Origin of the sequence: Pseudomonas sp. Irchel 3H7, from assembly GCF_900187605.1 — a bacterium.
Classification (GTDB): Bacteria; Pseudomonadota; Gammaproteobacteria; order Pseudomonadales; family Pseudomonadaceae; genus Aquipseudomonas.
Genome location: NZ_FYEA01000002.1, coordinates 115,343 through 171,940, shown reverse-complemented (window position 1 = coordinate 171,940; position 56,598 = coordinate 115,343). Strand labels below are relative to the sequence as shown.

The window sequence follows — 56,598 nt, the reverse complement described above, 5'->3', positions numbered from 1 at the left end:
CTGCCAGCGATTGCCGATCAAGTGGCATTGGCGCTCAAACCCTACCCACGCATTCTGTCCTGCACGTTACTGGTGCTGGTGACGCTGGTGCAGGTCAGCAATGCCACGGGCATGAGCAGCCAGATCGTGATCGCCGGGCGCGGGGTCATTTCGATCGTCGTGCTGGCGATCGTGACGGTCCTGCTGTTGCGCGTCGGCAAAGTGCGCAAGGCACTGGTCGCGGCCAATGATGCCTCGGCGGCCAACAGCACATTTGCCGGGGTGATTTACACCATCGCGAGCATCTCGATGTTTGTCTCGGCGATTGCCCTGCTCACCGGCTACGTATCACTGGCGCGGTTCATCAGTTATGAGCTGGTGTGGGCGTACATTGTCTTGTCGGGTTTCTACCTGCTGATTCAACTGGTCAAGGACGTCTGTGAGCATGTGTTTTCACCCCGCCATGCGAGCGGCAAGGCGCTCAAACAGCTGCTCGGCATTGGCGATCGACGGCTTGATCAGATCGAGATTCTGCTGTCGGGTTTCAGTCGGGCAGCGCTGCTGTTGCTGGCGGTCATCGCCCTGTTTGTCGGCGGCATCGGCACCACGCTCGGGCAACTGGCGAGCAACATCATGGCGATCCTCGGCGGCGCCGGGCTGCGCAAGCTGAACATCGTTCCCGGCCACCTGCTCAATGCCGTCCTGGCGCTGATGATCGGCATCTGGCTGATCCGCGCCCTGCGCCGCTGGCTCGACAACGAGTTTCTGCCCAAGACCGACATGGACCCGGGCATGTGCGCCTCGCTGAGCACGCTGTTTTCCAACATCGGTTACGCGTTCGTGATTCTGCTGACGCTGTCGTCACTGGGCGTGCAGTGGACCAATCTGGCGTGGATCGTCAGTGCGCTGTCGGTGGGTATCGGCTTTGGTCTGCAGGAGATCGTCAAGAACTTCGTCTCGGGCCTGATTCTGTTGACTGAACGACCGGTGAAAGTCGGCGACTTGATCAGCATCAGTGGTGTGGAAGGCGACATCCGCCGCATCAACGTGCGCGCCACGGAAATCCAGCTCAGCGACCGCTCGATCGTCATCGTGCCCAACTCGCAACTGATCTCGCAGAACCTGCGCAACGTGACCCTGGGCGGCAGCGCGCAAGGCGTGGCGTCACTGGAATTGGTGTTCCCGCTGGACATCGATCCCGAAGAGGTCAAGGACCTGTTGCTCAACACCTATCGGGAGAACGAAACCATCCTCGATAAACCGGCGCCGTTTGTGCGCTTCAGCAAATTGTCGCCGGACGGGATCACCTTGACGGTCACAGGATATGTGGGCAGCCCGAGGATTGTCGGGGTGACCAAAAGTGATTTGCTGTTCGAGATTCTCAAGCGTTTGGGGGCGGCGGAAATTGCCTTGGCGAAACCGCCGGCGACGACGTAAGCGGGTTATTCCCGAAGCGCCTATCAGCCTGCTTTTTAGGTCTTTATTGGCCGGTAAACCGCAACCTTATACTCGAGCGGTTCACCTAACGATCAATAAGGATGTTCCATGCCTCAACGTCTTTTACTGGCGGCCTTGTTCCTGGCCGTCGCCGGTTGTGCCAGCCCTCCTCCTGCGTCCGTTCACACCCATGATCCCGCCAGCTCGACCCTGCAAGGCGATGCCTCGCGGCCGGCACAGGCGCAGTGGATTCGCACCGAGTTGTACTTTTCGGTGGGTTCAATTGATGGCAAGGAAGGTGCGGTGAGCACGGCGCGCTGGCGTGAGTTTCTTGATCAGGAAGTCACGTCGCGGTTTCCTGATGGTTTCAGTGTGTTCGATGCTTATGGGCAGTGGCGGGATAAGGGCGCGAAAGAACCTGAGCGCTTGAGCACCAAGGTGATTGTGATTTTGCATGAGAACAGCGCGAAGAATGGGGCCAGCATCGAAGCGATTCGTCTGGCTTACAAGCGTATTACGGGGGACTTGTCGGTGCTGCGGTTGTCGCAGCCGGCGGAGGTGTCCTTCTAGAAGCCCCTCACCCTAGCCCTCCCGAAACGTCGGACCGCCCAAAGGGAGAGGGAACCGATCCGGGGATATTGAAGAAGTACGCCGACCTGAACGTGCTTCACTGAATCCATAATCGACTCAGTCTGTCAGGTCGATGTATCACGCAAGACACCTCGGTCGGCCCCCTCTCCCTCCGGGAGAGGGCTGGGGTGAGGGATCGCTTTTAAACGGCTCAACCCGGCCAATAGCACGGCACCAACCAGCAACACTCCAATCCCAAAAAACGCCCCAACCCCCACCACCGTCACGCTGGAATACAGCATGTACAGGCACAACCCGAAGAACAGCAACGGCAACAGCGGATACAACGGCACCTTGACCGGCCTCGCCATCTCGGGAAAACGCCCCCGCAGAATAATCAGCGCCACGCTGCTCAAACTCAAAAACAACCAATACACCGGAGTCAGGTACTCAACCATGGTGTTGAAACCGCTCTGGGTAAAACTGCCAAACAGCACCAGCAGCAACGCCACCGCACCTTCCGCCAGCAACGCTTTGCGCGGCACACCATGCCGATCGTCCCAAGCACCGAAACTGCGCAGTTGCGGCACGTCGCGCGCGGCAGCGTAGGTGGTACGCGCCCCGACCAGCAAGGTCGAGTTGATGGTCGCTATCGCGGCGATGCCGACCATCAGCAAAATCAGCATGACACCCGGCGCACCGAATGCGCGGTTCAATAACTCTACGGCCGGAGCATTGCTGGCAGCCAACCCTGCGAATCCCAGGCCCTCGACAAACGCCCAGTTCAACCCGAGATAGATCGCCATCAACACGCTCAGCGCACCGAGCATGGCAATGAAAATCCCCCGCCGGCCATCACGCACTTCTGCCGACAACGTCGCCGCGTCGCTCCAGCCGCCGAACGCCAGAAAGACAAAAATCATCGCCGCCGAGAAGCCGGCCATGCCAGTGTCTTGCGCAATGGGCGGGACACTCGGCGCAGGTGGTTCGATGCCTTGCCAGGCCAAAAAAACACCGGCACTGGCGATGCTCAAAAAGCCCAGCGCCAACAGCCCCACCAACAAGGTCTGGGTAATAAAACCAACGTGCTTGCCAGTGAGATTAAGCAGCACCAACGCGGCAATCACCGCCCCGGCAAACAGCCCCGAACCGTACTGTCCCAACGGCACCACCGCATCGACGTAATCGGCAAACATGAACGCCGACAACGCTATCCACCCGGTGTGCATCACCGAAAACCGCGACCAGGCGAACAAGAATCCCATACGCTCGCCATACGCCGTGCGCAGAAAATGATAGTCACCACCCGTGTGCGGAAACGCTGTGGCCATCTCGGCAAAACACAGCGCGCCGATCATTGATGCGACGCCACCCAGCACCCACACCAGATAGAAATATTGCGGTCCGACATTGAGCGCCACGGTCGGCGCGGTTTTCAGGATGTCGGTGGTGATCACCATGCCCAGCGTGATCAGCAACGCCTGAAAAACCGGCAGATGCCGCCCCGGCCCCGCGTCAGAAACCATAGGTAGCGCGGGCGTAGTAGTAGGCGCCGTTGGTGCCGATTGGCGAGAGCACGTCGTACGGCAGGTTGCCGCCGTAGTTGATCGCCGAACCGGAACGTTCCGGGTAGTTGTCGGTGAGGTTGTTGCCGCCTACCGCGATGTTGAATTTCGGCGTAAATTTGTAAGCCACTTCGGCGTCCAGTTGCCACACCGCGCCATAGGTTTGCTCGGGCTGCGAGTCGCCGAAATCGAACACCCGGGTGGTCTCGCCCTGGCGCGTCAAGCGACCGAGCAAGCCCCAGTGTTCACTGGCCCAGTTGGCGGAAAAGATGAAGCGATCCTTCGGCGCAGCATCAGTCAGGGTGTTGGTTTCTTCAACGCCAACGAGGGCGTCGTTGCCGATGCCCAACGCCGTCAATTGCGACGGCGTGCCTTTGGTGCTGGTGACTTTGGTGTGGTTGTAGGTGTACGCGGTGGTCAGGCCCAATTGCCCTTCGTAGAACGGCTGATGGTAGTTGAGCACCAGTTCGGCGCCGTGGGTGCTGGTGTCGGCGGCGTTGGTGAAGAAGTTGACGTCGTGCACGCCAGCAACGCCGAAGTTGTCGTTGATGTAGTTTTCCAGGGCATCGCTGCCAATGCGTTGCGACAGGGTGATGCGGTCTTTGACGTCGATGCGGAACACGTCCAGGGATGCATCGAAGCGTTCATTCAACTGAAAGGTCAGGCCGAGGCTGAAGTTCTTCGAGGTTTCCGGATCGAGCTTCTCGGCGCCGAGTGCGCGGGCGATCGGGTCGTTGACCGAGAGCACGCGGATGTCGGTCAGCGTGCCGCCATCGCCGAAGTTGCTGGTGGTGTTCTGGAAGCCGCTTTGGGCCAGCGACGGCGCGCGGAAGTTGTTCGACACCGCACCGCGCAGGGCCCATTGCTCGGTGAGTTTGTAGCGACCACTGAGCTTGCCGGTCAGTTTGCTGCCGGCATCGTCGTAATGCTCCCAGCGGGTGGCGGCGTCGACGAAGAAGCGCTCGGTGAGATCGCCGGACAACTCGACGTAAGTACCGAACACGTTGCGATCCAGATCCGACTCTTCGCTCGGGCGCAGGCCATTGGCGCCGTCCGCTCCGGAGCCGATATACGAGGCCTCGTCACCGGCGTAGGTCAGGTAATTTTCGTAGCGGTATTCACCGCCCACCGCCAATACAAAGGAGCGCTCGCCGAGGCGCAGTTCGCGGCTGAAGTCGAGGTTGGTGGTGGTCTGGCGCAGCTCGTAATCGCCGGTGTCGAACTTCGTCGGCGAGTCTTCGCCGAGACTGACGTTAAGCGTGCGCCGGGTCGAGCCATCGAAGCGGTTGCGGCCGTGGGTAACGCTGCTGTCGAAGTCCCACTCGTCACCGAGCAGGCCTTTGAACCCGGCGGTGGCGGAGACGTCTTTGTTGTCACCGAGCGATTGCGGCAAGTAGCCGTTGGGGTAGAACTGCGGCTGTTCATACGGATAACGATAGAACTCAGCGCCGGTGGTATGGCGCTGGTTATAGGTGCCGAAGCTGTAGGCTTTGCCGCCGGCCAGCGGCAGTTCACTGTTGAACCAGAGGTTGACGTCACGCGCAACGCCGTCGCCCATCACATAGTTGCGCTGACCGGGGCTGTCGGCAAAACCGTCGAAACCGGAGCGGTTGGTCGGATTGCGATCTTTGTATTCGGTGCCGCCGCGGATAAACCCGCCCTCTTCGCCCAGGCGCGTGCCGATCTTCGCCGTGGTCACGCTGTTCTGGCCGTCGGTGGTGGTCTTGTCGATGGCGTCCTGATGGGTGTGATAGGCGCCATAACTGGTAGACACCTCGCCGCCTTCCGGCGCGTCATCCAGGATGATATTGATTACCCCGGCAATCGCGTCGGAGCCGTACTGCGCACCGGCGCCGTCGCGCAGCACTTCGATGCGTTTGATCGCGCTGAGCGGGATCGAGTTGAAATCCACGGGTGCGGTACCGCGCCCGATCTTCGACGAGTCGTTGACCACCGCTGACGTATGGCGACGCTTGCCGTTGACCAGTACCAGCACCTGATCCGGGCTCATGCCACGCAGTTGCGCCGCGCGCACGTGGTCGGCGCCACCGGAGTTGGATTGGCGCGGCAGGCTGAAGGATGGCAATAACGTCTGCAACGCCGCGCCCAGTTCACCATCAGCGGCGCCGGCGGATTTCAGGTCTTCGGCGGTGAGCACGTCGACCGGCACCGGAGAGTCGAGCACGGTGCGCGAAGTACCCCGGGTGCCGGTGACCAACACGGTGCCGAGTCGCGATTCGCTGTCGGCGCTGGCGGAAGTTTCTTCTGCGTTGGCCGGAAGTTGCCAGATGGCGCACACGACAGCAGCCGCCAATAATGAACGGGAACGGTGATGCATATAACAGCTCCTTGAATCGCAGTTAATACCCGGCCGTTACCGACAATAAAGTTCGGCAAGCAATGCGCGGCAATGTCTGCTGTAGTTTTGGATTTCTGGAAGGCAGTGAAGGCTTGTTTACGGTGAGTTGCAGTTTCCCCAGCGTGAGACGTTTCCCCTTGAAAGCCGATGCTAGACGAGCTGCCGCAACTCGTAAAAGAACCAATAACGCTTAGGTTAGATCGCTCTAAAGGATTGTTCTTAGTTCAGCAGAAGTGTTGCTGAGCCAACACTTCAACCAACTAAAAACAATTTTTAGACTGAAATACGGTTCCCTGTAGGAGTGAGCCTGCTCGCGATAGCGGTATATCAATAAGAAAGTTGTCAACTGACACACCGCTATCGCGAGCAGGCTCACTCCTACAGTTTTGATCTGCATCAGACGCTACTTAGTCGAAGGCTTTCTCCAGCCAGGCATCCTCTGCAATATCCAGTTCATCACCACTGAATCGCTGTTCGGCAAACGGATCGGCGTGCAGGTGAAAGCCGTTCTGCTCCCAGAACCCCGGCTGTTCCTGTTCAACAAATTCCAGCCCGCGCAGCCACTTTGCGCTCTTCCAGAAATACCGCCCCGCCACCACCAACCGTAGCGGCCAGCCATGTTGCGCGGTCAGCGGCTGGCCAGCGTAATGGGTGGCCAGCAGACTGTCGGAGTGCAACAGATCATCCAGTCGCAAGTTGGTCTGGTAATCGTGATCGGCATGGGCCATGACGAACGCCGATGTCGGCTGGAGATCGAACGCCTGCAACAAATCCTGCAGATGCACCCCACTCCACTCAGTGTCGAACTTCGACCAGCGTGTCACGCAATGGATGTCGCAGCGAAGTTGCCGTTGCGGCAGTGCCTGCAGGTCGGCGTAACGTAATTCGATCGGTTGTGCGAGCGTGCCGAACACCCGCAGCGACCAGTTGGCAAGGTCATATTCCGGTACTTCGCCTTCGTGGAGAATTGGGAATCGCTCCGTCAGCACTTGGCCTGGGGGTAGTCGATTGCCGTACGCCGGATCCGTCGTCGGTGAACGGCTTTTGCGTATGCGTGCAGCTTTGTTGTGCATAGTCGCTCCAATTTCAAGGGTGCCCCCAATCTCCTGTAGGCCTTCGCCTGCTCGCGATAGCGGTGGATCAGCCGGCAACAATGTTGGATTCAAATCCGCTATCGCGAGCAGGCTCACTCCTACACGGGATCGTTGTCAGTAGGAAGATCTAGTTAGCCACTGGAATCCACGGCGCCCGCGCGACATTGGCGGTATCACCGAAGGCCGGGAGTTTCTGCGCCAGATCTCGAACGTTTTTCACATCCAGATCCAGCAACTGCTGACGGGTAATCAGCGTCGGCGGCACCAGCACCTGATGCCCCGGATTTTCCCCGGCAATCAACATCGCCAGACTGCGCACACTGATTGCCCCGGCCACTTGCGGATTGACCGCTGCCGTCGCCGCCCAGGCGCTGTCCGGCTCTTTCATGATTTGAATATCGGCAGTGGAAATATCGGCGCTGTAGATCTTCACCTTGCTCGTCAGCCCTGCCTCGTCGACGGCGATTTTCGCGCCTTTGGCGAACTCATCGAACGGCGCAAAAATCACGCTGATGCCCGGGTTGGCGCGAAGCACGGCGCTGGCCTGATCCGCCACCGAGTTGGCAATCGGTGGATTCAGCGTGCCAAAGCGCGCCTTCTCGACGATCCCCGGATTGGCTTTCTTGACCTGACTCCAGATCTCGTCGCGGCGCTCCATCGGCGTAAATCCACTGATGTACACGTAGCCGGCATCGAACTTTGTGCCGTTGTCCTTGACGGCTTGATCCAGCGCCAGACGCGCCAGCGCATGGTGATCCTGCTCGACCTGGGTTACTTGCGGGGTGTTCAGATCGACATCGAAAGCGACGACTTTGATGCCTTTGGCGATAGCCCGGTCAATCGGCGCTTTCAGTATTTCGGCCAGGCCGAGCTGAACGATGATGCCGTCGACGCCCAGATCAATCGCCTGATCGATCATCTCGCCTTGACTCGCCGCCTGCTGCCGGGCATCGAATACGCGCAGGTTGGCACCCAGCGCTTCGGTCTGTTTTTCCACGCCACGCAAGTACGCCTCGGGGAAGTCCCCAGAGAACAAATAACCGACCAATGCAATCTGCACCTGACCTTTGTCGAACGGCGCCGGCGCGCCGGGCAAGGCTTTGGCCTGAGCGCTCAGCGCCAAGGCCGAGAGCAACGCGCCGGCGAGGCAATGACGGGCAAATTGTTTGATTGAACCGTGCATACAACTTCCTTGAATGAAGCGGCTCAACGCGCCCGATGCGCGAGGCCGAACGTGAACATCAGGGCCAGCACCAACACCAGTCCCTTGACGAAATCCTGCGCGTAGTAAGGCGCGTTAAGCATGGTCAGACCATTGAGCAGCGCCGCCACCAGCAGCGCACCGATCAGAGTGCCAAAGGCATTGGGCTTCTTCGCGCCGAGTACGGCAAAACCGATCAGCGCCGCGCCGAGAGCATCCAGCACCAGGCCATTGCCCGAACTGACGTCGCCGCGACCCAGCCGCGCGGCCAGCAACAATCCCCCCAGCGATGCAAGTAGCGCCGAGAGCACGTAAGCCAACAACTTGAAGCGCTGCACCGGCGCACCGGCCAGTCGCGCCGCTTGCTCGTTGCCGCCAATGGCATAGAACAAACGACCAATGCGCGTGCGTTCGAGAAACAGCCACACGGCTAAAGCGACCACAGCGGTAATCAGCACCGGAATCGGCACCACCTCCCACAACCGCCCGCGCCCCAGCGCAAGAAACGCGGCACTGAACGTACCTTCGGTTTCCTCGCCACTGGGCAAGGTCATGCCCACTGCAATCGAGCGTCCGCCCGTGGGAATCAACTGCACGCCGATCACTAGGAACATGCTGCCCAGCGTCGCGAGAATGTCCGGCACCCGCAGTTTGACGATCAGCCAGCCGTTGAGCAGCCCGACCAGCGCGCCACCCGCCAGACTGATCAACACCGCCGGCACCGCACCCCAGCCGAGCACGACCATCACGTAACTGGCGATCATCAGGCTCATCGCCGCCACGGCGCCAATCGACAGATCGAGGCCGCCGACGGCCATGGTCAGCGTCACGCCCAACGCCAGCAGTGCGACAATCGACACCGATTGCAGGATGCTGAACAGGTTGCCGACGCGCAGGAATGCCGGCTCGGCAACACTGAAAAACACCACGATCAGCGCCAGCAGCCACAACAGGCCGTAGCGGATCAGCACATGCAGCAGACGTTCGGCGCGGGCCGGCTCGGTCGATAACAGTGAACTTGAATCAGGCACTCGCTCTGCTCCTTGGCGTGGCTTGAGGGGAATGTTCGGTGACGTCGCTGCCGGCCAGTGCCGCGACCAGATCAGCACGATTGAGGCCGGCGCGCGGGTACTCGGCGACCACGGCGTGATCGCGTACCAGGAGGATGCGGTCGGCAATTTCCAGGGCTTCATCGACATCGGCGCAAATCACCAGCGTCGCCCGGCCCTTGGCGCTGTCGCGCAGCAGTTGGCCGATGTCGCGGCGGGCGCGCACGTCGACGCCTTGAAAGGGTTCATCGAGGATCAACACCCGCCCTTCGCCGAGCAGCCAGCGGCCGAGTACGACTTTCTGTTGATTGCCACCCGACAGTGCGCTCATCGGCACATCGATGCCGGCAGTCTTGATCCCCAGCGTTGCTACTTGCGCGTTGACCGCTGCTGCTTCAGCGCGGTTGCGGATGAAACCGCCGCGGGTGAAGCGTTCAAGAAACGGCAAAGTCAGGGTGCGACGCAAAGAGAAATCAGCTACCAGCGACTGACTGGCGCGATCTTCGGCCGCGAAGAACACCCCGCTTTGAATGGCTTGGCGCGGTGAGTCCGCACGCCAGTCCGCGCCATCCAGTTGCACCCTGCCCGAGGCCGCTTTACGCAGGCCGAACAACACCTCGGCGATTTCACTTTTACCGGCGCCCAACAGGCCGGTCAGCACCACGACTTCATTCTCGTGCAGGCTCAGATCGAACGCGGCGGAGCGCGACAGGATTTGCATGGCGCTGAGCTTCATCACCTCGCGCCCGGCCAAGCGCGGCTGGTAAACATGTTCGGCCAGCGCCTGTCCCAGCATGGCACTCACCGCTTCGGATAATTGCCGCGCCGTGAACTCGCCCGCGAACTGGCCATCACGCAGCACAATGGCGCGATCCGCTACGCGTTGCAGATCGGAGAGTCGATGGGAGATGTACAGAATCGCCACTCCACGACTGCGCAAGGTGTCGATCAAACCAAACAAGCGCTGCGCCTCGGCATCGGCAAGCGCCGCCGTCGGCTCATCCAGAATCAGCAGGCGCGGTTGCAACGCCAACGCGCGAGCGAGCACCACCAATTGCCGTTCGGCCTGACCGAGATGTTCGATCGGCTGCTCCAGCGGCAAGGTCAAACCCAGCCCGGCGGCGATGCTCGCGGCGCGTTCCAGCAGGCGTTTGCGATTGAGCCAGAAGTCCGCGTCCGGCTTGCACAGTTCATCGAGCAGGAGGTTCTCCGCGACGCTCAACCCCGGCGCAATGCCTTCATTGATCTGCTGATGCACCGCGACAATGCCGAAGCGCCGCGCCGACAGCGGTGAACTGAAATGCCGTGGCGCGCCTTCCAGCCAGATCTCGCCCGCGTCGGCGGTCTGGCTGCCCGCGAGAATCTTCACCAGGGTCGACTTGCCCGCGCCATTGGCACCGAGCAGCGCCACCACTTCGGCGGGATAGATGTCCAGGCTGACCGCATCCAGCGCCCGGCTCGCGCCAAATATTTTGCTCAACTCTCGTACACGAATCAGCGGCTCACGGGCCACAGCGACCGGCACACTCATACAATTCCTTAGCGGCGATGCGCCAGCGAACGAACCAACCGATCGCCCAGGCTTTGCACGCCCTGAACGAGGATCACCAACACCACCACCGTGGCGACCATCACTTCATTGTTGAAACGCTGATAGCCGTAACGGATCGCCAGATCACCGAGTCCACCGCCGCCGATTACCCCGGCCATCGAGGAAAAGCCGATCAGCATCACCAGCGTCAGGGTGATTCCGGCCAGCAACGCCGGCAGCGCTTCGGGCAACAGCACTTTGAAGATCACATGGCCGATGTCACCGCCCATGGCGAGGATGGCTTCGATGCGGCCCTTGTCGACTTCGTCGAGAGCGTTTTCGACAATACGCGCGAAGAACGGAAAGGCGCCGATGGTGATCGGCACCACGGCGGCGGTGCTGCCCAGCGTTGTGCCGACCACCAGCCGCGTCAGAGGGATCAGGGCAATCAGCATCACCACGAATGGCAGCGAACGGCCGAGGTTGACCACGCCACCCAGCACGGCATTCAAGCGTGGCATCGGCAGCAGCCCGTCGCGGCGACTGATAAACAGCAACACGCCCAGCGGCAAGCCGATCAGTAGCGTGAACAGCCCTGCGAGCAGGACCATATACAGGGTTTCACCGGTGGCGTTGAACACCAGTTGCAGGATTTCATCCCAATTGACTGTGCGGTTCATGAGTGCGCCGCCCTTACGCCGTATTGCTTGAGAAAACTCAGGCCCGGCTCAGCGTGGCCCAGTGGCAAGCCACAGGTCGGCCGCAGCGAAGCGCCCAGCTGTGATTGCGCATCGGCCAGCAGCCGTGGCACCGGCCCGGCTTCGACCAGACGCCCGTTGGCCATGAACGCGGCGTGATCGCAGATCGACTTGACCACCTCCAGCTCATGGGTGATCAACACGATGGTCACGCCCAATTGCCGATTGATGTCGCGCAGCAATTGCAGGATCGATTCGGTGGTTTCCGGGTCGAGCGCACTGGTGGCCTCGTCCGAGAGCAAGTACGCCGGCTCAGCGGCCAAAGCGCGGGCAATCCCGACGCGCTGTTTCTGGCCGCCGGACAATTGCGAGGGAAAGGCCTGCGCCTTGTCACTCAAACCGACCAGCTCAAGCAGTTCGCGCACCCGCACATGGCGCCACGGCTTGCCGACATTGGCAATCTCCAGCGGCACCGCGATGTTGTCGAAAACGGTGCGCGAATGCAGCAGGTTGAAGCCTTGGAAAATCATGCCGATGCGCTGGCGCTGCTGGCGCAGTTCGCTGACCGACAGCGTCGTCAGATCGATGCCATCGAGCAAAATGCGTCCGCTGTCCGGACGTTCGAGCAGGTTGAGGCAACGCAGCAGCGTCGACTTGCCCGCCCCGCTACGCCCGAGAATCCCGTAGACCGCACCGTCGGGAATGCTCAGCGAGACCTGATCGAGTGCCGGTTGCGCGGCCGAAGGATAAGTCTTGCTCAACTGCTCGACGGCGATCATGGCTTGCCGCCCGCCACGGGAATCACCGAGCCGGCGAAGTTGTCGCTGATGTATTTGGCGACCTCGGGCGACGTCAGGTCCTTGGCCAGTTGCGCGATACGCGGATCGTGTTCGAGCTTGGGCGTGGTTACCAGAATGTTGGCGTAAGGATTGTGCTCGGCTTTCTCCAGGCCGAAGGCATCCTTGGCCGGCACCAGCCCGGCGTCGAGCGCGTAGTTGCCGTTGATTACGGCCAGATCGACGTCGTCCAGCGAGCGCGGAATCTGTGGCGATTCGATCTCGAGAATCTTCAGTTGTTTCGGGTTTTCGGCGATGTCCTTGGGCGTTGCCTGATCCGCCGCCGGGTCGTTGAAGCCGGCTTTGAGTTTGATCAGGCCGTTGTCCTGCAACAGGTACAGCGCGCGGCTCAGGTTGGTGACGTTGTTGGGCACGGCGACCGTGCCTTTTACCGGCACGTCGGCGAAGCTTTTGTGCCGGTGAGAGTAAATGCCCAAGGGTTCGATGTGCACCGTGGCGGCCACCGCGAGTTTTTCGCCAAGGGCCTTTTCCTGGGATTTCAGGTACGGCAAGTGCTGGAAGTAATTGGCGTCGACGTCACCGTGCACCAACAGCTCGTTGGAGTTCACCCCGTTGGGGATCTCGATGACTTTGAGATTGAGTTGCGGATCGATTTTCTGGATGTACGCCAGAATCTGCGCGTGGGGCACCGGGTCAGCGGCGACGCGCAACGGCTCCAGCGCCTGCGCACCGAACGACGTCACCAGCGCGCCGAGCACGGCCAGGGTCAAACCTGCTTTCTTGATCATGTGCGGAGTCCTTGAGCGAGTGATGAGTCAGGCGGTTTTACGAACGGGCGGTGGCGGCAGTAGCGCATCGGCGTAGAAGCGCTGCGCGACGTCGGGATGCGAGCGCAAACGACCTTTGAGGTAGTTCCAGCCGACATCGCGAAACAGTGGGTTGAGCGGATCACTCGCTGGCCCGCGTGCCTCGCGCAACAGTGCGGTGGGCAGCGGATACAGCGGCACCACGGCATCCAGTTGCGCACCGAGGAAGAACGCAACAGACAGACGCTCAGTGCCCTCGGGCGGCGACACGACCCGATGCACCGTGGCCCGCAGATAACCGTTGCTGGCCAGCTCGAGCAGTTCGCCGATGTTCACCACCAGGGTGTTCTCACGCGGCAACGCATCGATCCAGCGCCCCTCTTCGATCTCGACCTGCAGACCGGCCTGCTGGTCTTGCAGGAGGAAGCTGAGGAAACCGGAATCCTTGTGCGCGCCGACGCCCTGGTGACTCGACTCGCTGGACTGGCCGGGATAGCGCATCAATTTGATGTGTTCGTTGGGTTTGTCGCCGTAGAGCTGATCAAACGCATCGGCGCGCAGCGAGAGTGCCTGAGCGAACGCACGCAGCAGGCGCAACGACATCCGCGTCATCGCCTCTTGCCATTCCAGCAGCAAAGGTTTCAGTTCCGGCAGTGCCGCCGGCCATTGGTTGGGGCCTTGCAGCCGCGCCCAGAACGGGCTGTCCGCGTCTAATGGCAACACCTCGCGCTCGGCGCCCAGATCGAACTGTTCACGCAGATCGGGCTGGCCACGGGTGATCTCCGAGGCGGCCCGGTTGTAACCGCGAAAGTGCGGTGAATTGATCATGCCGACGGCGTTTTTCTCGCTGTCGGGCAAAGCGAAAAACTGGCGGGCGTGGGCCTGTACCTGCTTGAGCAAAGCGCTGTCGATGCCGTGACCGGTCAGGTAGAAGAACCCGACGTCGCGAGCGGCGTGGCGCAGGTCTTCAAGAAATTCGTAACGCTGTTGCGCCGTGCCTTCGAACAGCGACAGGTCCAGCGTCGGTAATGCGGTGATATCGAGGGTATGCGGCATGATTCACTCCCGTGTGAATCAAACCTGAAAAACCTGTGATCGATTCAGCGTGTGCCGTCATGGCAATCGGGGTCTATCGGTTTGATGCGTTTTGATTCGTCGTTGCGACAAAACTAAACGATCTTAAAAATGCAGAGCCAATATCTTTTTCGCATTACCTTAGGCCTGATTTCCCCTCACTCCAGCCCTCCCCCGTGGGAGAGGGAGCCGACCGGGTTGTCTTGCGTTATACATCGACCTGAAAAACCGAGATGGATTCGGTAAAAAACGTTCAGGTCGGCGTAGCGCTCAAGATCATCTCGGTCAGTCCCCTCTCCCTCCGGGAGAGGGTTAGGGTGAGGGGCACAGACGACTCGGTATCAAGCCTCCTGCAACGCACGCGGCCGCTGACTGCGTTGTTCAGCACTGGCGTCTGGCGCCGGTTGCAACTGGAAGTCGAACTTCAACTCGGCATAACGCCCCGACACCGCGTCCTCGCGGAACACCACCTCCCCGACCAAGCCTTCACGGGTCGCATAGGCGAAGTCATCCCACAGGTATTGATCACCCGACAGATTGATTTGCGTCGTCAGGTGCCGATGCCCCGGTGCGCTGATAAAGAAATGCACATGGGCCGGACGCTGGCCATGGCGGCCGAGCTGGTTCAGGCATTCCTGGGTCGGCCCTTGTGGGTCGCAGCCATAACCGGACGGCACGATACTGCGAGCGCGGTAACGGCCTTCGGCGTCGGTAATGATGCGGCGGCGCAAGTTGTATTCGGACTGGCTCGGGTCGAAAAACGAGTAGGTGCCCTTGGTGTTGGCGTGCCACAGGTCAACGGTGGCACCGGCCAAGGGCTGGCCGTGCAGATCGAACACCCGGCCTTCGAGGTGCATAACGGTGGCGACGCCCTCTTCGCTGCCGTCATCCATGCGGCACTCGCCTTCACACAACGGCGCGCCGGCCACGTACAGCGGGCCTTCGATGGTGCGCGGTGTGCCGCCGGTCAAGCCAATCTGTGCGTCCTTGGCGTCCTGCAACAGGTCGAGGAAATGCTCGATGCCAAGGCCTGCGACCAGTAATCCCGCCTCCGAACGAGCACCCAATCGGTTTAGATAGTCGACCGCTTTCCAGAACTCACCATCAGTGATTTCCAGGTCTTCGATGATCTTGGCGCTGTCCTGCAAGATGCGCAGGACGATGGTTTTCAGCCGGGATTTACCGTCGTCGTTGGCAAAACCGGCGGCTTCCTTGAAGAATTTCTGCAGCTCGGCGGTGTGGGCAATTTTCACGGTCATAGTGGTTACCTCATCTTGTTGTTTTGTGGTTTACGCGAATCTTCAGAACAGACCACCTTCCCCTGTGGGAGCTGGCTTGCCAGCGATTGCGGTGTGTCATCCAGCATTGATGGCGGCTGGTGTATTGCTATCGCTGGCAAGCCAGCTCCCACAGTGTTCAGGGATGGATTCGAAACCCTGGATCAGCGATCGTCCGTATGGATCGACGACGGATGCCGGCAGAGGCCATCGACCTCAATGTCCATGTAGGGAAACAGCGGCAAGCGCATCAGCGTGTCGTGCAGGGCCTCGACGCTCGGCACATCAAACACGCTGTAATTGGCGTAATGCCCGGCGATGCGCCACAGGTGTCGCCATACGCCGTCGCGTTGCAGCCGTTGCGCCAGTTCCTTTTCGTCCGCCTTGAGCCGGGTGGCCAATGACGGGTCCATATCGGCGGGCAATTTCACGGTCATTTTTACGTGGAACAACATGCTGATTCTCCTGATTCAGTGGCGACGAAAACGCGCCAGACGCTCTTCATCCAGCGTCAAGCCAAGGCCCGGGGTTCGCGGGATATGCAAGTGGAAATCGCGGTACTGCGGCGCTTCGCTGACGATGTCTTCGGTCAGCAGCAACGGGCCGAACAGTTCGGTGTCCCAGGTCAGCTGCTTGAGCGTGAGGAAGGCGTGCGCCGAGGCCAGCGTGCCGATGGAGCCTTCGAGCATGGTGCCGCCGTACAGCGCGATGCCGGCGGCCTCGGCGATCTGCGCGGTTCTGAGCACGGCTCGCGGGCCACCGTTCTTGGCAATTTTCAGGGCGAACACACTGGCGGCACCGTCAGCGGCGAGGCTGAAGGCATCCTCAACGCTTTCGATCGATTCGTCGGCCATGATCGGCGCCGGGCTGCGCTGATTCAGGCGAATCTGCCCGGAACGGTTGACCCGCGAGATCGGTTGTTCAATCAGGTCGATGCCGTTGTCACCCAGTACCTGACAGCCGCGAATCGCCTGGGATTCATCCCAGTACTGATTAACGTCGACCCGCACACTGGCGCGTTCGCCCAAGGCTTTTTTGATCGCCACCACGTGTTTGAGATCCTGCTCCAGCGGGTTGGCACCGATCTTCAATTTGAAGATGCGATGGCGACGCGCTTCGAGCATCTGCTCGGCTTCGGCGATGTCGCGGGCAGTGTCGCCGCTGGCCAGGGTCCAGGCCACTTCGAGGCTGTCACGCACGCGGCCGCCGAGCAGTTCACTGACCGGCAGACCGAGGCGCTTGCCTTGCGCATCGAGCAGTGCACTTTCGATGCCGGACTTGGCGAAGGTGTTGCCCTTGGCGATCTTGTCGAGACGCTGCATCGCCGCGTTGATGTTATTGGCTTCCATACCGACCAAGGCCGGAGCCAAATGCGCGTCTATATTGGCTTTGATGCTTTCCGGGCTTTCATAACCGTAGGCGAGGCCGCCGATGGTGGTGGCTTCACCGATGCCTTCGATACCGTCGCTGCAGCGCAGACGCAGAATCACCAGGGTCTGCTTCTGCATCGTGTGCATCGCCAGTTTGTGCGGGCGGATGGTCGGCAGGTCGACGATGATCGTCGTCAGGCTTTCAATCAGAATTTGCTGCATGTCTGTGTCCCTTGAATAGTGCTCAACCGAGATCGCCGCCACCGACCGGCAAGGTCACGCCGGTGATGTACGAGGCGTCGTCAGAGGCGAGAAAGAGGATCGCGCCGACCTGTTCGTCGAGGCTGCCGTAGCGTTTCATCAGGCTGCTGTCGAGGGTTTGCGCGACGATTTCCTGGTACCAGGCCTGCTCCTGCGCCGACGGTTCGGCTGCATTGCGCGGGATCCGCCGGGACGGTGCTTCGGTGCCGCCCGGGGCGGTGGCGTTGACGCGAATCCCGCGCTCGGCGTTTTCGAATGCCAGGCAAGCCGTGAGTGCGTTGATACCGCCCTTGGCAGCGCCGTACGGCACGCGGTTGACGCTGCGGGTGGCTATTGAGGAAACGTTGACGATGGCGCCGCGACCTTGCTTGAGCATGTACGGCAGCGCGGCGTGGCAACACCACAGCGTCGGGAACAGCGAGCGGCGCACTTCGGCTTCAATCTGCTCGACTTCGTAGTGCTCGAACGGTTTGGTCCAGATCGTGCCGCCAACGTTGTTGATCAGGATGTCGAGGCGGCCGAAGGTGTTGATGGCTTCGGCCATGACCCGCGCGCAATCGGCGTATTGCTCAAGGTCGGCGGTCAACGCGAGAACGCCCTCGCCTTGCAGTTCGTGCACCAGTTCGGAACGGTCGACGGCGATCACTTGCGCGCCTTCGTCCAGCAGGCGCTCGCAGACACGGCGGCCGATACCCTGAGCCGCGCCGGTGACCAGCGCGACCTTGTTGGAGAATCTGTTGTTCATGACAACCTCGAGAAAGGATTTCAGGCAGCCGCAGCGGCAAATTTTTCGTAGTAGAAATTCGCGGGGGTGATGCCCTGTTCACGAATGTATTGGCTGACCGCTTCAACCATCGGCGGCGGGCCGCACAGGTACACATCGACGTCACCTTCATTGAGATGGCGCGGCTCGATGTGCTGGGTGACGTAGCCCTTGAGCGGATGCGCACTCTGCGGATTGGCCACGCAGGCGCCGAAACTGAAGTTCGGGATGCGGGCGGCGAAGGCTTCGAGACGATCGAGTTCGACCAGATCGAAATCGTTGGTCACGCCGTAGATCAAATGCACGGGATGATCGCTGCCCTGCTCGGCGATCTTTTCCAGCATCGCGGTGAACGGCGCCAGGCCGGTGCCGCCCGCCAACAACAGCAGCGGCCGCTTGATCTCGCGCAGGTAGAAACTGCCCAACGGCCCGGCCAGGTTCATGCTGTCGCCGGCCTTGGCCAACCCGGAGAGAAAGCTGCTCATCAAGCCGCCAGGCACGTTGCGGATCAGGAAACTGACCTCGCCGTTTTTCTGCAACGAGCTGAAGGAATAGGCGCGGGTCTGCTCGCTGCCGGGCACTTGCAAGTTGACGTATTGCCCCGGCAGAAACGCCAGTTTGCTCAGCGCTTCGCCCTTGATCGACAGCGCGATGGTGCTCTCGGACAACTGCCGGACAGCGCTGATCGACGCCTGGAAGTTCGCCTGTTCGGTCTTGCACACCTGCGAGCCGGCCGGTACGCGGACGACGCAATCGCTGGCGGCGCGCATCTGGCAGGTCAGCACATAACCTTGCGCGAGTTCATCGGCGCTCAAGGCGTCTTCAATGAAGTTGTCGCCCATGTCGTAACGCCCGGCCTCGGCGAAACATTTGCAGGTGCCGCAGGCGCCGTCGCGGCAGTCCAGCGGAATGTTGATGCCTTGGCGATACGCCGCATCGGCGACAGTTTCATGGCCACCCGCCTCGATGAAACGAGTGACGCCGTCTTCAAAATTAAGCGCAATCTGGAAATTCATGGTGCACCTCGCCGTGTCGACTAGATGTGATAAATGTCGATGACCTGACGGACGTAATCGTTTTTCAGCACGACTTTCTTGACCTTGATCAGCGGCTGTTCACCACGCAGATCGAGGGTGTAGAAACTGCTGCCGAAGTAGCTGTCGGTGACCTGATAGCGAAAGCTCAGGGTGTGCCAGTTGAAACGCACCTGGCACAGCCCTTCGCTCTGCCCGACGATTTCGATGTTGCTCAGGTTGTGCGAGGTGCGGGTGTCGGGGAGGGTCGCGCTGGAGCGCTCGGTCTTGATCCGGAAGATGCGATCTTCGAGGCCGCCACGGTTGCCGTACCAGATCAGCGAGATTTCGCTTTGCGGGTCCTCGGTGAGGGTGTCGTTGTCGTCCCAGGCCGGCATCCAGAAGGTCGCATCGGCGGCGTACAGTTCCAGCCATTGATCCCACTGGCCGTCATCGAGATAGCGCGCTTCGCGGTAGAGAAAATCGCGCACGGTTTCGTAGAGGTTGCTCATCACACGGCCTCCACAGGAATCAGTTGAGGTTCGGCGGCAGCGGCCTTGAGCATGGTTTCTTGCCAGTACTTGTGTTGCAGCACAAACAGGCCTTCGTCTTCGGTACGCATGCCGGAGAGCAGTGGTTTGAGGTCGATTTCTTCGGCGGCTGCGTCGGCACCTTCGACCCAGTGGGTGGCGCCACGGGACATGTCGTTCCAGCCGCGACCCGCGCCATAACCGGTCTGGCACGAGCGGAACTCTTCCAGGTCATCCGGCGTGGCCATGCCGCTGACGTTGAAAAAGTCTTCGTACTGACGAATGCGCTTGGCCCGCGCTTCAGCGCTCTCGCCTTTGGGGGCGATGCAGTAAATGGTGATTTCGGTCTTGTCGACCGAGATCGGCCGGGCGATGCGGATCTGTGAGCTGAACTGATCCATCAAGTACACGTTGGGGTACAGGCACAGGTTGCGCGAGTTTTCGATCATCCAGTCGGCGCGGGCCTGGCCGAAATCACGGGCCAACTCGTCACGGCGCTCGTAGGCCGGCCGATCTTCAGGGTTGGCCCAGCGGGTCCAGAGCAGCAGATGACCGTGATCGAACGAATAAAAGCCGCCGCCCTTCTTCGCCCAACTGCCGGCGCTCATGGTTTTGATCGCTTCACCCGCTTCGCGCTGTTGACGCTGGTTCTGGGTGGCGGCGTAGTTCCAGTGCACCGAGCTGACGTGGTAGCCATCGGCGCCATTTTCAGCGGTGAGTTTCCAGTTGCCTTCGTAGATATAGGAACTTGAACCGCGCAGCACTTCCAGGCCTTCAGGCGACTGATCGACGATCATATCGATGATTTTTGCCGATTCGCCCAGATGCTCAGCGAGGGGTTTCACATCGGCATTGAGGCTGCCGAACAGAAAGCCGCGATAGGACTCGAAACGCGCAACCTTTGTCAGGTCATGGGAGCCTTCGCAGTTGAAGCCTTGCGGGTAACCGGCCTCGCTCGGGTCTTTGACCTTGAGCAATTTGCCGCTGTTGTTGAACGTCCAGCCGTGAAACGGGCAGGTGTAGCTGGAGCGGTTGCCGGACTTGTGCCGGCACAACATGGCGCCGCGATGGCTGCAGGCATTGAGGAACGCATTGAGTACACCGTCCTTGTTGCGCGCGATAAAGATCGGCTGGCGCCCCATGGTGGTGGTGAGAAAATCGTTGTTGTTGGGGATCTGGCTTTCATGGGCGAGGTAAATCCAGTTACCTTCGAAGATGTGCGCCATCTCCAGTTCAAACAGACGCGGATCGGTGAACATCTCCCGCTTGCAGCGGTAGGCGCCCTTCTCCTTGTCTTCTTCAAGCATGGCATTGAGGTAATCGATTCCCAGGGACATGGCCGGGGCCTCCATTGTTATTGTTCAGGCCAGGTCAGATTAGGGAGGCGATGCACGGGGCAATAGCCGAATCCTGCAGATCGCTATCCGTTTTGTGCAGGATGGCGCGGCAGATGATTCAGCATGTTTCGCGAGGGTTTAGTGCGGAGTGTCAGTGGCGGCGTTTGAAGGTCTGCGACGGCAGTTCGCCGAATTGCTGGCGATAGCTTTCGGAGAAGCGGCCCAGGTGCAGAAAGCCATAATCCAGCGCCAGTTCAGTGAGATTGCGCACCGGGCAGCTTGGGTCGCTGAGGCAGGCGTGAATGCGTACCAGCTTGCGCTGGCGGATGTATTGCATCGGTGTGACGCCGAGTTGGCGTTCGAACAAAGCATACAGCGAGCGCGGGCTCATGCTCGCCTGCGCGGCCAGATGTTCGGCGGGCAGGTCCTGTTTCAGATTGCGCTCGATGTAATCGATGATGCGCTCGAAGCTGACGTTCGGCGTGCTCAGGCACTCACGGCTGACATTGGTGTTCATCAGCGAAATCAGTTTGCTGCCGATGATCTGCGCGTAATGCTCCTGCACCCGCAGTAACGGATCGCTGGCCTCGGCTTCCTGACAGATCATCGCCAGCAGGTTGGTGAAGCCTTCCAACTCCTCCAGCCGATAGTGATTGCGCAGGAAACGGATACCGCTGGAGGGGTGCTGCCAACGCTGCTCGTCGCACACCGATTCGAGCACGCTGACCGGCACCTTGAGGATGAATTTTTCGCAATCATCCGAGTACGTCAGATCGACCGGATCATCCGGATTGATCAACAGCAACTCGCCCGGCACCAGATGCTGTTCGCGCTTATGCCCGCGCCACAGGCAATTGCCTTGCAGCAGGACTTGCAGGTGGTACACGGTCTCCAGCGCCACGGAGGTCACGCGAACACTGCCGCCATAGCTGATACGCGCCAGATCGAGGTCGGCCAGTTTTCGGTGGTTGAGGCTGGCTTGTGGGTGGGTGGTTCTGGACAGGCCGATGAAGTGCTGGCCGACGTGCTGGTTGACGTAGTCGGAGACGGCATAAGGGTCAGCGTGACGAAACACGCTGCTGCGATCGCTCAGCAGATGGCTGTCCATGGGGCATTGCTCGTTGTTGTCGTTATTTTGGGATCACGGGGTTTCAGGCATCACGACTCACAGTACGCCCGGAGTATGAGGGTGGGCAATTGGACAAAGGTTTGGGTGCTCGATAATCGAACGTTTTTTTGCGGATTACGGGGTGGTTTGAACTAGGCCTACACTTGCCAAAGAAATGCCCTACACGCAAAAAAATCCGACACAGAAAAATCCTACTTATGACAGTTTTAAAAAAACAAAAAAAGCCCGTTCCAGTCGAAACTGAAACGGGCTTCTCCCACCTCAACGGCCCTTACTTCAGGTCGTCAAAGTGGTCTCGCAGGAACTCGTAAAAGCGAAAGGCTTTAAACAATCTCCATACAAGGCTCAGCGTACGCAGCAAAAGCTTCATACGTTTTGGCCTCCAGGGCTGGGGGCCAAACCTCCAGCAAACTTACCGGATCATACTTGCCTTCAGCCTGCACGTTAAAGCAGCTAGTGAGGCGGCCGGTTGAAATCCCTCCGAAACATCATTCCGGCACGGGTGCAAAACCGTGTCAAAGGGCATGAAACCGTTTGGTCACCAGCCTGGCCTCACCGCTGCTCGAACAAGTGAGCGCCCGCATCATAACCTTCATTCAGAGGCTTTCAGGAAAAGTAATTTTCTGTTTTGTTAACCATTATTTCTGCCAGCCTTTTATGAAAATGAAATAGCGTAAACAACCAGTTTCTTACGAACTTTAACCTTGCAAGGGGGCACAAAGACTCCTACCATGAGCGAACGTTAAAGCAGCTAGTGAAGCAAAAAACCTCGGTCGCAAACCAAGGTTTACAAAAGAACCGCCCCGCAAAGGCGGTTTTTTTTCGTCTGCCTTTTCACTGCACCCGCCGATGAAAATCAGATCACAGCGCCCGCGCCCACGTCTGACTCACCAGATCCTTGCCAAAGCTGTGAACCGCCTCCTCCTCCACCAGTTCAAACCCCGCCTGCTGATAAATCTTGCGCGCAGCCGTCAGGTTGCTGGTCGTCCACAAGGTCATTTTCTGGTAGCCAATCTGTCGGGCAAATCGCATGCACTCCTCGACCAGACGACTGCCAATGCCCAAGCCCCGCGCGCTGGCGTCGACGTAGAGCATGCGCAGTTTGGCGGTCGTTTCATCCTGGCGGACGATAAACACAGAGCCAATAACCTTGCCGTCCTTTTCCGCAATCCAGCAGCGCTCGCTTGTCGGGTCGTAATCACGCAGGTACTTGGCGACCACCTCGGCCACCAGTGTTTCGAACTCCGAATTCCAGCCGTATTCGCGGCTATACAGCGCGGCTTGCTGTTGCATCACCGTGCCCATGTCACCGGGCTGCGGATCGCGTAACACGTAGTTCGAATCCTTGTTGCCTTGCAGCAGTGTCTGGATCAGCGTCATGGCGCCGATCAGACGTTTTTGCTGCGGTTCAGGTAATCGCTTGAGCATGGTGACGATCTGTTCACGGGAAGCCTTTTCCAACGGGATCAGAATTTCACGGCCCAGCTCGGTAAGGTGCAATTGCGCGGCGCGGGCGTCGGTCGGCGACGGGACTTTCTGGATCAGGCCACGCTTCTCGAAACCACTGATGATGCGACTCATGTAGCCGGCGTCCAGCCCAAGCATCTGGCGTAGATCGGCGCTGGTCAGGTCGCCACGCGAGGCCAGCTCATACAAAATGCGCAGCTCAGTCAGCGAGTAGTCGCTTTGCAGCAAATGCTCCTGCAATACGCCGATCTGATGGGTGTAAAAACGATTGAAGCCGCGCACAACATCGGCTTGCTCGAGGAGATGGCTGCTGGACATGGCAAACACTCAGATAATTGCTTAAAGCAACTATATATTTGCCAAAAGCAACCATGTCAACAGAAAGCTATCGGCATTTGGCCAACACCACCTGACAGGTATCCGGCGTGCCCCCGGAGCGCCCGGCATAACGGATGCAGTTGTTCAACGATTTCTGCCGGGCCATGTTCAGGCTGGAGCCCCAGGCCAGACCGCCCTCGCCGACCGTCGGCAAGGCTTTGGCGTAGCAGGCATCGCCAACCCCCGAGGGTGGATAGTGTTTTCGGCTGGAGCAGCCTGCGCCAAGCGTCAGGCTAAGCCCGATCAGGGTGAGCATGCCCCAGAGCGAGCATCGGTTAATCATCGCATTCCACCTGCCGGCAAAGGGGTCGTGACCTGCAGAGTCTAGTCCCCTCACCTGCACAAATCTTCTAAACGTCGATGATCATTGCGCGGTATTTTATGGGGCCGCACCTTTCAATGGCGAACTCTGGAGCCTCCGTGGATAAACGCAACTGGATCGAGCTGTCCCAGGATGTCGACACCGGGATTGAATCGATTCGCGCTCACTTTGAGGGCCATGCCTACGATCCGCACTGGCATGACAGTTTCCTCGTCGGCGTCACCGAGCAAGGTGTGCAGCAGTTCAATTGCCGCCGCATGCGCCATCGCAGTACGCCGGGCAACGTGTTCTTGCTGGAGCCGGGGGAAATCCACGATGGGCAAGCGCCTACCGAGGAGGGTTTTACCTATTCGATGCTCTACCTCGATCCGCATTGGCTTGAGCGTGAAATGCACGCGCTGTTCGAAGATGCACCGTCCGACAGCCAGCCCGGTTTTGCCGATACGCTGAGTCAGGATCCGCGTCTGGCCACAGCGATCAGTCACGCTTTTCATGCGTTGCATGACGGCGATCTGCGCATTGTCCGCCAGACCGCCATCGATGGCTTGCTCGGCTCGCTCACGCGCCATCTCGCGTGGCGCAAACGCCAGGATTTCGATCCTCGCCTGCCGTTGGTGGCGCAACTGGCGCGGGATTATCTGCACGCGCACACCTATGAAGATATCGGTCTCGATGATCTCGCGCGGGTCTGCGGGGTCGACCGTTTTCGTCTTAGCCGCGCCTTCAAGTCGGCTTTTGGCTTGGCGCCGCACGCGTACCTGATCCAGCTGCGTCTGGCCAAGGCGCGTCAGTTGCTGGCTCGGGGGGAAACGCCGGCGCAGGTCGCCAGCGTGCTCGGTTTTGCCGACCAGAGTCATCTCGGTCGCTGGTTCCGTCGCGCCTACCAACTCACCCCCGCCGACTACCGCAAGCGCTGCTCAAACCTTCCAGACTGACGTACACCGACTGGCGATCATGGCTTCCTGTGTTTACTTCCAAGGAATCCGCCCATGGCGTCATTATTGCCCTTCCTGCTATTCGCTTTCGTTGCCTCGATTACGCCGGGGCCGACCAATATTCTGGTGTTGAGCCACAGTTCGCGCCAAGGCCTGCTCGCCACGTTGCCGATCATTTTTGGCGCCTGCGCGGCGGCGGCACTGATTGTATTGGTGGTCGGCCTCGGTGCCGGCGAAACCTTGCTGCGCTACCCGCGCGTGCAGCAAGCCATGGCCTGGGGCGGTGTGCTCTGGTTGAGCTGGCTGGCGTGGCAGATCTTTCGCAGCGCGCCGCCATCGCTGGACCCGGCTGAGACGCAGGCCGAAAGTCTCAGCGTGCTGGGCGCGGCCATGCTGCAACTGGTCAATCCCAAGGTGTGGATGATGGCCGTGGCGGTGGTCAGCGTATTTGTCGGCGGTGGTGACAAGACACTGCGATTACTGGTGTTGTCGTTGGCATTTCTGCTGGTGTCGCTGCCGTGCATGACGTTCTGGGCGTTGCTGGGTGTGGGCAGTGCGCGGCTGATGGGATCGCCAAAGGCGTTCAAGCGGATGAACGCAGCACTCGCGCTGTTGTTACTGCTCTCGGCCTGGCTGACTGTCCTGACGTAACTCCACTGTAGGAGCTGCCGAAGGCTGCGATCTGTTGATCTTGATCTTAAAAAACAGAATCAAAAGATCGCAGCCTTCGGCAGCTCCATAGCGCTTCAATACCATTTCATCAGGGTGAGGTGGCCTGGCGATACTCGCGCGGAGTAAACCCGGTCGAGGCCTTGAACTGGCGTGTGAAGGCGCTGTGATCGGTATAGCCGCATTGCAATGCCACATCGGTAATTGGCAGGTCGGTGTGCAGCAAGCGGTGCGCGTGTTCGAGGCGTACTTTCTGGATCATCTGCCGTGGCGTCAGGTGGAATACGCGTTTGCAGTAACGCTCCAGTTGCGCGACTGAAATACCGGCGATTCGCGTCAGTTCACCGAGGGTGACGCGGCGATTGAAATTCGCGCGAATATGCTCATCGACAGCCGCCAGCCGTTCGAATGCCGGGTGCGTTTCACTGGCCGATTGCAGGTCAACCGAGATTCCCGCCAGACCAATAATGACCCCGTCACGGTTGTACAGCGGCTGCTTGTGCGTCAGGCACCAGCCCGGTTCGCGACTGCCGTACAGATGCAGTTCCAGCTGATCCTCCAGCACAAAGCCCTCCTCCAGCACTTTGCGATCCTGCTCGGTGTAGCCCGGTCCGAGTTGTGCCGGGAACACCTGCGCACTGGTTTTGCCGAGCAACGGGCGCAAATCCTTCAAGCCACAGCGTTGCACCAGCGTGCGGTTGGCGAGCACGTAACGGGCCTGCACATCCTTGATGAAAATCGCCGCATTGGGGATCACATCAAGCATCGGCAACAACAGCGCGGCGCCGGCCAAGAGTTCCTCCAGTGTCTGCGGACGCTGGCCATTCATGCCTTGGGCCAGGATCGAAAACGCCTGCTGCATCAGAGATTCCCCTCGTAACGTGGATCGACCAAGTCCCCGCCATGCGGCGTTCGCGTGCAGATTGCAGCATCGTTCAAGGCGTGTCGAGGGCCGTGTTTCATCGGTGCCATTGTGCTGATTTCGTCATCGAACCCGCGGCAAAACATCAATCGCCCCACCGTTGATGAGTTCAAAGTCTGGCCGTCCGAGTGACACAACTGCCTATCCAATAACTCACAAGAAGGCGATGCCATGTCAGGCCAAGGCAAGTTCAAAAAACAGCTTTCACTGATCGACCTCACATTTATCGGGCTGGGGGCGATCTTCGGTTCCGGCTGGTTGTTCGCGGCCAGTCATGTGTCCGCGATTGCCGGGCCGGCGGGGATTTTTTCCTGGCTGCTGGGCGGCTTCGCCGTGTTGTTGCTGGGCATCGTCTACTGTGAACTCGGCGCTGCACTGCCGCGTGCCGGTGGCGTGGTGCGTTATCCGGTGTACTCCCACGGGCCGTTGCTCGGCTACTTGATGGGTTTTATCACCCTGATTGCGTTTTCCAGTCTGGTGGCGATCGAAGTGGTTGCTTCGCGCCAATACGCGGCGGCATGGTTTCCCGAGCTGACCAAGGCTGGCAGCGGCGATCCGACGATCCTCGGGTGGATGGTGCAGTTTGGTCTGCTCTGCATTTTCTTCCTGCTCAACTACCGCAGCGTGAAGACCTTCGCCAAGGCCAATAATCTGGTCAGCGTATTCAAATTCATCGTGCCGTTGCTGGTGATCGGTGTGCTGTTCACCTTCTTCAAACCGGCCAACTTCCACGTGCAGGGTTTCGCCCCGTTCGGCTTGTCCGGTATCGAAATGGCGGTGTCGGCGGGTGGCGTGATTTTCGCTTACCTGGGGCTGACGCCAATCATCTCCGTGGCCAGTGAAGTGAAGAATCCGCAGCGCACTATTCCCATCGCGCTGATCCTCTCGGTGCTGCTGTCGACGTTGATTTATGTGCTGCTGCAAATGGCCTTTCTTGGCAGCATCCCGACCGAAATGCTCGCCAATGGCTGGGCCGGGATCAGCAAAGAGTTTTCCCTGCCGTACCGCGACATTGCACTGGCACTGGGTGTGGGTTGGCTGGCTTATCTGGTGGTCGCCGATGCGGTGATCTCGCCAAGCGGCTGCGGCAACATCTACATGAACGCCACCCCGCGAGTGATCTACGGCTGGGCGCAGACCGGCACCTTCTTCAAGGTCTTCACCCACATCGACGAAAAATCCGGCATCCCACGTCCGGCGCTGTGGCTGACCTTCGCCCTGTCGGTGTTCTGGACCCTGCCGTTTCCGTCGTGGGAGGCGCTGATCAACGTGGTCTCCGCTGCGCTGGTGTTGAGCTACGCCGTGGCCCCCGTGTCCGTGGCCGCGCTGCGCCGCAATGCGCCAGACATGCCACGGCCGTTCCGGGTCAAGTGCATGGGCGTGCTCGGGCCGGTGTCGTTCATCATCGCCGCGCTGATTGTCTACTGGTCGGGCTGGAACACCGTGTCGTGGCTGCTTGGCCTGCAGATTCTGATGTTCGTCGTCTATCTCTTGTGCGGCCGTTTCGTGCCGACCGCCCACCTCAATCTGGCCCGCCAGGTGCGTAGTTCAGCGTGGCTGATCGCCTTCTACGCGGTGACCATCGTGCTGTCGAAACTCGGCACCTTTGGTGGCCTCGGCATCCTCGCTCATCCGTTCGACACGATCGTCGTCGCCGCATGCGCCACCGGCATTTATTACTGGGGCGCCGCGACCGGTGTGCCGGCGCATCTGCTGCGTCTGGAAGACGATGATGAGGAAAGCGAAATCGCCGCCCCCGACTCGACCGTGGCTGCGCGCCCTGCCGGCGCCTACTGAAATCACCTAAAGGAATCTATTCATGAAACGAGTACACGTCATTGATTCCCACACCGGCGGTGAGCCCACGCGTCTGGTGATGACAGGCTTCCCCGACCTGCCCGGCAACAGCATGGTGGAAAAACGCGATGCGCTGCGCACTCAGCATGACCAATGGCGCCGCGCCTGCCTGCTGGAGCCTCGTGGCAACGATGTGCTGGTCGGCGCGCTGTATTGCGAGCCGGTCTCGCCGGACGCCACGTGCGGGGTGATTTTCTTCAACAACGCCGGTTATCTGGGCATGTGCGGCCACGGCACCATCGGCCTGATCAATTCGTTGCAGTACTTGGGAAAAATCCAACCGGGCATCCACAAAATCGACACGCCAGTCGGCCCGGTCAGCGCCACGTTGCATGAGGACGGCTCGGTGACATTGGGCAACGTGCCCGCCTACCGCCATCGCAAACAGGTGCCGGTGGACGTGCCGGGATTCGGTCAGGTATTGGGCGACATCGCCTATGGCGGCAACTGGTTTTTCCTCGTCTCCGAGCACGGCCAGACATTGACGATGGACAACGTCGAACACCTCACGGCGTACACCTGGGCAATGCTCAAGGCCCTCGAAGATCAGGGCATTTACGGCGAGGACGGCGCCGTCATCGATCACATCGAACTGTTTGCAGACGACGCCGTTGCCGACAGCCGCAACTTCGTCATGTGCCCTGGCAAAGCCTACGACCGCTCTCCGTGCGGCACCGGCACTAGCGCCAAACTCGCCTGCCTCGCGGCCGACGACAAACTGCAACCCGGCGCCACCTGGGTGCAGGCGAGCATCACCGGCAGCCAGTTCGAAGGCCGCTTCGAATGGGACGGCGAGCGAGTGCGCCCGTTCATCACCGGCCGCGCTTACATGACCGCCGACAGCACCTTGCTGATCGACGAAGCAGACCCGTTCGCGTGGGGCATCTGAGCCACCGCGCAGACTTTTCACCTCAATTTGAACGATGTGCCAAGGAGTTAAAACAATGAGCGACAACATCTTCACCGGTTGCATGCCGGCCCTGATGACCCCGTGCACCGCCCAGCGCAAACCGGACTTCGACGCCTTGGTGGCCAAGGGTCGCGAACTGATCGATATCGGCATGAGCGCCGTGGTCTATTGCGGTTCCATGGGCGACTGGCCGCTGCTGACCGAGGCCGAGCGTCAAGAAGGCGTGGCGCGTCTGGTCGCGGCGGGCATCCCGACGATCGTGGGCACCGGCGCGGTGAATTCCCGTGAAGCGGTCTCCCATGCGGCGCACGCGGCGAAAGTCGGCGCGCAGGGTTTGATGGTGATTCCGCGTGTGCTGTCCCGTGGTGCTTCGGTCACGGCGCAAAAAGCCCATTTCGCCGCCATCCTGCAAGCCGCGCCGAATCTGCCGGCGGTGATCTACAACAGCCCTTACTACGGCTTCGCCACCCGCGCCGACCTGTTCTTCGAATTGCGCCGCGAGTACCCGAACCTGATCGGTTTCAAAGAATTCGGCGGTGGCGCCGACCTGCGTTACGCCGCTGAAAACATCACATCCAAGGACGATGACGTGACCTTGATGGTCGGCGTCGACACGCAAGTGGTCCACGGTTTTGTCAACTGCAACGCCACCGGCGCCATTACCGGCATCGGCAACGCCCTGCCCCGCGAAGTACTGCAACTGGTCGCGCTGAGCAAGCAAGCGGCCAAGGGTGATGCCAAGGCACGGCGCCAGGCGCGGGAACTGGAATCGGCGCTGGCGGTACTGTCGTCGTTCGATGAGGGCTGCGACCTGGTGCTGTATTACAAACACCTGATGGTGCTCAACGGCGACAAGGAATACACCCTGCACTTCAACGAAACCGATGCGTTGAGCGATTCGCAGCGGCGGTATGCCGAGAAGCAGTATTCGCTGTTCCGTCACTGGTACGAGAACTGGTCGGCGGAACAGAACTTCGCCTGACACCTCAGCCTCACCTGCCGCGATGCGTTTTGCTACGCGGCAGGCATTTCCCTTTTTTCAGGAAGACACCATGACTTTGACGGGCCACATGCTGATCGGGCAGCACACGATTGCCGGCAATCGCAGCGCCATTTGCGGGATCAATCCGGCCACCGATGAAGCGCTGCAACCAGCGTATGCCGGTGGCTCGGCCGGGCATGTCGAACAGGCCTGCGCGTTGGCTTGGGCCGCATTCGATGTTTATCGCGAGACAACCCTGAATGTCCGCGCCGAATTCCTTGAAGGCATTGCCGGGGAAATCGAAGCCCTGGGCGATGAGCTGATCGACCGTGCCCACGCGGAAACCGGCCTGCCGCACGCGCGACTGCTGGGCGAACGCGGGCGTACTTGCCAGCAATTAAGAATGTTCGCCCGCACGGTGCGAGCCGGTGAATGGCTGGATGTGCGTGTCGATAGCGCGCTGCCGCAACGTCAACCGCTGCCGCGCGCCGATCTGCGTCAACGGCAGATTGCGCTGGGACCGGTCGCGGTGTTTGGCGCAAGCAACTTTCCGCTGGCGTTCTCAGTGGCGGGCGGTGATACCGCATCGGCACTGGCCGCCGGTTGTCCGGTGATCGTCAAGGCGCACAGTGCGCATCCCGGCACCAGCGAACTGGTCGGCCGCGCGGTGGCCCGGGCGGTAAAAGCCTGTGGCTTGCCGGACGGCGTGTTTTCCTTGTTGTACGGCTCCGGCCGCGAAGTGGGCATTGCGCTGGTCACAGATCCACGGATCAAAGCGGTGGGTTTCACCGGTTCGCGCAGCGGCGGTCTGGCGTTGATTCAAGCAGCGCAGGCCAGACCAGAACCGATTCCGGTGTACGCGGAAATGAGTTCGATCAATCCGGTGCTGTTGTTTCCAGCGGCGCTGGACAATCGCACGCAAGCTTTGGCTGAAGGATTCGTGGCTTCGCTGACATTGGGCGCGGGCCAGTTCTGCACCAATCCGGGATTAGTGATCGCGTTGGAAGGACCGGCGCTGGACAAATTTATCGCCGCCACCGCCGAGACCATTCAGCGCAGCCCGGCGCAGACGATGCTGACACCGGGCATCTTCAGCGCCTACGAGGCTGCCGTGAATGCGCTTGCCGAAAGTGCCGATACGCGCATCGCCGGCGTTGGCCAGCCCGGCAGCGGCCCAAACCAGTGTCAGGCCCATGTATTCGTGACCGAGGCCGCCGACTTTCTCGCCGATCACCGCCTGCAAGCCGAAGCGTTCGGTGCGGCGGCGCTGATCGTGCAATGCGAAAGTGAAGCTGAAATCCGTCAGGTCACCGAGCTTCTGGAAGGCCAGTTGACCGCCACGTTGCACCTGGATGACCAAGACCTGGAACAGGCGCGTGCATTGCTGCCGACGCTGGAGCGCAAGGCCGGTCGCTTGCTGGTCAACGGCTGGCCCACCGGGGTCGAGGTGTGTGACGCTATGGTTCACGGCGGGCCGTTCCCGGCCACGTCCGACTCGCGCACGACATCCGTCGGTACAGCGGCGATTCTGCGCTTCCTGCGCCCGGTATGCTATCAGGACTTCCCCGACAGCTTGCTGCCTGACGCATTGAAACAAGGCAATCCGCTGCAATTACGGCGTCTGCTTGATGGCCACAGGGAAGTGCAGCGCCATGGTGAATAACGTCTCCCACGACATCGCCGTGGTCGGCGCTGGCATCATCGGCGTCGCCTGCGCGCTGCGTCTGGCTCGCCAGGGTTTGCGCGTGGTGGTCATCGATCAGCAGCAACCCGGCCACGGCGCCTCATTCGGCAACGCCGGGCATCTGGCGACCGAGCAGGTGTTTCCGATTGCCGACGCGTCCATCCTCAAGCGCCTGCCAGCCATGCTGATGGACCCGATGGGGCCGTTGCGGCTGGACTGGAAATACCTGCCACGCGCCCTGCCATGGTTCACCCGGTTGCTGCTGAATCTGCGGCCGGCGCCTTTTCAGAACACCGTAGCAGGCTTGCGCGCGCTCAATGAAAGCAGTCTTGAGGCCTGGCAGCGCCTGCTCGCCGACATCCAGCGGCCCGACTTGCTGAAGATCGATGGCTCGTTGCTGGTGTTCGAACGGCCCGAATCGCGTCAGGCGATCCAGGCATTGCAGAGCCGATTGCACCAGCAGCAAGTGCCGGTCGATTACTGGCAGGCAGGCGCCATACGCGAAACCGCGCCGCAACTCAGCGAACAGATTCAGGGCGGTTTGTTCTTCCCGCGCACCGGGCATTTCATCGATCCATATCGCGTGGTGTGCGAACTGGTCGAAGCGGCCAAGGCCAGTGGTGTGAATTTTGTCCAGCAACAGGTTCAGGGCGGCCATGTACAAGAGCATGGTGTTGCGCTGATCACCGGCAATGGCGCTCTGACTGCAAGCCGCGTGCTGATTGCCTGCGGTGCACATTCGGCGAAACTCACCGCCGCCCTCACCGGCGAAAAAGTACCGCTGGACACCGAGCGCGGTTATCACCTGATGCTGCCGCAGGAACATGATCGACTGCCCTTCCCCGTCACCTCGCTGGAACGCAAGTTCATCATGACGCCGATGTCCGAAGGCTTGCGCCTGGCCGGCACCGTCGAGTTCGCCGGTCTGGAGAAGCCACCGAGCATGGAACGCGCATGGCAGTTGCATCGGTTGAGTCAGGGCTTGTTTCGCCAGGATCTGAGTGCTGAAGCAGCGACGCCGTGGATGGGCTTTAGGCCATCGTTGCCGGATTCGTTGCCGGTGATTGATCAGGTCTGTGGGGGCAAGGTGTTGCTTGCTTTTGGGCATCAGCATCTGGGGCTGACGCAGGCGGCGGTGACGGCGGAGATGGTGGTGAGGATGACGCGTGCAGATGCAATCCCGGCAACGGCTTTGCCAAGTGGCACGCCCTATCGACTGGCACGTTTCTGACGGCCACAGACAGCAAGATCGACGGTGAGCGTGCTTAGCCGGCAGCCACCGTTTTTTCTGAACATCACGAGCGCCTGATAGGAATAGGCAAGGCTCCAAGACAAACCGGCATAGGTGAGCGCTTGGGTGATGGCTACCATGACGTCACACCCGAGTCATTGGAGACCGTCATGAAACCAAGCAAAACCCTGTTCATCACCGGCGTCAGCAGCGGTTTCGGCCATGCACTGGCCAAGGAAGCCATTGCCAACGGCCACCGCGTGATCGGTACTGTGCGCAATGAATCCGACCTGAAAAACTTCCAGGCGCTGTCCCCGGACAACGCTTACGGGGTGCTGCTGGACGTCACTGATTTTGAGCGGATCGACAGCGTCGTTGCGCAAGTGGAAGCCACTCACGGTCCCGTCGACGTGCTGATCAACAACGCCGGTTACGGTCACGAAGGTATTTTTGAAGAATCGCCGCTGGAGGACATGCGCCGTCAGTTCGACGTCAATGTGTTCGGCGCGGTCGCCATGACCAAGGCCTTCCTGCCCTACTTCCGCCAGCGTCGCGCCGGCCGCATCCTCAACATCACCTCCATGGGCGGCACCATCACGATGCCCGGCATCGCCTATTACTGCGGCAGCAAATTTGCGCTTGAAGGGATCTCCGATACCCTGAGCAAAGAGCTGCGGCCCTTCAATGTCTTCGTCACGGCGGTGGCGCCTGGCTCGTTTCGCACTGACTGGGCCGGCCGTTCGATGCAACGCACCGCGCGCAGCATTGCCGACTACGACGCCAGTTTCGACCCGATCCGCCAAGCCCGGGAAGCAAAAAGCGGCAAGCAACTCGGCGACCCGCAAAAGGCTGCGCAAGCGATGCTGCAGATCATCGATTGCCCCGAGCCTCCCGCCCATTTGTTACTCGGCAGTGATGCGTTGGGGCTGGTGCGTGACCGCCTGCAACAGGCGCTCGACGAGATTGATCAATGGCAAGCGCTGAGTTGCTCCACCGATCACTGAGAGAGAAAACAATGACGCCGGCCGATGGCAGCACCGCGCGCATGGTGCAACTGATGGAAGTCCTCGCACCGGTCGAGGGCTACAACCTCAGCGTGCTCGATGATGTACGCTTCCTGCGCTCGAATCGCCCACTGACCCGCACTCCGGTGTTGTACGACCCCGGCATTGTCATCCTCTGCCAGGGTCGCAAGCGCGGTTATCTGGGTGAGGACACCTACGTCTATGACGCGCAGCATTATCTGGTGGTGTCCGTGCCCATCCCCTTCACCATGGAGACCGACGCCACGGCAGCCGAGCCGATGCTCGCGATTTACATGCAACTGGACTTTCAGTTGGCCAGCGAGTTGATGTTGCAAGTCGATGAGGTGCATGGCGTCAGCGATGCTGAGCCGAAGGGCATGTATGCCTCGCCGATGGACGACGCGCTGCGCACCACGACCTTGCGTTTTCTCGAGGCGATGAGCGTCGCCGGTGAAGCGCAAATTCTCGGGCCGGCGCTGGTACGTGAGATCTATTACCGCATTCTCACGGGCGAGCAAGGTGGTTCAATGCGTGCGGCGCTGCATCGTCGCGGGCATTTCGGCAAGGTGAGCCGGGCGATCCGCAAGATTCACAGCAGCTATCAGCAGCGCCTCGACGTCGAGCAATTGGCCCGCGAAGCGAGCATGAGCGTACCGAGTTTTCACTTGCACTTTCGCAGCGTGACCGATACCTCGCCGATGCAATACCTGAAGTCGACACGCCTGCATCAGGCGCGGCTGCTGATGCTGCGCCAAGCCATGAGCGCATCGGCAGCAGCGTTTGACGTGGGTTATGAAAGCGCCTCGCAATTCAGTCGCGAGTTCAAACGGTTTTTCGGCCGGACACCCCAAGCGGAGGTTGAATGGATGAAGGCGACGTACTCATTGCCGCCGCCGACAACGCCTTCCGAGTTTGTTTCGTCGCACTAGACCGGTCACTTCGCGGGATGAAGCGCCGCGCCGTGGTGCATCGCCAGATGCCCGGTCTTGTCACTTTTGACTTCGTACTGCGGCTCGTCCTTTGAAGCAGGCCGATGGCGGCCCATGAACTCGACATCCCGGGTGTGCACCTTGACAACCTTGCCGCGAATCTCCCCGGCCTCGCTGTTCCAGTGAACCGCGTCGCCGACCTTGAATGGCGTGCTCATGGTCTGTCCCCACACTGATTCAATCCGGTCATTGCGACCCAGGATGCTCGCTCGACACCGAGTTGTTGGCCGCCACATCCGTCATGTCTTCATCGACCGGCGACTCTTCATCGGCGGGCAACGGAACCTCGGCCGGGTTGCGTTTCGGATCATGCCCCGTCTCATTGTCCGTCGTGCGTGTCACGTCTTGCTGTGACCGGTTGCCCGGTGCATTTTCATCGATGTCCATGCTTGTTTCTCCGTTCTTGTACGCGGGATATCCGCGCTTAAACGTGAGAGGCAACGGCACAGCGCAAGTGCCGGGCACTGGACGAACGGTGCTCTAACGAAAAAGCCTGCCGTTCAGGGCAGGCTCTCGCTTGGCGATTAAAATAACCGTGCCGGGCCAGCCGAAGGCTAATCGTAAAACGCCTCAACCAACACCCGACTGCCGACAAAAAAACTGTCCGCCACCAACCGCAACGGCTGAACATCCAGGTCACTGGCCTTGTCGCCAATCAACTGCTGAAAATGCCGATAAACCGCCGCGTACTCACCCTCCTCCGACACAGCCTGGCGCACACCGTCAATGCTCAACAACGCGCCGCCGTTATCCAGGCGCAACACACCTTCGGCGCAGCGAACCTCAATACTCCACAGCTCATCGTGCCCATGGTCAAAATCAAACTCCGCACGCACATCGAGGCGGCGGGCGTCAGACATTTGGATCGACGCGGCAATCGGCGACTGGCAGTTGCTTGGCACGCGAAGTTCAGCGGACTCGACAAACAGCGGCAGCGCCAGCAGATGAGTAACGATCGACAAGGCGTTGATGCCCGGATCGAATACGCCGAGGCCGCCGGGTTGCCAGATCCAGGCCTGACCGGGGTGCCATTTGCGCACGTCTTCTTTCCAGTCGATCTGCACGCTTTGCAGGGTGCGCGAGGCGAGCCAGTCGCGGGCGGCTTCGATGCCGGGTGCGTAGCGTGAATGCCAGGCAAACAAAGCACTGACGCCCTGCCCGGCAGCCTGATCGACCAAGGCCAGCGCTTCGCCCAACGTTGCGCACGGTGGTTTTTCCACCAGCACATGTTTGCCGGCAGTCAGCGCCTCTTGCACCAGGGCGAAGCGTCCTTGCGGCGGTGTGCAAAAGGCAATCGCGTCAACCGGCGGGCCGTTTTCCAGCAATTCACTTAAGGATTGGAAGTTTTCCACGCCTGCGCAAGGCTTGCCTTGGGTGGCGACGGAGACCAATTGGAAGGCGGGATTGGCGAGGATTGCCGGGACGTGTTGATCCTGGGCAATCTTGCCGTAGCCCACCAGACCGAGACGGATTGGTTGCATCAATGACTCCTGTTTTGATTTTGTTGTCGTCAGTGAACCGGGAGATTACCTGCAAACGCCACGAGCGTCTGTCCGCGCAATGTCACAACAACGCACAGGATCAGGCAAGGATTGCACAGGAATGCGCTAGTGCCCGCAGCGCGGGAACAGAAACAATGCCTTACGACAAACCGATCGAGGATGTTCCCATGCTTGTACAAGCCTACGGTGCCCACGCGGGCGACAAACCCCTTGAGCCACTGCAGATCAACCGCCGCGCGCCGGCCGCCCATGATGTGCAGATCGATATCGCCTTTTGTGGCATCTGCCATTCGGATCTGCACCAGGTGCGCGCGGAATGGGCCGGCACGCAATTCCCGTGCGTACCGGGGCACGAAATCGTCGGTCGCGTTTCGGCCGTCGGCGCGCATGTCGCGGACTACAAGGTCGGTGATCTGGTCGGCGTCGGTTGCATCGTCGACAGCTGCAAACATTGCGATGACTGCGAAACCGGGCTGGAAAACTATTGCGACGGCATGATCGGCACCTACAACTTCCCGACCCCGGACGCACCGGGCTGGACGCTGGGCGGTTATTCGCAAAACATCGTCGTGCATGAACGCTACGTCCTGCGTATTCGCCATCCCGAAGCGCAACTGGCTGCCGTCGCGCCGCTGCTGTGTGCCGGCATCACCACTTACTCGCCGCTGCGCCACTGGAACGCCGGTCCCGGCAAAAAAGTCGGTGTAGTTGGCATTGGTGGCCTCGGCCACATGGGCATCAAACTGGCCCACGCCTTGGGCGCCCACGTGGTGGCGTTCACCACCTCTGAATCCAAACGCGAAGCGGCGAAAGCGCTGGGCGCCGATGAAGTGGTGGTGTCGCGCAATGCCGAAGAAATGGCCGCCCACGCCAAGAGTTTCGACCTGATCCTCAACACCGTCGCCGCGCCGCACGATCTCGATGCATTCCTCGTGCTGCTCAAGCGTGATGGTGCGTTGACGCTGGTCGGTGCGCCAGCCACTTCGCACCCGTCGCCGAACGTGTTCAACCTGATCATGAAACGCCGCACGATTGCCGGCTCGATGATCGGCGGCATCCCTGAAACCCAGGAAATGCTGGATTTCTGCGCCGAGCACGGCATCGTCTCCGACATCGAACTGATCCGCGCCGACCAGATCAACGACGCCTACGAGCGCATGCTCAAGGGTGACGTGAAGTATCGTTTCGTGATCGACAACGCAACGTTGGCCGGCTAAGCCTCAGCGCCCATTGGCCGTTCAGCGCAGCCAATGGGCCATTGAATTCCGTCGCCGGGATTTGACAGGCCCGGCGTTGCTCGCCAGAGTCGCACCCCTTTGCCGGCCATCAAGGGGTTGCCGTTGAACGAACAGACATTGTCCATACGCCTTGAGCGCGTGGCTGCCCACGTACCTGCCGGTGCCCGGCTGGCGGATATCGGCTCGGACCACGGCTATCTGCCGGTGGCGCTGATGCGCCGAGGCCTGATCACTGCGGCGGTGGCTGGCGAGGTTGCGTCAACGCCGTTCCACGCAGCTGAACGCACCGTGCGCGAGAATGATCTGCAACAGCACATCAGCGTGCGCCTGGCCAATGGCCTGGCGGCGATTAAACCTGCCGACGGGATCACCGCCATCACGATCTGCGGCATGGGCGGTGAGACCATCCGCGACATTCTCGACAGCGGCAAGGCCCGTTTGAACGACAAGGAACGCCTGATCCTGCAGCCCAATGGTGGCGAACAACCGCTGCGCCAGTGGCTGATGGAAAACGGCTACCGCATCCTCAGCGAAGAGCTTCTGCGGGAAAACCGCTTCGACTACGAAATCATCGTGGCCGAACGCGCTGAACCGGCGACCTATACCGACCAGGAACTTTACTTCGGCCCCTTGCAGATGCAGGCCCGTAGCCCCGAGTTTTTGCGCAAATGGCAGCACAAACTTCACCATAAGCAGAAGACGCTCAGCCAGCTCGCCCATGCGCAACAAAGCCTGCCAGAACAAAAGCTGCAAGACCTCAAACAACAGACACGCTGGATTACCGAGCTGCTGGCCTGAGCGCCAGCGTTTCGCACTGAGACAGCGCGTGCACAGGATGACTGCTCGCGCGCCCTAATTTGATACACCACATCACAAATGATGTACCTCAAACCCCATTTATCAACTCCCGCCCTCCTCTTAAAGTCCTCTCCAACAGCCGCCCATCACTCCGACGGGCCAGCGACTGGAGATACCCCAAATGCCTTTCATCAGCGTACGCATCACCCGTGACGGCGTGACCCGGGAACAGAAAGCCCAGGTCATCAAGGAGATCACCGAAACGATGCAGCGGGTGCTGCACAAGGACCCGAAACTCACCCACATCGTGATCGAAGAAGTCGACACCGATAACTGGGGTTATGCCGGCATCACCACCACCGATTATCGCCAGCAGTTAGCGGATTCGCAGTCGTGAACCGCACCGTGAAAATCGAATTTGTGTCGGATGTCGTTTGCCCCTGGTGTGCTTTGGGCGTCACCGCTCTGGAGCAAGCGATCAAAAATCTGGCGGGCGAAGTCGATGTGGAACTGACCTACAAACCGTTCGAACTGAACCCCGACATGCCCGCCGAAGGTGAACACGCCATCGAGCACATGATGCGCAAATACGGGCGAAGCGCTGAGCAAGTGGCGGATCGCAACGCGATGATCATCGAACGCGGCGAGCAGATCGGTTTTCACTTCGACCTGGAAAAACGCAGCCATTTCCACAACACCTTCGATGCCCATCGACTGCTGTTCTGGGCCGCCACACAAGGACGTCAGCGTGAGTTGAAGCAGGCCTTGCTCAAGGCCTACTTCACCGACGGCATGAACCCGAATGACCACGCCACGCTAGTGAAACTGGCAGAAGCAGTCGGACTCGACAGCCAGCGTGCGCAAGAGGTTCTGGCCAACGCTGAGTTCAGCCAGGCCGTGCGCGAACTTGAACGGTTTTACCAGCAGCGCGGCATCGATTCGGTTCCGGCCATGGTCCTGGATGACAAACAGGTCATCCCCGGTTCCCAGTCCGTCGCTTATTACCAGCAGGCGTTACGTCAGGCCGCGCAGGTTGCGGCTCACGTCTGACACCCGAACTTCGTTTTTTCAAACCATTCAGATTGCATGAGGAAACATCATGAACACGTCCAACAAAGTTGTAGTGATTACCGGCGCCTCGCAAGGCATTGGCGCAGGTCTGGTCAAGGGTTTCCGTGAACGCGGCTATCAGGTTGTCGCGACCTCGCGCTCGATCAAACCCTCCACTGACCCGGACATTCTCGCCGTCGCCGGTGACATTGCCGACCCGCAAACCGCCGAGCGGGTGATTGGCGAAGCCGTTGCACGTTTCGGGCGCATCGACACGCTGGTCAATAACGCCGGGATTTTCGTCGCCAAACCCTTCACCGAGTACAGCCAGGCAGACTACGCACAAGTGGTAGCGACCAACATGAGCGGCTTCTTCCACATCTCGCAATTGGCCATTGCCGAAATGGAGAAAAACGCCAGCGGCCACATCGTCAGCGTCACCACCAGCCTGGTCGACCACGCGATTGACGGCGTACCGTCGGTGCTCGCGTCGCTGACCAAAGGTGGCATCAACGCGGCGACCAAATCCCTGGCCATCGAGTACGCCAAGCGCGGCATTCGGGTCAACGCGGTGTCGCCCGGCATCATCAAGACACCGATGCACGGCGAAGAGACTCACGCCGCCCTCGGTAGCCTGCACCCGGTTGGGCATATGGGTGAGATCGACGACATCGTGCAAGCGATCCTTTACCTGGACAGTGCGAAGTTCGTGACCGGCGAAATCCTCCATGTCGACGGTGGTCAAAGCGCTGGCCATTGACACCTCCCCACGGCACTGCCGGTGTGTACCGGCGGTGCCGCTTCATGAGATAAACCTGAGAATGAACCGTCAGTTGATCCTCAGGCTTATTCCATGAAGCGCCACTTTGAAGACTTGCAGTTAGGCAGCATCGAACTCTTTTGCCTCGCCGCTGAAGCCGGCAGCTTCACCGCCGCCGCCCAGCTTGCGGGTGTGACGCCGGCCGCGGTGAGCCGGTCGATTCTTCGCCTCGAAAAAAGATTGGGTTCACGCTTGTTTGCCCGAACTACCCGCAGCATTCGCTTGACCGAAGCGGGCAGAAACTTTTTCGTCCAGTGCAGCCAGGCGCTGACGCAACTGGTCGAAGCGCAACAAGAAGTCATGGGCGCACAGTCGTCACCGTCCGGTCAGTTGCGCATCAGCCTGCCCACCACTTACGGGCACCACCGCATTCTGCCGCTGCTGCCAAAATTCCGCGCGCTCTACCCTGACGTCACCGTCGACATCCACTTGGGCAACCGCAATATCGACTTCGTCGGCGAAGGCTACGACCTGGCGATCCGCGTCCGCGCGCAACCGGATTCGACCATGGTTGCGCGGCTGCTGGAGGATGCAAAACTGGTGGTGGTCGCCTCCCCCGACTATCTGAAAAAGGCTGGCACACCGAAGACGCTTGAGGATCTGGTGCAACACGAATGTATTCAGTTCGAACTGCCGAGCAGCGGGCGGCGGATCTCCTGGCTGTTCCAGGAAAATGGCCACGATCGCGAAGTGATTTCCGACGGCGGTTACTCCTGCTCCGATGACGTGCTCGGCGGTGTCACCCTGGCCAGACATGGTGCCGGGGTCTTCCAGACGTACAAGTTCATTGTCGAAAAGGAGCTGGCGGACGGCAGCTTGGTCGAGGTACTTAAGCCGTACGCCGGGCGCTCGCGACCTTACACCTTGCTCTACCCGCACGGGCGGTATGTGCCGCAACGGGTCAGGGCGTTTGTCGACTTTCTGTTGCAGTTTCGTGATGAGTGGGCGCAGGTGTAACGCTGAACAAGGAATGAATCGGTTGAAAGGCATTTCGCAGTCAACCCGAAATGTTCGTGCTGACAGTCGGGGGCTGCTGGAAAATTTACGGAGCCGGCGCCATGCTATGCTCTGAGAGAGAAAACGAGGGGTTCAAATGACTAGTCCAGCCAATGGCGACGTTGCGAGCGAAGTTCGCAAACTCGCCCAAAAGCATGAGGTTACCGCTGAACGTGACAGCATGAGCTGCATGGCTGTGACCATTACTCGCTTGGCAGGTGATGCTGTCGAGCTGGATGGCATTGAGCAATTGCTCGTCAATCTCAAGCGTAAAGGTGTTCTCAACAAAGCAGAAATCATGGCCCTGCAAGGACGCTACCTCCAAGAAAAAAGGCGTTGCAAGAGGCAACTTAGCGCATGACTTTCGACCCCTTCGGCGATTTCGAGACTGAAGGTTATCTTCAAAACTCGCTCAAACTGAAAGACCCTCTTGAAGTCAAAGAGTCTGAGCACCTCTCCTTCGAAGCCAGTATCGAAGATGCCCTTGCCTATCTCGCCAAGAAAAAACCCATCGACTACAAAGCTGTCCTCAAGACCCACGAAATCCTGTTCTCCGGTTTTTATCCGTGGGCAGGAAAAGACAGAAATGAACTGGTCCCCCACCTCGCAGTATTCAAAGGGTCGAAAGATGATCCGCATCACACGATATTCGAACGTCCTGACCTGATCAAAAGGTCCGTGGAATACGCCTTCGAACTCGCAGCAAACAAAAAACGTTTTCGTCAGCGCCCCGGCGAAGTAATGGGCCAGTTGGCGTCCGCCCACCCGTTTCTGGATGGCAATGGCCGCACAATCCTGCTCATCTACATGGAGTTGTGCTATCGGACCCGGTTCGCCATCGACTGGTCAAAAACCAACAAAGACGACTACCTGCGAGCACTCGCCGACGAAATTCGAGACCCTTTCACAGGCCATCTGGATGGTTATCTGGCCCCCTTCGTCATCGACATTTCCAGTCGCGATGAATGGCCGGCAATGATTGGCGGAATAAAGGGTCTGGATGGACTGGACAAGGAAGGGATTACGTATGAAAGCCTGGATGATCCCGAGGTTCAGCGACTTTATAAAGCGTATCGAGCAACGCCTCTTGAATGATCCGCGCTCCCCGTGGTGTCGCTGTTGAATTCCGGGGTCTGACTTCGCGATGAACAAAAAGCCTGCTTTTCAGGGCAGGCTTTTCGTCCGCAGCACGCAGGCTTACTTCTGCTGAGCCGTCAGCGCCGAGTAGCTGTTCATCAGGTTGCGGTAGTTAGGGATCCGCTGCGACAGCAAGTTACCCAGCCCTTCAATATCGTTGCGCCAGTCGCGGTGCAGCTCACACGCCACCGAGAACCAGTTCATCATTTGCGCGCCGGCCTGAGTCATGCGGCTCCATGCAGCCTGCTGCACAGTGGTGTTGAAGGTGCCGGAGGCGTCAGTCACCACAAACACCTCAAACCCTTCCGCCAGCGCCGACAAGGTCGGGAACGCTACACACACGTCAGTGACCACACCAGCAATGATGATTTGCTTGCGACCGGTAGCTTTGATCGCCTTCACAAAATCTTCGTTGTCCCACGCGTTGATCTGACCAGGACGAGCGATGTACGGCGCATCCGGGAACATCTCTTTCAACTCTGGCACCAACGGGCCGTTCGGGCCTTGTTCGAAACTGGTGGTGAGGATGGTTGGCAGTTCGAAGAACTTGGCCAGATCGGCCAGGGCCAGCACGTTGTTTTTGAACTCGTTCGGCGAGAAGTCCTGCACCAGAGAAATCAGGCCGGTCTGGTGATCAACCAGCAGCACGATGGCGTCGTCTTTGTTCAGGCGGTTGTAGGTTGGAGTGGTCATGGTCTGCTTCCCTTTTGAGTTTTTGAATTTGTTGTTGCGTTCAAGTTGGGTACAGATTACTGACGCACAGGGACGGGATAAATCGGCTGAAAAGCGTTTCACCGTCAACTCAAAAGGGACAATTTTCCGGCTGCCGGTGAGTCTGAAAAACTGACACCACTGACAAACCTGCGCGGAGCAGTCACGAGGTCATTTATCAGCTGCAGGTCCCCGCGCCGTGCTGTCACGCCGCGTCAGCGCGAACGGCAATACCACATGCCGTTGCGGCAACGGCTGTTTCTCGATCAGCGCAATCAGCATTTCCACGGCTTTCTCGCCGAACATTTCGGCGGGCTGGGCAATGGTCGTCAGCGGTGGATCGCAGTACGCGGCCATTGGAATATCGTCGAATCCGGCGAGAGAAATATCCTCCGGCACACGCAGCCCCTGCTCTTTGATTCGCTTGAGCGCGCCGATGGCCATTTCGTCATTTTCACAAAACAGCGCGCTCGGTCGGCTGTCGAGCGCGAGTAGTTTGCCGGCACCCGAATAGCCCGCGTCGAGCGTGAAATCGCCGTGACAGATAAGCGTGTGATCGAGCGCGAGACCGGCATCGCGCAGGGCCGCTTCATACCCCGCCAGACGATCACGCGTGAGCGGGCTGCCTTTGGGTCCTTTGATCAGTCCGATACGCTGATGCCCCATCGCGATCAGGTACTCGGTCATGGCTTTGGCCGCCGCAACGTTATCCAGACTGATCGTTGGATGCCGTCCGTGCCGGATGACTTCGCAGGCATTGACGATCGGGGTCAGCACTGGCTCGGCGGCGGATTCATCGAATGGATCATAGGCACGCAACTGAATGACGCCATCGGCTTGATGGGCGTACACCAGATGGGCGAACTGTCGCTCAAGCGATTCCTGGCCCTGGGTGTCGCACAACAGCAACCGGTATCCGGCGGCCTGCGCGGCTTTTTGTGCGCCGCTGATCACTCTGGCGAAAAAGGTGTTGGCAATGGTCGGGACCAGAATCACCAGGTTTCCCGTTCTGCGCGAGCGAAACTGTACCGCCATCAAATTCGGTCGATAGCCGGTTTGCTGGACGGCGGCCATGACCCGTTCGCGGGTATCGGGCAGCACCCGCTCGGGGGATTTCAATGTTCTCGACACCGTTGCCACCGAGACACCCGCCAGCCGTGCCACTTCGCGGATATTGGACAAGACTGCCTCGCTCTTTCAATCAAATCGGCCGTCGAGCTTACCGCACAGCGTCACGGGCCGAAACGTTGGCATTCGTCAGACACGGTTTGACACTCGCTGATTTCAGGCCTAGATTTCGCCGACGATGTAACCGGTTACATCATCAAAGTTCCGGCATGTATCCACTGAGACAATTGCCATGATTGCTGCAGGTCGCAAAATAAGAATGGGCTTCGTCGGTGGCGGTGAAGGCGCCTTCATCGCCCAGGCACACCGGCAAGCCGCCGGCCTCGATGGACGCTTCGAACTGGTCTGCGGTGCGTTCAGCCGCGACGCCAACAACAATCGACGCAGTGGCGAGGCCTTGGGCCTTCCCGCACAACGCTGCTATGACGCTTGGCAAGACATGCTGGCCGCCGAACACGCACTGCCGGCCGATCAGCGCATGGAACTGCTGGTGATCGTCACGCCCAATCACCTGCACGCCCCTATCGCCAGTGCAGCACTGAGTGCGGGTTTCCATGTGTTCAGTGAAAAGCCTGCAGCGCTCAATCTGGCGCAAGTGCAGGACTTGGCCCGTGTGGTCAACAACAGCCAGCGAATTTACGCCCTGGCGCACACCTACCTAGGGTATGCGATGGTCTGGCAGGCACGCGAGATGGTCGCCAGCGGTGAAATCGGGCGTCTGCGCAAAGTCCTCGTCGAATACCCGCAAGGCTGGCTCAGCAGCGATGTGGCTGGACAAGGCAACAAACAGGCGGGCTGGCGCGACAATCCTGAACAGTCCGGTATTGGTGGCTGCATCGGTGACATCGGCACGCACGCGTTTTCCCTCGCGGAGTTTGTCGCCGGTCAATCCATCCAGTTCATCAGCGCGATGCTCGGGTCACATTTGAGCAGTCGCCAACTGGATGACGACGCCTCGATGCTGTTCAAAATGGCCGACGGCGCCAGCGGTGTATTGATCGCCAGCCAAGTGTGCGCGGGCGAAGAGAATCCGCTGAAGATTCGCCTGTATGGCGACAAGGGCGGGCTGGAATGGCGTCAGGAAGAGCCGGCCAGTCTGATCCATCGACCCTTGAATGAACCGATGCGCGTGCTGCGCTCGGGCCTTGGTCAACCCTGGCTGTGCGCAAACGCCACACGGCGCATGCGCTTGCCCGCCGGACACCCGGAAGGCTACCTCGAGGCGATGGCCAATCTCTATGGCGACCTCGCGCAAGCCATTTTCCAGGGTGCGAGCGGCCCTGACGCACCCGGCGTTCCAGGCATTGCCACCGGGCTGCGCGGTATGGCCTTTATCGAGACCGCCATCGCCAATCATTGTGGCGAAGCCAAATGGACTGCAATACCTGACCTTGCCAATGGAGCAACCGCGAATGAACGTTAATCAACAACGCCCAAGCGGGATGCGCGGCCCAGGCATTTTTCTCGCCCAATTCATCGCCGACGAAGCACCTTTCGATACCTTGGCCAACATCGCCCAGTGGGCAGCTTCTCAAGGCTACAAAGCCATTCAGTTGCCGACCCTCGGCACGCGCTTCATCGACCTGGAACGCGCCGCCGAGAGTCAGGATTACTGCGACGAACTCATCGCCATATGCGCCAAGGCTGGCGTGGTGATCAGCGAACTGTCGACGCACCTGCAGGGCCAACTGGTCGCGGTGCATCCAGCGTTCGACTCACTCTTCGATGACTTCGCCCCGGCAGCGCTGCGTGGCAATCCGCAAGCACGCACCGAATGGGCGATCAACCAGTTGAAACTGGCGGCGCGCGCCAGTCAGCGCTTGGGGCTGACCGCCCACGCAACCTTTTCCGGCGCCCTGCTCTGGCCGTACGTCTACCCGTGGCCGCAACGTCCTGCCGGTCTGGTGGAACAGGGCTTTGCCGAGTTGGCGAAACGCTGGTTGCCGATCCTCGAGTGCTTCGATGAGGCCGGTGTCGACCTCTGTTACGAGATCCACCCCGGCGAGGACCTGCACGATGGCGCCTCTTTCGAGCAATTCCTCGAAGCGGTAAATCATCATCCGCGCGCGGCAATTCTGTATGACCCGAGCCATCTGTTGCTGCAGCAAATGGACTACCTGGGCTTCATCGATCGCTACCACGCGCGCATCCGCATGTTCCACGTCAAGGACGCGGAGTTCCACGCCAGCGCTCGGTCCGGTGTATACGGCGGCTATCAGCGTTGGGTTGATCGTCCGGGTCGGTTTCGTTCACTGGGCGATGGCCAGATCGACTTCAAGGCGATCTTCAGCAAACTGACCCAATACGACTTCAACGGCTGGGCCGTGCTGGAGTGGGAATGCTGCTTGAAAGACGCGGCACAAGGCGCTGCCGAAGGGGCGGCCTTCATCGAACTACACATGATCACCCGAACCCGCAAGGCATTCGACGATTTCGCCAGTGTGAGCGCTGACGAGCAATCCAACCGGCGTCTGCTGGGCCTTGGCGAACCCTGATTACCACGCTGTTACCGACATAAAAATAATACGGTGATTGAAATGAACGTAATGAATGCGCGACTCAGCGTCATGATGTTTCTGCAGTTTTTTATCTGGGGTGGCTGGTTTGTCACCCTCGGCACCTTTCTCACCACGACACTGGCAGCAAGCGGCGGCCAGGTGGGTATGGCTTTTTCCACGCAGTCGTGGGGCGCGATCATTGCGCCGTTTGTCGTTGGACTTGTTGCAGATCGATTTTTCAATGCCGAACGCATTCTGGCGGTGTTGCACCTGCTGGGCGCGGTGCTGCTCTTTCAGCTTTATCGCGCACCTGATTTCAGTGCGTTTTATCCCTACGTACTGGCCTACATGCTGGTCTACATGCCAACGCTGGCCCTGGTAAACGCGGTAGCCTTCCGACAGATCAAAGACCCGGCCCGGGAGTTTTCCCGCATCCGCGTATGGGGCACCATTGGCTGGATCGTCGCTGGCATCGTGATCAGTTTCGGCTTTGCCTGGGACGCTCAACAGACGATTGCTGCAGGCGGTTTGCGCAACACGTTCCTGATGTCTGCCGTGGCTTCGCTGGTGTTGGGCCTCTACAGTTTCAGCCTGCCGAACACGGCGCCGCTGAAGTCGACGGGCGATTCGCCAGGCATCAAGCAGATGCTGGGTGTGGACGCATTGGGCTTGCTCAAGGATCGCAGCTATCTGGTGTTCTTTCTTGCATCCATCTTGATCTGCATTCCTCTGGCGTTCTATTACCAGAATGCCAATCCGTTTCTGGCCGAAATCGGTGTCACCAATCCCACCGCGAAGATGGCTCTGGGTCAGGTCTCCGAAGTGCTGTTCATGCTTCTGCTACCCCTGTTCATCCAGCGTTTCGGCATCAAGATTGCCTTACTGGTCGGGATGCTGGCCTGGGCCTTGCGCTATGTGTTGTTCGCCTACGGTAACAATGGTGACCAAGCGTTCATGCTGCTGATCGGTATTGCACTGCATGGCGTGTGTTATGACTTTTTCTTCGTCTGTGGGCAGATCTACACTGATGCCAAAGCGCCCGAGCGCTTCCGCAACTCGGCTCAGGGCCTGATCACCTTGGCCACTTACGGTGTGGGCATGCTGATCGGATTCTGGGTGGCGGGTCAGATCACTGACCACTTCACCGCGCAAAACGGCCACAACTGGAGAAGTATATGGCTGTTCCCGGCAGGATTTTCGGTGGTGGTTCTGCTGTGTTTCGCACTGGCGTTCAAAGGCCGTGTCGGCGAAAAGGAGGGGATGCCGTCGACCGTCTAAAAACGCCGTTCTGATAGGTGCAGCGGCAGAAAACACAAAAAGCCTGCTTTTCAGGGCAGGCTTTCGTTTGAATCGCGTCGGCTTACTTCTGTTGAGCGGTCAGCGCCGAGTAGCTGTTCATCAGGTTGCGATAGTTCGGGATCCGTTGCGACAGCAGATTGCCCAAGCCTTCAATGTCGTTGCGCCAGTCGCGGTGCAGCTCACAGGCCACCGAGAACCAGTTCATCATCTGCGCACCGGCTTGAGTCATGCGGCTCCACGCGGCTTGTTGCACGGTGGTGTTGAAGGTGCCGGACGCATCAGTCACCACAAACACATCAAACCCTTCCGCCAGCGCCGACAAGGTCGGGAACGCTACGCAGACATCCGTTACTACACCGGCAATGATGATCTGCTTGCGCCCGGTGGCTTTGATCGCTTTGACGAAGTCTTCGTTGTCCCAGGCGTTGATCTGACCTGGACGAGCGATGTACGGCGCGTCCGGGAACATCTCTTTCAGTTCCGGCACCAGCGGGCCGTTCGGGCCTTGTTCGAAACTGGTGGTGAGGATGGTCGGCAGTTCGAAGAATTTGGCCAGATCGGCCAGGGCCAGCACGTTGTTCTTGAATTCGTTGGGCGAGAAGTCCTGCACCAGAGAAATCAAACCGGTCTGGTGGTCGACCAGCAACACGATGGCGTCGTCTTTGTTGAGGCGGTTGTAGGTTGGAGTGGTCATGGTCTGCGTCCCTTTTGAGTTTTTGAAGTTGTTGTTGCGTTCAAGTTGGGTACAGATTACTGACGCACAGGGACGGGATAAATCGGCTGAAAAGCGTTTCACCGTCAACTCAAAAAGGACAATACCGATCAACCAGCCACTTCTGCACTGTCGGCAGATATCAGCAATGACGCGGTCATTTCAGCGTGGCATACCGCAAGTATTTCATCGGCCAGCGCTGAGTCATCCGGGCAGGCACGCGACAGAACAATCGCGCCCACCGCCCGCGCCAGCATGTCGATCATTTTCACTCGCCCCGCGTCAGGCGCCGCGTCTGGCCCTGTCGGGTACTTGTCACCGAGCGTCTGCAGCGTGCGCTCGATGCCGTCGGCAAACGCCTTTTTCACGTCGTCAGACTGGCGCGCGGCGTCGCCGCACAGCGCCGCCATGGTGCAGCCACTGCCCCGCCCGTCCCGATGGTCTTTCGACACATAAGCGTCGATGAAGCCTTGAACATCGACCATTTCGGCACTGGCCAACGAGCGCGCAAGGCTGTTGGCCGAGGCTTCGGACATCAGGTCGGCCTTCGAGCCAAAGTGTTTGTAGAAACCGCCGTGGGTGAATCCGGCCGCCGCCATGAGATCCGCGACGCCGACACCGTCAAAACCTCGCTCACGAAACAGCACCGAGGCGGTCTCGACGATGTGCTCGCGGTTTGCCTGCGCCTGGGCTTTGGTGACTCTCACGTGCAATACCTCCGCTGAAAAATCATGCGCCGATGATACATAGATGTCGGCCATAATCAAAATCGTTGACAGTTTAGATTTCGATCATCATCCTAATTACAGACATTATCGCTGCTCATTCACAGGCACGGATCAAACCCCATGACCGATCAAAATCTGTTCACGCCGTACACGCTTGGCTCCCTGACACTGGCGAATCGAATTGTTCTCGCGCCGCTGACCCGCAATCGAGCGGGCGAAGGCTTTGTGCCCAGTAAGTTCGCAGCCACCTATTACAGCCAGCGCGCCTCCGCTGGCCTGCTGATTTCTGAAGCGACGCAGATCTCCCGACAAGGCCAGGGCTATCAGGACACCCCGGGGATTTACACACAGGCGCAGATCGATGGCTGGCGCAAGGTGACCGCTGCGGTGCACGAAAAAGGCGCGAAGATCTTTCTGCAACTGTGGCATGTCGGTCGTGTTTCACACGTTGATCTTCAAGAAAACGGCGCCGCACCTGTAGCGCCCTCCGCGATACGCCCGGCGACCAAAGTGTTCGTCAACAACCGCTTTGAAGACGTTTCCGCGCCGCGAGCACTGGACATCAGCGAACTCCCGGGGATCGTCAACGATTTCCGCCAGGCAGCGGTCAACGCTATCGCCGCTGGGTTTGATGGTGTGGAAATCCACGGCGCCAACGGCTATTTGCTCGATCAATTCATCAAGGATGGCGCCAACGTGCGCACCGATGCCTACGGCGGCTCAATTGAAAATCGTGCGCGCTTGTTGCTGGAAGTGACGGCAGCAGTCGTCGCCGAGATTGGCGCAAATCGCACCGGTATTCGCCTCTCGCCGGTGTCGCCGGCCAACGGTGTTTCGAGCAGCGATCCGCAAGGGCAATTCGATTACATCGTCGAGCAACTCGATGCGCTGGGCATCGTTTATCTGCACGTGGTCGAAGGCGCAACCGGCGGGCCGCGCGATGTCGCGCCGTTCGATTTCGGCGCTCTGCGCCAGCGTTTCAAAAACACCTACATCGCCAACAACGGCTACGACCTCGACCTGGCAAACGCGCGGATTGCCGAGGACCACACCGATCTGATCGCCTTCGGTCGCCCGTTCATTGGCAATCCCGATCTGGTCGAGCGCCTGGCGGCCGGTGCGCCGTTGGCCGGTTTCAACCCAGCCACCCTGTATGGCGGCGGCGCGGAAGGCTACATCGACTACCCGACCCTGGCTGAATGGAGCGCTTCTGCCCAGTAAGCCGAGCCCCAGCGCATTTACTGCCTCTCCTTAATCGTTTTTTTGAAAAGAGATGACCCTATGAACGCCCACCCTACTGTTCTTATCACTGGCGCCTCGACCGGCATCGGCGCGGTTTACGCCGAACGTTTCGCCCAACGCGGGCATGATCTGGTGCTGGTCGCCCGCGATCTTCAGCGCCTGGAAACACTCGCCGCGAAGTTGCGCAGCGAACACAGCGTTGCCATTGATGTGCTGCAGGCCGACCTGACCCAACTCAGCGATCTGCACACCGTCGAAACGCGCCTGCGCGACGATGCGCGCATTGGCATCCTCGTCAATAACGCGGGCGCCGCGCAGTCCGGCAACTTCATCGAGCAGAGCACCGACAAAGTGGCCAATCTGGTCGCCCTCAACACCACGGCACTGGTGCGGCTCGCTAGTGCCATCGCTCCCCGTCTGGCGAAGGCCGGTGACGGCGCGATTATCAACATCGGCTCGGTGGTCGGTCTGGCCCCGGAGTTCGGCATGTCGGTGTACGGCGCGACCAAGGCGTTTGTGCTGTTCCTGTCTCAGGGGCTGAGCCTGGAACTGTCGCCACTGGGCGTCTACGTGCAAGCCGTGCTGCCGGCCGCGACGCGTACCGAGATCTGGGATCGCGCGGGCATCGACATCAACACCTTGAGCGAGATCATGGAGGTCACCGATCTGGTCGATGCGGCGCTGGTCGGTTTCGATCGTCGCGAGCCGGTGACCATTCCGCCGCTGCATGAAGGTGAGCGCTGGGATGCCTTGCAAACCGCGCGGCAGGGCCTGTTGGCGCAGATTCGCCAGTCGGCGGTCGCCCAGCGCTATCTGGCGTGAGTGCAATGGCGCAGACGCTTTTCGTCAACGCCGCCAACCAATCGATTTTGGTTGGCGGCACGGCCTTCGCCTGTCGAGACCTCGGGCCGAAATCGGCGGTGCCGCTGATCCTGCTCAATCATTGGGGCGCGGTACTCGACCACTGAGGCAATCCGCTCAGGCAATGCAGCCCTTCCCGAAACAGTGAGAGCCGTCCCCACCATGAAAGCTTATTTTATCGATCGCTACGGCAAGCAGAACGGGCGTATTGGCGACGTGCCCGAGCCACTGCCGGGCGCCCACGACGTGCTGATTGATGTACATGCTGCCAGCGTCAATGTGCTGGATTCAAAGATTCGCAGCGGCGAATTCAAACTGATTCTGCCGTACTCATTGCCCTTGGTGCTGGGCAACGATTGTGCCGGCGTGGTGATTGCGGTTGGCGCAGCGATCAAGGGTTTCAAGCCCGGCGACGCGGTGTATGCGCGCGTGCCCGAACAGCGAATCGGCACGTTCGCCGAGCGAATCGCCGTCGACCAAAACGCCGTGGCGTTAAAGCCCGCCAACCTCAGCATGGAACAAGCCGCCGGCATTCCTTTGGTTGCTCTGACAGCCTGGCAAGCGCTGGTCGACATCGCCCGTTTGCAAAAGGGTCAGAAGGTCTTGATTCACGCCGGTTCCGGCGGTGTCGGAACAATCGCCATTCAACTGGCCAAGCACCTCGGCGCTGTTGTCGCGACCACCACCAGCACCGCGAATGTCAAATGGGTTAAAGCGTTGGGCGCAGACGTGGTGATTGATTACAAACAGCAGCGCTTCGAGGAGGAACTGCGCGACTATGACGTGGTGCTGAACAGCCTCGGCTCCGACGTTCTGGAAAACTCGCTCAAGGTACTCAAACCGGGTGGTCAGCTGATTTCCATATCAGGCCCGCCAACTGCCGAGTTCGCCAAGGCGCAAGGCCTGGCCTGGCCGCTGCGGCAAGTCATGCGCTTGTTGAGCCTGAGTATTCGGCGCAAGGCGCGCAAGCAGGATGCCCGTTACAGCTTCCTGTTCATGCGGGCGAGCGGTACACAACTGCAGGAAATCACCACGCTGATTGAAGCCGGTGAAATAAGGCCCGTGCTTGACCGCACCTTCGCCTTCGAGTCAGCGGGCCAAGCCCTGACTTACGTCGAACAGGGCCGTGCGAAAGGCAAGGTAATCGTGCAGATCAAATAGTTGCCTGCCTGTAATCATCTGGCGAAAGACCCATGGATAACGTTGCCTGCGACACCGAAAAGCCCCCCGCCGACGAACCGCAAGACACGGAGAACAAACACTCACCTGAATCTGCGAACCACGAGACGCCCGACCCCAAGCAGCACAACGCGATACTTGGAGTTGTTCCGATCGTATGGCGGCCCTTGATGCTTGAGCCCTAAGTGTTCAACGGCGATTGCGGCGTATCCGGATTGAGTTGCCGGCGGCGAAACTGTCCCGGCGGCTGGCCATGAATCTGCCGAAAACGCCGCGAGAAATACGCCTCGTCAGCGAAGCCGCACAACCGCGCCACCTCACCCACCGAGCGCGTGCTGTTGAGCAGGAAATTGCGTGCCGCGTGCATCCTGCGTTCGAGCACCAGTTCGGTGAAGGTCTTGCCGATCTCCTTGCGCAACCAGTGCGTCAGATAGGTCGGGGACAGATACGTCGCCGCAGCCACCTTGATCAGATTGAGATCGGGATCGGCAATGTTCTTGCGCAAGTACTCGAACATGCGGCCCAGCGCATCCCGGCGGCTGACCTCGGCCGCATTCTCCTCGGCCAGACGCTTGAGTGGCTCGGCGTAAAGGAAACACACGCTGCCGATCAGTTGCAGCAGCAAGCCTTTGAGCATCTCACGCGTACCAAACTGACGGTTCTCGTCCAGCGTGCGCATCTGCTCGATCAAGGCACAGACCTTGGCGAAGTCCTCATCCCCGAGAATGAAATCCAGATGCTCCTGAAAGCGGAATGGCGATAACTCCGGCGCTAGCAGGATCGACACTTCTTCCAGATCCATCGGGTCGCACTGCAAATGCGGCAACAGGAAGGTCTGGGAAAAATTGATCACCATGAAATTGCTGTCCGCTGGATGCGGGATTACGTGCACTCGGTGCGGCAGGATGAATGCCAGGGTATTGCGCGGAAACGGACGCTCGACGTTACCGATGTGCTGCACGGTGTCGCCACCGAGGTTGATCTGAATCTGAAAATACTCGTGCCGATGGGGACTGGTCTCGGCGCGCCGGCCCTTTTTGTCTCGAATATAGAAGTCGGTCAATTCGCTGCGCTGCTGCATGACATAGGTGGGAATACGGCTGAGTGACGACATCTGCGCAGAATCCTCGACAGGTATTGGCAGTGAGCTGACGACCCTCATCTTGCAGACATGTACGCAATACACGCAAGCAGTCATACGACGACCTGCCTTTCCGAGGAATTTTTATCCTCGATATGGCGTTTAGCCTGTCCAAAACCGCCGAGAATGTATCAAGATTTTTTATTGTTAATAATCAATGCATTAACAGCCATATCTAAAAAGATACTTAGGAAATCATCCGATTTATTTTTTGGACAGGTTTAGCAACGCCGCTTCCATAGAAAAAAAACGTTCTAACCCCCCGATTGCTTTACCAGCGTTGTACGACCACTGTGAGCCGACGCAGCCCAACCTCTTCCAAAAACAATCACAGGTGTGCACGTCATGATTCTGCTATTCCCCCTCGCCACCCCTCCCGACATTGTCCCGATCACGCCGACTGGAAGACGTTTCTGAACGTCTGACGCTGGCTGTTCGCACCGTTCGTTCCAGTATCGATTGGCATGCCCCGACCATCGCGGGCAAACGCCTTCGGCTGCACGAAAACATCTCGACTCTTCTAACAATAACGAGGTCTCTTCATGTCGAATTCACATGCTTCCCAAGCCACCGTGCCGCCGGTGATAGACGGCGCCCGGGACGCCGTCGTGCCGCAGCGTCTGCCCTCGCGGCGGCGCTGGTTCATGCTCTCGTTGCTGCTGATTGCGACGATCATCAACTACATCGACCGGGTCAATATCTCGATTGCCGCGCCGTTCATGGCCAAGGATCTTGGCTTGGACAAGATCGAGATGGGCCTGATTTTCTCGGCATTTGCCTGGACTTACGCCTTGGCCCTGGTGCCGGCCGGGTTTATCGCCGACCGCTTCGGTTCGCGCTTCACTTACGGGGTTTCCCTGATCAGTTGGTCGACGGTGACCGTGTGCCAGGGCTTTGCCACTGGCTTCACGTCCTTGTTCGGGTTGCGTCTGGCGGTCGGTGCGATGGAAGCACCGGCGTTTCCGGCCAACAGTCGTGCGGTGACGGTGTGGTTTCCGGCGCGGGAACGCGGTCTGGCCAGCAGTATTTATGTCTGCGGGCAATATCTGGGGACGGCGCTGTTTACCGGTGCCCTGCTCTGGCTGGCAACCACCTTCGACTGGCGTCACGTGTTCTACAGCACCGGCGTACTCGGCATCGTGTTCGGGGTGTTGTGGCTGTACCTGTATCGTGACCCGCTGAACTGCAAGAAAGTCAGCAAAGAAGAACTGAAGTACATCGAAGCCGGCGGCGGTCTGGTCAAAAGCAGTCAGGAACGCACCCGCTTCAACTGGCGGCAAATTGCTGAACTGTTCAGCTACCGCCAGATCTGGGCAATTTGCATCGGCAAATTCGCCAGCACCTCGGCGCTGTACTTCTTCCTGACCTGGTTCCCCACGTACCTAATCGAAGAACGCCAGCTGACCATGATCAAGGCCGGGATCTTCGCGGTTCTGCCTTTTGTCGGCGCGACGGTCGGCATCCTTCTCGCCGGCATCGTCTCCGACTTGTTGATCCGCCGTGGCTACTCGATGTCCTTCGCCCGCAAGTTGCCGCTGGTGATTGGTTCGATGCTGGGGATGTCCATCGTGCTGGTGAATTTCACCGACTCAAACACGATCTGCATCGCCGTTCTGACCATTGCCTTCTTCGCCCAAGGTATCGCCTCGTCTTCGTGGGCGGCCGTGTCGGAAGTGGCACCCAAGGAGCTGATCGGCTTGACCGGCGGGATCACCAGCCTGGCCGCCAACATTGGCGGTATCGTCACGCCGATCGTGATTGGCGCGATTGTGCATGCCACCGGTTCCTTCGCCTGGGCTTTCTGGTTCATTGGCGGCGTCGCCCTGATCGGCACCCTCTCCTACTCGCTGTTGCTCGGACGCTTGTACCGCATCGAATTGAAAGTGCGCTGAGTCAACACCACCGTTTTCTCCAACTGGAGGCGGCTTTCGTCCAACTTCACCAACGACTGCCGCCGTACGCTGAAGCTACCAACAGGACTCATAACAGGATGAACATGACTGAATACGTCTTCACGCCGGATCTTCCCGTGACCTTGCCGGTTATCGGCAGTGAGCAACGCTTTCCCGTTGGCCGGGTATTTTGTGTCGGCCGCAATTACCCGTGGCCAGATGCCGTCGGCCAGTCGCGCCAGCCACCGGTGTTTTTCATGAAACCAGCCAGCAATGTCGTCGACGCCGTTGGTGAGGTGGCATTCCCTTCGCTGACCGAGGATTTCGCCCACGAAATCGAGTTGGTAGTGGCCATCGGTGAAGGCGGCACGAATATTCCGGAGAGCGAGGCGCTGGCTTATGTCTGGGGCTATGCCGCCGGCCTCGACCTGACCCGCCGAGATGTTCAGCGTGCC

56 protein-coding genes and 1 pseudogene (2 of these 57 only partly in view) are annotated in these 56,598 nt (G+C 59.6%); 28 read left to right on the top strand and 29 right to left on the bottom strand.

The features are described from left to right. Positions 1-1,416: the 3' portion of a DUF3772 domain-containing protein gene (locus CKW38_RS04150; RefSeq protein WP_095111924.1), read on the top strand. It extends 969 nt beyond the left edge of the window; only the last 1,416 of its 2,385 coding nucleotides appear in the window; its start codon lies beyond the left edge, outside the window; it ends in the stop codon at positions 1,414-1,416. Positions 1,417-1,524: 108 nt separating this feature from the next. Next, positions 1,525-1,986: a DUF3574 domain-containing protein gene (locus CKW38_RS04145; RefSeq protein ID WP_007916094.1), complete on the top strand. Its 462-nt coding sequence runs from the start codon at positions 1,525-1,527 to the stop codon at positions 1,984-1,986. A 125-nt stretch (positions 1,987-2,111) separates the two neighbouring features. Here CKW38_RS04145 and CKW38_RS04140 read toward each other — a convergent pair whose 3' ends face one another. The 20 genes from CKW38_RS04140 to CKW38_RS04045 all read right to left on the bottom strand — a co-directional run bounded on the left by CKW38_RS04140 (position 2,112) and on the right by CKW38_RS04045 (position 23,968). Then, complete coding sequence (locus CKW38_RS04140) at positions 2,112-3,512, bottom strand: APC family permease (protein WP_095111923.1); 1,401 nt, start codon at positions 3,510-3,512, stop codon at positions 2,112-2,114. Beyond that, positions 3,502-5,889 carry a TonB-dependent siderophore receptor gene (locus CKW38_RS04135; RefSeq protein ID WP_095111922.1) on the bottom strand — a complete coding sequence of 796 codons (2,388 nt, stop codon included), beginning with the start codon at positions 5,887-5,889 and terminating at the stop codon, positions 3,502-3,504. Before CKW38_RS04135 ends, CKW38_RS04140 begins: the two co-directional genes overlap by 11 nt. Before the next feature lie 428 nt (positions 5,890-6,317). Then, complete coding sequence (locus tag CKW38_RS04130; RefSeq protein WP_095111921.1) at positions 6,318-6,983, bottom strand: sulfite oxidase-like oxidoreductase; 666 nt, start codon at positions 6,981-6,983, stop codon at positions 6,318-6,320. A gap of 148 nt (positions 6,984-7,131) precedes the next feature. Continuing rightward, positions 7,132-8,187, bottom strand: a complete 1,056-nt coding sequence (locus tag CKW38_RS04125) for a substrate-binding domain-containing protein (protein ID WP_095111920.1) — start codon at positions 8,185-8,187, stop codon at positions 7,132-7,134. A gap of 23 nt (positions 8,188-8,210) precedes the next feature. Continuing rightward, the gene (locus tag CKW38_RS04120) at positions 8,211-9,236 is read right to left on the bottom strand and encodes an ABC transporter permease (RefSeq protein ID WP_007916088.1); all 1,026 of its coding nucleotides are present in this window, start codon (positions 9,234-9,236) and stop codon (positions 8,211-8,213) included. Continuing rightward, positions 9,229-10,785, bottom strand: a complete 1,557-nt coding sequence (locus tag CKW38_RS04115; RefSeq protein ID WP_007916087.1) for a sugar ABC transporter ATP-binding protein — start codon at positions 10,783-10,785, stop codon at positions 9,229-9,231. Before CKW38_RS04115 ends, CKW38_RS04120 begins: the two co-directional genes overlap by 8 nt. Positions 10,786-10,793: 8 nt before the next feature. Continuing rightward, the gene (locus tag CKW38_RS04110) at positions 10,794-11,465 is read right to left on the bottom strand and encodes a methionine ABC transporter permease (RefSeq protein WP_007950374.1); all 672 of its coding nucleotides are present in this window, start codon (positions 11,463-11,465) and stop codon (positions 10,794-10,796) included. After that, entirely contained in the window at positions 11,462-12,262 is an 801-nt protein-coding gene (locus tag CKW38_RS04105; protein ID WP_095111919.1) for a methionine ABC transporter ATP-binding protein, read from the bottom strand. Before CKW38_RS04105 ends, CKW38_RS04110 begins: the two co-directional genes overlap by 4 nt. Continuing rightward, positions 12,259-13,068 (bottom strand): MetQ/NlpA family ABC transporter substrate-binding protein, encoded by an 810-nt coding sequence (locus CKW38_RS04100; protein WP_095111918.1) that lies wholly within the window; start codon positions 13,066-13,068, stop codon positions 12,259-12,261. The genes CKW38_RS04105 and CKW38_RS04100 overlap by 4 nt, the downstream gene beginning before the upstream one ends. A gap of 27 nt (positions 13,069-13,095) precedes the next feature. Continuing rightward, a complete protein-coding gene (locus CKW38_RS04095) occupies positions 13,096-14,142 on the bottom strand; it encodes an isopenicillin N synthase family oxygenase (protein ID WP_095111917.1) in 1,047 nt (348 codons plus the stop codon). Between the two features lie 359 nt (positions 14,143-14,501). Continuing rightward, positions 14,502-15,419: a catechol 1,2-dioxygenase gene (catA, locus tag CKW38_RS04090; RefSeq protein WP_095111916.1), complete on the bottom strand. Its 918-nt coding sequence runs from the start codon at positions 15,417-15,419 to the stop codon at positions 14,502-14,504. Positions 15,420-15,601: 182 nt separating this feature from the next. Beyond that, entirely contained in the window at positions 15,602-15,892 is a 291-nt protein-coding gene (gene catC, locus CKW38_RS04085; RefSeq protein WP_095111915.1) for a muconolactone Delta-isomerase, read from the bottom strand. A gap of 15 nt (positions 15,893-15,907) precedes the next feature. Beyond that, positions 15,908-17,029 (bottom strand): muconate cycloisomerase family protein, encoded by a 1,122-nt coding sequence (locus CKW38_RS04080; protein ID WP_095111914.1) that lies wholly within the window; start codon positions 17,027-17,029, stop codon positions 15,908-15,910. Between the two features lie 22 nt (positions 17,030-17,051). Further along, a complete protein-coding gene (locus CKW38_RS04075) occupies positions 17,052-17,813 on the bottom strand; it encodes a 1,6-dihydroxycyclohexa-2,4-diene-1-carboxylate dehydrogenase (protein ID WP_095111913.1) in 762 nt (253 codons plus the stop codon). 20 nt (positions 17,814-17,833) lie between these two features. Continuing rightward, complete coding sequence (gene benC / locus CKW38_RS04070) at positions 17,834-18,847, bottom strand: benzoate 1,2-dioxygenase electron transfer component BenC (RefSeq protein WP_095111912.1); 1,014 nt, start codon at positions 18,845-18,847, stop codon at positions 17,834-17,836. A 20-nt stretch (positions 18,848-18,867) separates the two neighbouring features. Continuing rightward, positions 18,868-19,356, bottom strand: a complete 489-nt coding sequence (benB, locus tag CKW38_RS04065; protein ID WP_095111911.1) for a benzoate 1,2-dioxygenase small subunit — start codon at positions 19,354-19,356, stop codon at positions 18,868-18,870. Beyond that, entirely contained in the window at positions 19,356-20,711 is a 1,356-nt protein-coding gene (gene benA / locus CKW38_RS04060; RefSeq protein ID WP_095111910.1) for a benzoate 1,2-dioxygenase large subunit, read from the bottom strand. The genes benB and benA overlap by 1 nt, the downstream gene beginning before the upstream one ends. A gap of 151 nt (positions 20,712-20,862) precedes the next feature. Next, positions 20,863-21,819: an AraC family transcriptional regulator gene (locus CKW38_RS04055; RefSeq protein ID WP_095111909.1), complete on the bottom strand. Its 957-nt coding sequence runs from the start codon at positions 21,817-21,819 to the stop codon at positions 20,863-20,865. A gap of 882 nt (positions 21,820-22,701) precedes the next feature. Further along, positions 22,702-23,625, bottom strand: coding sequence for a helix-turn-helix domain-containing GNAT family N-acetyltransferase (locus CKW38_RS04050; protein WP_095111908.1), 924 nt, complete (start codon positions 23,623-23,625; stop codon positions 22,702-22,704). Positions 23,626-23,692: 67 nt separating this feature from the next. Beyond that, complete coding sequence (locus CKW38_RS04045; RefSeq protein WP_095111907.1) at positions 23,693-23,968, bottom strand: hypothetical protein; 276 nt, start codon at positions 23,966-23,968, stop codon at positions 23,693-23,695. A 137-nt stretch (positions 23,969-24,105) separates the two neighbouring features. Here CKW38_RS04045 and CKW38_RS04040 point away from each other — a divergent pair, with 137 nt between their 5' ends. Next, a complete protein-coding gene (locus CKW38_RS04040) occupies positions 24,106-24,942 on the top strand; it encodes an AraC family transcriptional regulator (protein ID WP_095111906.1) in 837 nt (278 codons plus the stop codon). Positions 24,943-24,996: 54 nt separating this feature from the next. Further along, positions 24,997-25,593 (top strand): LysE family translocator, encoded by a 597-nt coding sequence (locus CKW38_RS04035; protein ID WP_095111905.1) that lies wholly within the window; start codon positions 24,997-24,999, stop codon positions 25,591-25,593. 109 nt (positions 25,594-25,702) lie between these two features. On the opposite strand, the gene CKW38_RS04030 is transcribed toward CKW38_RS04035, so the two are convergent. Next, positions 25,703-26,473, bottom strand: a complete 771-nt coding sequence (locus tag CKW38_RS04030) for an AraC family transcriptional regulator (protein WP_093430807.1) — start codon at positions 26,471-26,473, stop codon at positions 25,703-25,705. 231 nt (positions 26,474-26,704) lie between these two features. Here CKW38_RS04030 and CKW38_RS04025 point away from each other — a divergent pair, with 231 nt between their 5' ends. The 7 genes from CKW38_RS04025 to CKW38_RS03995 all read left to right on the top strand — a co-directional run bounded on the left by CKW38_RS04025 (position 26,705) and on the right by CKW38_RS03995 (position 35,151). Next, complete coding sequence (locus tag CKW38_RS04025; RefSeq protein ID WP_007916055.1) at positions 26,705-28,330, top strand: APC family permease; 1,626 nt, start codon at positions 26,705-26,707, stop codon at positions 28,328-28,330. A gap of 22 nt (positions 28,331-28,352) precedes the next feature. Continuing rightward, entirely contained in the window at positions 28,353-29,279 is a 927-nt protein-coding gene (locus tag CKW38_RS04020) for a 4-hydroxyproline epimerase (protein WP_095111904.1), read from the top strand. Between the two features lie 55 nt (positions 29,280-29,334). After that, positions 29,335-30,282 carry a dihydrodipicolinate synthase family protein gene (locus CKW38_RS04015; RefSeq protein ID WP_007916052.1) on the top strand — a complete coding sequence of 316 codons (948 nt, stop codon included), beginning with the start codon at positions 29,335-29,337 and terminating at the stop codon, positions 30,280-30,282. A gap of 70 nt (positions 30,283-30,352) precedes the next feature. Further along, a complete protein-coding gene (locus CKW38_RS04010) occupies positions 30,353-31,945 on the top strand; it encodes an aldehyde dehydrogenase (NADP(+)) (protein WP_095111903.1) in 1,593 nt (530 codons plus the stop codon). Further along, complete coding sequence (locus CKW38_RS04005; RefSeq protein ID WP_095111902.1) at positions 31,935-33,197, top strand: FAD-binding oxidoreductase; 1,263 nt, start codon at positions 31,935-31,937, stop codon at positions 33,195-33,197. The genes CKW38_RS04010 and CKW38_RS04005 overlap by 11 nt, the downstream gene beginning before the upstream one ends. Positions 33,198-33,367: 170 nt before the next feature. Beyond that, positions 33,368-34,201, top strand: a complete 834-nt coding sequence (locus CKW38_RS04000) for an oxidoreductase (RefSeq protein ID WP_095111901.1) — start codon at positions 33,368-33,370, stop codon at positions 34,199-34,201. An 11-nt stretch (positions 34,202-34,212) separates the two neighbouring features. Further along, positions 34,213-35,151, top strand: a complete 939-nt coding sequence (locus CKW38_RS03995; RefSeq protein ID WP_095111900.1) for an AraC family transcriptional regulator — start codon at positions 34,213-34,215, stop codon at positions 35,149-35,151. Positions 35,152-35,156: 5 nt separating this feature from the next. On the opposite strand, the gene CKW38_RS03990 is transcribed toward CKW38_RS03995, so the two are convergent. The 3 genes from CKW38_RS03990 to CKW38_RS03980 form a co-directional block, all read right to left on the bottom strand. Continuing rightward, positions 35,157-35,369 (bottom strand): DUF2945 domain-containing protein, encoded by a 213-nt coding sequence (locus CKW38_RS03990; protein WP_095111899.1) that lies wholly within the window; start codon positions 35,367-35,369, stop codon positions 35,157-35,159. A 28-nt stretch (positions 35,370-35,397) separates the two neighbouring features. Then, on the bottom strand, positions 35,398-35,598 hold the full coding sequence (locus CKW38_RS03985; RefSeq protein ID WP_007916036.1) for a hypothetical protein: 201 nt from the start codon (positions 35,596-35,598) through the stop codon (positions 35,398-35,400). Between the two features lie 167 nt (positions 35,599-35,765). Further along, positions 35,766-36,692, bottom strand: a complete 927-nt coding sequence (locus tag CKW38_RS03980) for a Gfo/Idh/MocA family protein (RefSeq protein ID WP_095111898.1) — start codon at positions 36,690-36,692, stop codon at positions 35,766-35,768. 188 nt (positions 36,693-36,880) lie between these two features. On the opposite strand from CKW38_RS03980, the gene CKW38_RS03975 reads away from it, so the two are divergent. The 8 genes from CKW38_RS03975 (at position 36,881) to CKW38_RS03940 (ending at position 42,710) form a co-directional block, all read left to right on the top strand. Further along, positions 36,881-37,930 (top strand): NAD(P)-dependent alcohol dehydrogenase, encoded by a 1,050-nt coding sequence (locus CKW38_RS03975; protein WP_095112194.1) that lies wholly within the window; start codon positions 36,881-36,883, stop codon positions 37,928-37,930. Between the two features lie 123 nt (positions 37,931-38,053). Then, positions 38,054-38,749, top strand: a complete 696-nt coding sequence (locus tag CKW38_RS03970; protein ID WP_305887116.1) for a tRNA (adenine(22)-N(1))-methyltransferase TrmK — start codon at positions 38,054-38,056, stop codon at positions 38,747-38,749. A gap of 181 nt (positions 38,750-38,930) precedes the next feature. Next, the gene (locus tag CKW38_RS03965; RefSeq protein ID WP_095111896.1) at positions 38,931-39,146 is read left to right on the top strand and encodes a 4-oxalocrotonate tautomerase family protein; all 216 of its coding nucleotides are present in this window, start codon (positions 38,931-38,933) and stop codon (positions 39,144-39,146) included. Next, entirely contained in the window at positions 39,143-39,799 is a 657-nt protein-coding gene (locus CKW38_RS03960; protein WP_095111895.1) for a DsbA family oxidoreductase, read from the top strand. The genes CKW38_RS03965 and CKW38_RS03960 overlap by 4 nt, the downstream gene beginning before the upstream one ends. Before the next feature lie 49 nt (positions 39,800-39,848). Continuing rightward, positions 39,849-40,559, top strand: a complete 711-nt coding sequence (locus CKW38_RS03955; RefSeq protein WP_095111894.1) for an SDR family NAD(P)-dependent oxidoreductase — start codon at positions 39,849-39,851, stop codon at positions 40,557-40,559. 93 nt (positions 40,560-40,652) lie between these two features. Next, positions 40,653-41,576 carry a LysR family transcriptional regulator gene (locus CKW38_RS03950; RefSeq protein ID WP_095111893.1) on the top strand — a complete coding sequence of 308 codons (924 nt, stop codon included), beginning with the start codon at positions 40,653-40,655 and terminating at the stop codon, positions 41,574-41,576. Between the two features lie 136 nt (positions 41,577-41,712). Beyond that, positions 41,713-41,976, top strand: coding sequence for a hypothetical protein (locus tag CKW38_RS03945; RefSeq protein ID WP_095111892.1), 264 nt, complete (start codon positions 41,713-41,715; stop codon positions 41,974-41,976). Beyond that, positions 41,973-42,710, top strand: a complete 738-nt coding sequence (locus CKW38_RS03940) for a Fic family protein (RefSeq protein WP_095111891.1) — start codon at positions 41,973-41,975, stop codon at positions 42,708-42,710. Before CKW38_RS03945 ends, CKW38_RS03940 begins: the two co-directional genes overlap by 4 nt. Positions 42,711-42,812: 102 nt before the next feature. On the opposite strand, the gene ycaC (CKW38_RS03935) is transcribed toward CKW38_RS03940, so the two are convergent. Continuing rightward, complete coding sequence (gene ycaC, locus CKW38_RS03935; RefSeq protein ID WP_007915995.1) at positions 42,813-43,445, bottom strand: isochorismate family cysteine hydrolase YcaC; 633 nt, start codon at positions 43,443-43,445, stop codon at positions 42,813-42,815. 189 nt (positions 43,446-43,634) lie between these two features. Next, on the bottom strand, positions 43,635-44,645 hold the full coding sequence (locus tag CKW38_RS03930; RefSeq protein ID WP_095111890.1) for a LacI family DNA-binding transcriptional regulator: 1,011 nt from the start codon (positions 44,643-44,645) through the stop codon (positions 43,635-43,637). 178 nt (positions 44,646-44,823) lie between these two features. Between CKW38_RS03930 and CKW38_RS03925 the strand changes: the two genes are divergently transcribed. The 3 genes from CKW38_RS03925 to CKW38_RS03915 are packed head-to-tail and all read left to right on the top strand — an operon-like array spanning position 44,824 to position 48,367. After that, complete coding sequence (locus CKW38_RS03925; protein ID WP_095111889.1) at positions 44,824-46,014, top strand: Gfo/Idh/MocA family protein; 1,191 nt, start codon at positions 44,824-44,826, stop codon at positions 46,012-46,014. Continuing rightward, entirely contained in the window at positions 46,004-47,086 is a 1,083-nt protein-coding gene (locus tag CKW38_RS03920; RefSeq protein ID WP_095111888.1) for a sugar phosphate isomerase/epimerase, read from the top strand. The genes CKW38_RS03925 and CKW38_RS03920 overlap by 11 nt, the downstream gene beginning before the upstream one ends. A 42-nt stretch (positions 47,087-47,128) precedes the next feature. Continuing rightward, the gene (locus tag CKW38_RS03915) at positions 47,129-48,367 is read left to right on the top strand and encodes a nucleoside permease (protein ID WP_095111887.1); all 1,239 of its coding nucleotides are present in this window, start codon (positions 47,129-47,131) and stop codon (positions 48,365-48,367) included. An 82-nt stretch (positions 48,368-48,449) separates the two neighbouring features. Here the strand turns inward: CKW38_RS03915 and ycaC (CKW38_RS03910) are convergent, their stop codons facing one another. Then, entirely contained in the window at positions 48,450-49,082 is a 633-nt protein-coding gene (gene ycaC, locus CKW38_RS03910; protein WP_007916011.1) for an isochorismate family cysteine hydrolase YcaC, read from the bottom strand. 128 nt (positions 49,083-49,210) lie between these two features. Continuing rightward, complete coding sequence (locus CKW38_RS03905) at positions 49,211-49,807, bottom strand: TetR family transcriptional regulator (protein ID WP_007916010.1); 597 nt, start codon at positions 49,805-49,807, stop codon at positions 49,211-49,213. A gap of 141 nt (positions 49,808-49,948) precedes the next feature. On the opposite strand from CKW38_RS03905, the gene CKW38_RS03900 reads away from it, so the two are divergent. From CKW38_RS03900 to CKW38_RS03890, 4 genes and pseudogenes are all read left to right on the top strand, one after another. After that, positions 49,949-51,049, top strand: a complete 1,101-nt coding sequence (locus CKW38_RS03900; RefSeq protein WP_095111886.1) for an alkene reductase — start codon at positions 49,949-49,951, stop codon at positions 51,047-51,049. A gap of 60 nt (positions 51,050-51,109) precedes the next feature. Then, complete coding sequence (locus CKW38_RS03895) at positions 51,110-51,892, top strand: SDR family oxidoreductase (protein WP_095111885.1); 783 nt, start codon at positions 51,110-51,112, stop codon at positions 51,890-51,892. A 5-nt stretch (positions 51,893-51,897) separates the two neighbouring features. Then, a pseudogene (locus CKW38_RS30120) lies at positions 51,898-52,035 on the top strand (alpha/beta hydrolase); the annotation flags it as partial. A 58-nt stretch (positions 52,036-52,093) separates the two neighbouring features. Continuing rightward, on the top strand, positions 52,094-53,092 hold the full coding sequence (locus tag CKW38_RS03890; protein ID WP_095111884.1) for an NADP-dependent oxidoreductase: 999 nt from the start codon (positions 52,094-52,096) through the stop codon (positions 53,090-53,092). Between the two features lie 199 nt (positions 53,093-53,291). Here CKW38_RS03890 and CKW38_RS03885 read toward each other — a convergent pair whose 3' ends face one another. Then, on the bottom strand, positions 53,292-54,224 hold the full coding sequence (locus CKW38_RS03885; protein WP_095111883.1) for an AraC family transcriptional regulator: 933 nt from the start codon (positions 54,222-54,224) through the stop codon (positions 53,292-53,294). Positions 54,225-54,793: 569 nt separating this feature from the next. On the opposite strand from CKW38_RS03885, the gene CKW38_RS03880 reads away from it, so the two are divergent. Both CKW38_RS03880 and CKW38_RS03875 read left to right on the top strand, forming a co-directional pair. Continuing rightward, the gene (locus CKW38_RS03880) at positions 54,794-56,143 is read left to right on the top strand and encodes an MFS transporter (protein WP_095111882.1); all 1,350 of its coding nucleotides are present in this window, start codon (positions 54,794-54,796) and stop codon (positions 56,141-56,143) included. A gap of 98 nt (positions 56,144-56,241) precedes the next feature. Continuing rightward, on the top strand, positions 56,242-56,598 hold the 5' portion of the coding sequence (locus tag CKW38_RS03875) for a fumarylacetoacetate hydrolase family protein (RefSeq protein ID WP_095111881.1). Its footprint extends 336 nt past the window's final position; only the first 357 of its 693 coding nucleotides appear in the window; it begins with the start codon at positions 56,242-56,244; the stop codon falls past the right edge of the window.

Bases quoted from the DNA above. Each gene is read 5' to 3' on its own strand.
- CKW38_RS04145 (WP_007916094.1), top strand. From the start codon at position 1,525: ATGCCTCAACGTCTTTTACTGGCGGCCTTGTTCCTGGCCGTCGCCGGT.
- CKW38_RS04140 (WP_095111923.1), bottom strand. From the start codon at position 3,512: ATGGTTTCTGACGCGGGGCCGGGGCGGCATCTGCCGGTTTTTCAGGCG.
- CKW38_RS04135 (WP_095111922.1), bottom strand. From the start codon at position 5,889: ATGCATCACCGTTCCCGTTCATTATTGGCGGCTGCTGTCGTGTGCGCC.
- CKW38_RS04130 (WP_095111921.1), bottom strand. From the start codon at position 6,983: ATGCACAACAAAGCTGCACGCATACGCAAAAGCCGTTCACCGACGACG.
- CKW38_RS04125 (WP_095111920.1), bottom strand. From the start codon at position 8,187: ATGCACGGTTCAATCAAACAATTTGCCCGTCATTGCCTCGCCGGCGCG.
- CKW38_RS04115 (WP_007916087.1), bottom strand. From the start codon at position 10,785: ATGAGTGTGCCGGTCGCTGTGGCCCGTGAGCCGCTGATTCGTGTACGA.
- CKW38_RS04110 (WP_007950374.1), bottom strand. From the start codon at position 11,465: ATGAACCGCACAGTCAATTGGGATGAAATCCTGCAACTGGTGTTCAAC.
- CKW38_RS04105 (WP_095111919.1), bottom strand. From the start codon at position 12,262: ATGATCGCCGTCGAGCAGTTGAGCAAGACTTATCCTTCGGCCGCGCAA.
- CKW38_RS04100 (WP_095111918.1), bottom strand. From the start codon at position 13,068: ATGATCAAGAAAGCAGGTTTGACCCTGGCCGTGCTCGGCGCGCTGGTG.
- CKW38_RS04095 (WP_095111917.1), bottom strand. From the start codon at position 14,142: ATGCCGCATACCCTCGATATCACCGCATTACCGACGCTGGACCTGTCG.
- catA (WP_095111916.1), bottom strand. From the start codon at position 15,419: ATGACCGTGAAAATTGCCCACACCGCCGAGCTGCAGAAATTCTTCAAG.
- catC (WP_095111915.1), bottom strand. From the start codon at position 15,892: ATGTTGTTCCACGTAAAAATGACCGTGAAATTGCCCGCCGATATGGAC.
- CKW38_RS04080 (WP_095111914.1), bottom strand. From the start codon at position 17,029: ATGCAGCAAATTCTGATTGAAAGCCTGACGACGATCATCGTCGACCTG.
- CKW38_RS04075 (WP_095111913.1), bottom strand. From the start codon at position 17,813: ATGAACAACAGATTCTCCAACAAGGTCGCGCTGGTCACCGGCGCGGCT.
- benC (WP_095111912.1), bottom strand. From the start codon at position 18,847: ATGAATTTCCAGATTGCGCTTAATTTTGAAGACGGCGTCACTCGTTTC.
- benB (WP_095111911.1), bottom strand. From the start codon at position 19,356: ATGAGCAACCTCTACGAAACCGTGCGCGATTTTCTCTACCGCGAAGCG.
- benA (WP_095111910.1), bottom strand. From the start codon at position 20,711: ATGTCCCTGGGAATCGATTACCTCAATGCCATGCTTGAAGAAGACAAG.
- CKW38_RS04055 (WP_095111909.1), bottom strand. From the start codon at position 21,819: ATGGACAGCCATCTGCTGAGCGATCGCAGCAGCGTGTTTCGTCACGCT.
- CKW38_RS04050 (WP_095111908.1), bottom strand. From the start codon at position 23,625: ATGTCCAGCAGCCATCTCCTCGAGCAAGCCGATGTTGTGCGCGGCTTC.
- CKW38_RS04045 (WP_095111907.1), bottom strand. From the start codon at position 23,968: ATGATTAACCGATGCTCGCTCTGGGGCATGCTCACCCTGATCGGGCTT.
- CKW38_RS04035 (WP_095111905.1), top strand. From the start codon at position 24,997: ATGGCGTCATTATTGCCCTTCCTGCTATTCGCTTTCGTTGCCTCGATT.
- CKW38_RS04030 (WP_093430807.1), bottom strand. From the start codon at position 26,473: ATGCAGCAGGCGTTTTCGATCCTGGCCCAAGGCATGAATGGCCAGCGT.
- CKW38_RS04025 (WP_007916055.1), top strand. From the start codon at position 26,705: ATGTCAGGCCAAGGCAAGTTCAAAAAACAGCTTTCACTGATCGACCTC.
- CKW38_RS04020 (WP_095111904.1), top strand. From the start codon at position 28,353: ATGAAACGAGTACACGTCATTGATTCCCACACCGGCGGTGAGCCCACG.
- CKW38_RS04015 (WP_007916052.1), top strand. From the start codon at position 29,335: ATGAGCGACAACATCTTCACCGGTTGCATGCCGGCCCTGATGACCCCG.
- CKW38_RS04010 (WP_095111903.1), top strand. From the start codon at position 30,353: ATGACTTTGACGGGCCACATGCTGATCGGGCAGCACACGATTGCCGGC.
- CKW38_RS04005 (WP_095111902.1), top strand. From the start codon at position 31,935: ATGGTGAATAACGTCTCCCACGACATCGCCGTGGTCGGCGCTGGCATC.
- CKW38_RS04000 (WP_095111901.1), top strand. From the start codon at position 33,368: ATGAAACCAAGCAAAACCCTGTTCATCACCGGCGTCAGCAGCGGTTTC.
- CKW38_RS03995 (WP_095111900.1), top strand. From the start codon at position 34,213: ATGACGCCGGCCGATGGCAGCACCGCGCGCATGGTGCAACTGATGGAA.
- CKW38_RS03990 (WP_095111899.1), bottom strand. From the start codon at position 35,369: ATGAGCACGCCATTCAAGGTCGGCGACGCGGTTCACTGGAACAGCGAG.
- CKW38_RS03985 (WP_007916036.1), bottom strand. From the start codon at position 35,598: ATGGACATCGATGAAAATGCACCGGGCAACCGGTCACAGCAAGACGTG.
- CKW38_RS03980 (WP_095111898.1), bottom strand. From the start codon at position 36,692: ATGCAACCAATCCGTCTCGGTCTGGTGGGCTACGGCAAGATTGCCCAG.
- CKW38_RS03975 (WP_095112194.1), top strand. From the start codon at position 36,881: ATGCTTGTACAAGCCTACGGTGCCCACGCGGGCGACAAACCCCTTGAG.
- CKW38_RS03965 (WP_095111896.1), top strand. From the start codon at position 38,931: ATGCCTTTCATCAGCGTACGCATCACCCGTGACGGCGTGACCCGGGAA.
- CKW38_RS03955 (WP_095111894.1), top strand. From the start codon at position 39,849: ATGAACACGTCCAACAAAGTTGTAGTGATTACCGGCGCCTCGCAAGGC.
- CKW38_RS03950 (WP_095111893.1), top strand. From the start codon at position 40,653: ATGAAGCGCCACTTTGAAGACTTGCAGTTAGGCAGCATCGAACTCTTT.
- CKW38_RS03945 (WP_095111892.1), top strand. From the start codon at position 41,713: ATGACTAGTCCAGCCAATGGCGACGTTGCGAGCGAAGTTCGCAAACTC.
- CKW38_RS03940 (WP_095111891.1), top strand. From the start codon at position 41,973: ATGACTTTCGACCCCTTCGGCGATTTCGAGACTGAAGGTTATCTTCAA.
- ycaC (WP_007915995.1), bottom strand. From the start codon at position 43,445: ATGACCACTCCAACCTACAACCGCCTGAACAAAGACGACGCCATCGTG.
- CKW38_RS03925 (WP_095111889.1), top strand. From the start codon at position 44,824: ATGATTGCTGCAGGTCGCAAAATAAGAATGGGCTTCGTCGGTGGCGGT.
- CKW38_RS03920 (WP_095111888.1), top strand. From the start codon at position 46,004: ATGAACGTTAATCAACAACGCCCAAGCGGGATGCGCGGCCCAGGCATT.
- CKW38_RS03915 (WP_095111887.1), top strand. From the start codon at position 47,129: ATGAACGTAATGAATGCGCGACTCAGCGTCATGATGTTTCTGCAGTTT.
- ycaC (WP_007916011.1), bottom strand. From the start codon at position 49,082: ATGACCACTCCAACCTACAACCGCCTCAACAAAGACGACGCCATCGTG.
- CKW38_RS03900 (WP_095111886.1), top strand. From the start codon at position 49,949: ATGACCGATCAAAATCTGTTCACGCCGTACACGCTTGGCTCCCTGACA.
- CKW38_RS03895 (WP_095111885.1), top strand. From the start codon at position 51,110: ATGAACGCCCACCCTACTGTTCTTATCACTGGCGCCTCGACCGGCATC.
- CKW38_RS03890 (WP_095111884.1), top strand. From the start codon at position 52,094: ATGAAAGCTTATTTTATCGATCGCTACGGCAAGCAGAACGGGCGTATT.
- CKW38_RS03885 (WP_095111883.1), bottom strand. From the start codon at position 54,224: ATGTCGTCACTCAGCCGTATTCCCACCTATGTCATGCAGCAGCGCAGC.
- CKW38_RS03880 (WP_095111882.1), top strand. From the start codon at position 54,794: ATGTCGAATTCACATGCTTCCCAAGCCACCGTGCCGCCGGTGATAGAC.